Origin of the sequence: Phocaeicola sp. HCN-40430 (assembly GCF_037890285.1) — a bacterium.
GTDB classification, from domain to species: domain Bacteria; phylum Bacteroidota; class Bacteroidia; order Bacteroidales; family Bacteroidaceae; genus Phocaeicola; species Phocaeicola acetigenes.
In genome coordinates this window covers 1-53,184 of the sequence record NZ_JBBKBS010000023.1, presented here as the reverse complement: position 1 = coordinate 53,184, position 53,184 = coordinate 1, and the positions used below count along the sequence as shown (strand labels likewise).

48 protein-coding genes and 1 riboswitch are annotated in these 53,184 nt (G+C 41.6%); of the genes, 25 read left to right on the top strand and 23 right to left on the bottom strand.

Annotated elements, in window-relative coordinates; all coding sequences use genetic code 11:
• Positions 1-328: 328 nt before the first annotated feature.
• The 12 genes from WKU26_RS10345 to WKU26_RS10290 all read right to left on the bottom strand — a co-directional run bounded on the left by WKU26_RS10345 (position 329) and on the right by WKU26_RS10290 (position 16,714).
• On the bottom strand, positions 329-1,681 hold the full coding sequence (locus WKU26_RS10345) for a leucine-rich repeat domain-containing protein (protein WP_340321943.1): 1,353 nt from the start codon (positions 1,679-1,681) through the stop codon (positions 329-331).
• A gap of 249 nt (positions 1,682-1,930) precedes the next feature.
• Positions 1,931-4,513 (bottom strand): TonB-dependent receptor, encoded by a 2,583-nt coding sequence (locus WKU26_RS10340; RefSeq protein WP_340321942.1) that lies wholly within the window; start codon positions 4,511-4,513, stop codon positions 1,931-1,933.
• 14 nt (positions 4,514-4,527) lie between these two features.
• Complete coding sequence (locus WKU26_RS10335; RefSeq protein ID WP_340321941.1) at positions 4,528-5,514, bottom strand: FecR family protein; 987 nt, start codon at positions 5,512-5,514, stop codon at positions 4,528-4,530.
• 2 nt (positions 5,515-5,516) lie between these two features.
• Positions 5,517-6,080, bottom strand: a complete 564-nt coding sequence (locus WKU26_RS10330; protein ID WP_340321940.1) for an RNA polymerase sigma-70 factor — start codon at positions 6,078-6,080, stop codon at positions 5,517-5,519.
• Between the two features lie 165 nt (positions 6,081-6,245).
• The gene (locus WKU26_RS10325) at positions 6,246-6,869 is read right to left on the bottom strand and encodes a hypothetical protein (protein WP_340321939.1); all 624 of its coding nucleotides are present in this window, start codon (positions 6,867-6,869) and stop codon (positions 6,246-6,248) included.
• Positions 6,870-7,039: 170 nt separating this feature from the next.
• Entirely contained in the window at positions 7,040-9,076 is a 2,037-nt protein-coding gene (locus WKU26_RS10320; RefSeq protein WP_340321938.1) for a M13 family metallopeptidase, read from the bottom strand.
• Between the two features lie 29 nt (positions 9,077-9,105).
• On the bottom strand, positions 9,106-11,049 hold the full coding sequence (locus WKU26_RS10315) for an ABC-F family ATP-binding cassette domain-containing protein (protein ID WP_340321937.1): 1,944 nt from the start codon (positions 11,047-11,049) through the stop codon (positions 9,106-9,108).
• Positions 11,050-11,657: 608 nt separating this feature from the next.
• A complete protein-coding gene (locus WKU26_RS10310) occupies positions 11,658-12,929 on the bottom strand; it encodes an adenylosuccinate synthase (protein WP_340321936.1) in 1,272 nt (423 codons plus the stop codon).
• Positions 12,930-12,952: 23 nt separating this feature from the next.
• Complete coding sequence (locus tag WKU26_RS10305; protein WP_178267009.1) at positions 12,953-13,414, bottom strand: Fur family transcriptional regulator; 462 nt, start codon at positions 13,412-13,414, stop codon at positions 12,953-12,955.
• Between the two features lie 58 nt (positions 13,415-13,472).
• Complete coding sequence (locus WKU26_RS10300) at positions 13,473-14,141, bottom strand: DNA alkylation repair protein (RefSeq protein ID WP_340321935.1); 669 nt, start codon at positions 14,139-14,141, stop codon at positions 13,473-13,475.
• A gap of 21 nt (positions 14,142-14,162) precedes the next feature.
• Positions 14,163-16,121, bottom strand: coding sequence for a dipeptidyl-peptidase 3 family protein (locus WKU26_RS10295; protein WP_340321934.1), 1,959 nt, complete (start codon positions 16,119-16,121; stop codon positions 14,163-14,165).
• 128 nt (positions 16,122-16,249) lie between these two features.
• Positions 16,250-16,714 (bottom strand): helix-turn-helix domain-containing protein, encoded by a 465-nt coding sequence (locus WKU26_RS10290; protein WP_340321933.1) that lies wholly within the window; start codon positions 16,712-16,714, stop codon positions 16,250-16,252.
• A 221-nt stretch (positions 16,715-16,935) separates the two neighbouring features.
• Between WKU26_RS10290 and recQ the strand changes: the two genes are divergently transcribed.
• The gene (gene recQ, locus WKU26_RS10285) at positions 16,936-18,774 is read left to right on the top strand and encodes a DNA helicase RecQ (RefSeq protein WP_340321944.1); all 1,839 of its coding nucleotides are present in this window, start codon (positions 16,936-16,938) and stop codon (positions 18,772-18,774) included.
• A gap of 26 nt (positions 18,775-18,800) precedes the next feature.
• On the opposite strand, the gene WKU26_RS10280 is transcribed toward recQ, so the two are convergent.
• Positions 18,801-20,102, bottom strand: coding sequence for a hemolysin family protein (locus WKU26_RS10280; protein ID WP_340321932.1), 1,302 nt, complete (start codon positions 20,100-20,102; stop codon positions 18,801-18,803).
• Positions 20,103-20,426: 324 nt separating this feature from the next.
• Between WKU26_RS10280 and WKU26_RS10275 the strand changes: the two genes are divergently transcribed.
• From WKU26_RS10275 to WKU26_RS10255, 5 genes are all read left to right on the top strand, one after another.
• Entirely contained in the window at positions 20,427-21,656 is a 1,230-nt protein-coding gene (locus WKU26_RS10275) for a 3-phosphoshikimate 1-carboxyvinyltransferase (RefSeq protein ID WP_340321931.1), read from the top strand.
• Positions 21,657-21,662: 6 nt separating this feature from the next.
• On the top strand, positions 21,663-22,082 hold the full coding sequence (locus WKU26_RS10270) for a phospholipase (RefSeq protein ID WP_340321930.1): 420 nt from the start codon (positions 21,663-21,665) through the stop codon (positions 22,080-22,082).
• 40 nt (positions 22,083-22,122) lie between these two features.
• Positions 22,123-22,935: a metal ABC transporter permease gene (locus WKU26_RS10265; protein ID WP_340321929.1), complete on the top strand. Its 813-nt coding sequence runs from the start codon at positions 22,123-22,125 to the stop codon at positions 22,933-22,935.
• A gap of 131 nt (positions 22,936-23,066) precedes the next feature.
• A complete protein-coding gene (tsaE, locus tag WKU26_RS10260; protein ID WP_178266991.1) occupies positions 23,067-23,489 on the top strand; it encodes a tRNA (adenosine(37)-N6)-threonylcarbamoyltransferase complex ATPase subunit type 1 TsaE in 423 nt (140 codons plus the stop codon).
• Between the two features lie 2 nt (positions 23,490-23,491).
• The gene (locus WKU26_RS10255) at positions 23,492-23,713 is read left to right on the top strand and encodes an immunity 17 family protein (RefSeq protein ID WP_178266992.1); all 222 of its coding nucleotides are present in this window, start codon (positions 23,492-23,494) and stop codon (positions 23,711-23,713) included.
• 323 nt (positions 23,714-24,036) lie between these two features.
• Here the strand turns inward: WKU26_RS10255 and WKU26_RS10250 are convergent, their stop codons facing one another.
• From WKU26_RS10250 to dnaE, 3 genes are read right to left on the bottom strand one after another with little or no spacing between them, the layout of a single operon-like run.
• Positions 24,037-24,372, bottom strand: a complete 336-nt coding sequence (locus WKU26_RS10250; RefSeq protein WP_178266993.1) for a hypothetical protein — start codon at positions 24,370-24,372, stop codon at positions 24,037-24,039.
• 12 nt (positions 24,373-24,384) lie between these two features.
• The gene (gene trxA, locus WKU26_RS10245; protein WP_178266994.1) at positions 24,385-24,702 is read right to left on the bottom strand and encodes a thioredoxin; all 318 of its coding nucleotides are present in this window, start codon (positions 24,700-24,702) and stop codon (positions 24,385-24,387) included.
• Between the two features lie 47 nt (positions 24,703-24,749).
• Positions 24,750-28,547: a DNA polymerase III subunit alpha gene (gene dnaE, locus WKU26_RS10240; RefSeq protein ID WP_340321928.1), complete on the bottom strand. Its 3,798-nt coding sequence runs from the start codon at positions 28,545-28,547 to the stop codon at positions 24,750-24,752.
• A 191-nt stretch (positions 28,548-28,738) separates the two neighbouring features.
• On the opposite strand from dnaE, the gene WKU26_RS10235 reads away from it, so the two are divergent.
• The 5 genes from WKU26_RS10235 (at position 28,739) to nrdG (ending at position 33,904) form a co-directional block, all read left to right on the top strand.
• Positions 28,739-29,425 (top strand): phosphatidylserine decarboxylase family protein, encoded by a 687-nt coding sequence (locus tag WKU26_RS10235; protein WP_340321927.1) that lies wholly within the window; start codon positions 28,739-28,741, stop codon positions 29,423-29,425.
• A 24-nt stretch (positions 29,426-29,449) separates the two neighbouring features.
• Positions 29,450-30,157: a CDP-alcohol phosphatidyltransferase family protein gene (locus WKU26_RS10230; protein ID WP_340321926.1), complete on the top strand. Its 708-nt coding sequence runs from the start codon at positions 29,450-29,452 to the stop codon at positions 30,155-30,157.
• Positions 30,158-30,215: 58 nt separating this feature from the next.
• Positions 30,216-30,485, top strand: a complete 270-nt coding sequence (locus WKU26_RS10225; protein ID WP_178266998.1) for a DUF4834 family protein — start codon at positions 30,216-30,218, stop codon at positions 30,483-30,485.
• Between the two features lie 319 nt (positions 30,486-30,804).
• Positions 30,805-30,994: riboswitch (cobalamin riboswitch) on the top strand.
• 26 nt (positions 30,995-31,020) lie between these two features.
• Positions 31,021-33,411: an anaerobic ribonucleoside triphosphate reductase gene (locus WKU26_RS10220; protein WP_340321924.1), complete on the top strand. Its 2,391-nt coding sequence runs from the start codon at positions 31,021-31,023 to the stop codon at positions 33,409-33,411.
• Between the two features lie 7 nt (positions 33,412-33,418).
• On the top strand, positions 33,419-33,904 hold the full coding sequence (nrdG, locus tag WKU26_RS10215; protein ID WP_340321923.1) for an anaerobic ribonucleoside-triphosphate reductase activating protein: 486 nt from the start codon (positions 33,419-33,421) through the stop codon (positions 33,902-33,904).
• A 531-nt stretch (positions 33,905-34,435) separates the two neighbouring features.
• Here the strand turns inward: nrdG and WKU26_RS10210 are convergent.
• From WKU26_RS10210 to WKU26_RS10195, 4 genes are all read right to left on the bottom strand, one after another.
• Positions 34,436-35,203: a UDP-2,3-diacylglucosamine diphosphatase gene (locus tag WKU26_RS10210; protein ID WP_178267001.1), complete on the bottom strand. Its 768-nt coding sequence runs from the start codon at positions 35,201-35,203 to the stop codon at positions 34,436-34,438.
• Between the two features lie 53 nt (positions 35,204-35,256).
• A complete protein-coding gene (locus WKU26_RS10205) occupies positions 35,257-35,577 on the bottom strand; it encodes a metal-sulfur cluster assembly factor (RefSeq protein WP_178267011.1) in 321 nt (106 codons plus the stop codon).
• A 245-nt stretch (positions 35,578-35,822) separates the two neighbouring features.
• Positions 35,823-36,512 (bottom strand): RadC family protein, encoded by a 690-nt coding sequence (gene radC, locus WKU26_RS10200; protein ID WP_340321922.1) that lies wholly within the window; start codon positions 36,510-36,512, stop codon positions 35,823-35,825.
• A gap of 4 nt (positions 36,513-36,516) precedes the next feature.
• Complete coding sequence (locus WKU26_RS10195; RefSeq protein ID WP_340321921.1) at positions 36,517-37,506, bottom strand: glycosyltransferase; 990 nt, start codon at positions 37,504-37,506, stop codon at positions 36,517-36,519.
• A gap of 80 nt (positions 37,507-37,586) precedes the next feature.
• On the opposite strand from WKU26_RS10195, the gene WKU26_RS10190 reads away from it, so the two are divergent.
• Positions 37,587-37,724 (top strand): hypothetical protein, encoded by a 138-nt coding sequence (locus WKU26_RS10190; protein ID WP_340321920.1) that lies wholly within the window; start codon positions 37,587-37,589, stop codon positions 37,722-37,724.
• Positions 37,725-37,839: 115 nt separating this feature from the next.
• Here WKU26_RS10190 and efp read toward each other — a convergent pair whose 3' ends face one another.
• Entirely contained in the window at positions 37,840-38,406 is a 567-nt protein-coding gene (efp, locus tag WKU26_RS10185) for an elongation factor P (RefSeq protein ID WP_340321919.1), read from the bottom strand.
• Positions 38,407-38,599: 193 nt separating this feature from the next.
• On the opposite strand from efp, the gene rpmH reads away from it, so the two are divergent.
• From rpmH to WKU26_RS10135, 10 genes are all read left to right on the top strand, one after another.
• On the top strand, positions 38,600-38,761 hold the full coding sequence (gene rpmH / locus WKU26_RS10180) for a 50S ribosomal protein L34 (RefSeq protein WP_022038806.1): 162 nt from the start codon (positions 38,600-38,602) through the stop codon (positions 38,759-38,761).
• 165 nt (positions 38,762-38,926) lie between these two features.
• Positions 38,927-39,451 (top strand): RNA polymerase sigma-70 factor, encoded by a 525-nt coding sequence (locus WKU26_RS10175; protein ID WP_340321918.1) that lies wholly within the window; start codon positions 38,927-38,929, stop codon positions 39,449-39,451.
• Between the two features lie 32 nt (positions 39,452-39,483).
• Positions 39,484-40,503 (top strand): FecR family protein, encoded by a 1,020-nt coding sequence (locus WKU26_RS10170; RefSeq protein ID WP_340321917.1) that lies wholly within the window; start codon positions 39,484-39,486, stop codon positions 40,501-40,503.
• A gap of 87 nt (positions 40,504-40,590) precedes the next feature.
• Positions 40,591-43,149, top strand: coding sequence for an outer membrane beta-barrel protein (locus WKU26_RS10165; RefSeq protein WP_340321915.1), 2,559 nt, complete (start codon positions 40,591-40,593; stop codon positions 43,147-43,149).
• 164 nt (positions 43,150-43,313) lie between these two features.
• Positions 43,314-43,961 (top strand): PASTA domain-containing protein, encoded by a 648-nt coding sequence (locus WKU26_RS10160; RefSeq protein WP_340321914.1) that lies wholly within the window; start codon positions 43,314-43,316, stop codon positions 43,959-43,961.
• A gap of 14 nt (positions 43,962-43,975) precedes the next feature.
• The gene (locus tag WKU26_RS10155; RefSeq protein WP_340321913.1) at positions 43,976-45,049 is read left to right on the top strand and encodes an RluA family pseudouridine synthase; all 1,074 of its coding nucleotides are present in this window, start codon (positions 43,976-43,978) and stop codon (positions 45,047-45,049) included.
• Complete coding sequence (locus WKU26_RS10150) at positions 45,046-46,032, top strand: D-alanine--D-alanine ligase (RefSeq protein ID WP_340321912.1); 987 nt, start codon at positions 45,046-45,048, stop codon at positions 46,030-46,032. Before WKU26_RS10155 ends, WKU26_RS10150 begins: the two co-directional genes overlap by 4 nt.
• A 48-nt stretch (positions 46,033-46,080) precedes the next feature.
• Positions 46,081-47,235, top strand: a complete 1,155-nt coding sequence (locus WKU26_RS10145; protein WP_340321910.1) for an acyltransferase — start codon at positions 46,081-46,083, stop codon at positions 47,233-47,235.
• A complete protein-coding gene (locus WKU26_RS10140; RefSeq protein ID WP_340321909.1) occupies positions 47,232-47,879 on the top strand; it encodes a NigD1/NigD2 family lipoprotein in 648 nt (215 codons plus the stop codon). The genes WKU26_RS10145 and WKU26_RS10140 overlap by 4 nt, the downstream gene beginning before the upstream one ends.
• Before the next feature lie 33 nt (positions 47,880-47,912).
• Positions 47,913-48,311: a rhodanese-like domain-containing protein gene (locus WKU26_RS10135; RefSeq protein WP_340321908.1), complete on the top strand. Its 399-nt coding sequence runs from the start codon at positions 47,913-47,915 to the stop codon at positions 48,309-48,311.
• Positions 48,312-48,612: 301 nt separating this feature from the next.
• Here the strand turns inward: WKU26_RS10135 and WKU26_RS10130 are convergent, their stop codons facing one another.
• Together WKU26_RS10130 and WKU26_RS10125 are read right to left on the bottom strand one after the other, a co-directional pair.
• The gene (locus WKU26_RS10130; protein ID WP_178266390.1) at positions 48,613-49,575 is read right to left on the bottom strand and encodes an acetylornithine carbamoyltransferase; all 963 of its coding nucleotides are present in this window, start codon (positions 49,573-49,575) and stop codon (positions 48,613-48,615) included.
• 90 nt (positions 49,576-49,665) lie between these two features.
• Positions 49,666-50,910: a glutamate-5-semialdehyde dehydrogenase gene (locus tag WKU26_RS10125; RefSeq protein WP_340321907.1), complete on the bottom strand. Its 1,245-nt coding sequence runs from the start codon at positions 50,908-50,910 to the stop codon at positions 49,666-49,668.
• A gap of 161 nt (positions 50,911-51,071) precedes the next feature.
• On the opposite strand from WKU26_RS10125, the gene WKU26_RS10120 reads away from it, so the two are divergent.
• The 3 genes from WKU26_RS10120 to WKU26_RS10110 all read left to right on the top strand — a co-directional run bounded on the left by WKU26_RS10120 (position 51,072) and on the right by WKU26_RS10110 (position 52,925).
• Positions 51,072-51,302 carry a DUF2007-related protein gene (locus WKU26_RS10120; RefSeq protein WP_178266388.1) on the top strand — a complete coding sequence of 77 codons (231 nt, stop codon included), beginning with the start codon at positions 51,072-51,074 and terminating at the stop codon, positions 51,300-51,302.
• Complete coding sequence (locus WKU26_RS10115) at positions 51,299-51,769, top strand: hypothetical protein (protein WP_340321906.1); 471 nt, start codon at positions 51,299-51,301, stop codon at positions 51,767-51,769. The genes WKU26_RS10120 and WKU26_RS10115 overlap by 4 nt, the downstream gene beginning before the upstream one ends.
• A gap of 193 nt (positions 51,770-51,962) precedes the next feature.
• Complete coding sequence (locus tag WKU26_RS10110) at positions 51,963-52,925, top strand: lytic transglycosylase domain-containing protein (protein WP_340321905.1); 963 nt, start codon at positions 51,963-51,965, stop codon at positions 52,923-52,925.
• Positions 52,926-53,184 lie beyond the last annotated feature (259 nt).

Below are 53,184 nucleotides of genomic sequence, written 5' to 3'. Positions count from 1 at the left end.
TATTTTTTAGGGACATTTACTGAATATCCCTACTGTAAGCGTACTAAAAATGGCATATGAAGCGATTATCATCTATCATCTTCATATGCCATTTTATTTGAAGGGAACATTTACCCAATAGCCCTTTTCAGTCGTCTCCCTCTAATGGTACGACCGTCTCATTGGAAAGAGACGAGTGTACCATTAGAGGGAGACAAGTGTCTCACTGCAAGGAGACGTCTTATATATCTGCTGTTTTTTCTTTTATACCGAATATCTGCAATTCCTCCCAAATAAAACAGAAAGCGGCATTCTTCGGCATTGGAATAAAGTATTCTAAAAATAGAAATTATTCCTTTTCTTTGATTTTCTCTTTATAAGACTCAGGAATACCTTTTACATAATTCTCTTTACAACCTTTAGGAATCACAATATAATCTATATCTACAATAAAAGGCAGTACTTGATTAGTTAAAAATTTAGGGCATTCCTTTCCTGTAAATTCAATAGATTTCACAGGATAATTTGTTCTTATTCCATAGTTTCCTACCTCAATAAGATTCTTAGACAAAATAATTCTTTCAAGGCTCTTACATCCGATAAACGTATGTCCTTCAAGTTTTTTTATACTGTCTGGAATCTTTATTTCTTTCAATGAAGTACAATTTTCAAAACATCCTATCTCCACAATAGTTTCTCCATTACCATCTACCGTTGCATCATACACTATAAAATCTTTCAAATCGGCACAGTCTGCAAATGCTCTATATCCTAAACGAGTCACACTATTAGGAAGTTCTACTTTCACAATCGAAGAGCTACAGAAAGCACTATTTTCCACCACTTGGATACCCAAAGGCAATTTCACTTCCTTCAAACTCTTATTTCCATAAAAAGCCTGGTCTTGAATTTCCTTAAGTCCTTCCGGCAATGACAGAGCAGAGATTCCACAATCAATAAATGCAGAAACACCGATCGTTTCAATTTTTGTTCGTGACAAATCCACCTCAGACAAATTGATACAATCTTGAAATGCAGATTCTTCTATTGATACCAGAGTAGAAGGAAAGTTGATCTTTTGTATTTTACTATCCATAAAAGCAAATCTACCGATTCTTTCTATTCCTTCATTCAACACAACCTCTACAATCTTACTATCCCTAAAAGCAAATTCAGAAATAGCTTTTACATTATTGGGGAAAATAACTTTAGAAACGTTTTCATCTGAAATACCCTTTACCACTCCATCCTCTATAATGAGTGACTTAGTAGATTCATCCGGATTTGTTTGCCCATTTTTCACTACAATTTTAAATGCAGTATCTTTTCCTCTCATCACCGTACCTCCCGCCGATGACCATGAAACCTGACTGGCCGTCTGAGTTTCTATTACAACAAAGTTCAGTTCTCTCGTAGAAGAAGTTGAAAACCATGCAGCATTATCAATTGTAAAATGAGCAATTCCGCTTTTATCGGTTGTACTTTTATAAGGCGTTTCTGTTTTTACATCTTCCTTAAATTTTAAAAACGAAGCTTCATCAAACAATTTCACAAGACAATCAGGTTGAACTTCACCTTTTTCATTTACTACAGAAACTCTTATTGTAGTAGTTGCATCATTTATATTTTCTTTTTTGCAAGAAAACAACACCGTTGTACACAATAATAAAATTAAAAATGGATAAAAAAATTTGTCTGTCATAACTACATGGTTTAATTTTTGTATTAATAATATCTTTTCTAATTCGTGATTCGAAATATACTTATCTTATAGACACAATAGCCAACAAAAGTCAGTCAAGATCCAGTCATTCATATAAAACTAAAAAAAATAACAAATTGTTCAACATAAAAAGTCACATACGGATGATTTTCAAAATAATATCACAGTTATCATGCCATATATCTGAAGGACAAAATAAAAATCAAACATAAAGCATTGCGTAGGAATTCAAAACTTAAAACTTATGCTTCCATATGGAAAACAGTTTTTAGATATATGTACAGAATAAAAGTCTATGATATCTTCTTCAGGAGGATTACCTAATACATTATACAATCCACATCTGAGAACCAATAATTTATTATCAAATTCCTTCTTGAATGTATATCCCACATCCAGTCTGTAATTGAATTTTCCACGATCTGTCCTAAAACCTATTTTTTTATCTTCCTCAAGCCAATTATCCTCAACCAGAATCCTACCCGATTTCATAATACAACCTAAAGAGAAAGCTGATGATTTATTTAGCTTATACGACAAGGCACTCGCCGAATAATGAGGAATATCATACAAGGACGGAAGTTTTCCTAAATCCTCAAGTCCGTTAAACCATTCCCTGCTCCGGGAATATGTATAAGACTGCTGGAACGTCCATCTGTCATACATATAATACAGAAAGAATTTTATACCATAACTATCTCCCTTCCCTGTTATCATATATTTACTCCAATCATTATCCACTACCACTGCGCTCGGCCCCAAGGCCACAAGATTCCGTCTTGTTTTATAATACACAGATGTTTCTATCTTTCCTTTATTTCCCGCAAAGTTATTTTTCCATCCCACTTCATAATGCTCCGATGAACGCGGTTTAAATCCTTCAATACTGGGCATTCTAAAATCTGTCGGAAGAGCAAATCCATTAAAGCTTATATAATGATAAAACTGTTCCATCTTTGAAAAATTAAGATAGAGCATATTATTATTATCCGGAGTATAATTCAGCGCCAACCGAGGCTGTATGCTGTAATAATTCCGATAATTTACCGGACTGTAAGCCACAAAATGTACACCCACACGAGTGGAAATTTTATCAGACAATCTTAAATAATTATCATAGTAAACCGAATATTGGTTTATAGCCTCAGCCTGCTTCTGACGAGTTCCTCCAAAAGCAGCCATTTCATACCTCTCGTGTGTATATTTTGCCCCTAAACGGACTGAATAAATATTCTCCGGACTATAACTGAACTCTGTAGAAAGATTGAATGTTTTTATTCCGGTACCTATTTCATTATCAACAATTTCAGAATTTGCTGATTCATTGCCATTCCATTCATCTCCCAATTCGACATCCCAACCCCCATCGGTGCTTTCCTCGCTATCCGAACCAAAACCGAGTACATCGGCATTGGCACGGCTTGAATATGCCGAATAATAAGCAGAAGTTACATTACCCAGTTTTCCCCACTGCCCATTATAAGATAGTTTATAAATCTGATTGTTCCATTTCACCACAGGAATAGCTTCTTCAGTATATATGGGGATTCTAAACTCATCGTACGTATTATAAGCCAAAAGTTTTATCGAACTGGTAGGAGAAAGATAATACGAAAGTTTTGCATTAAAATCCAGTGAATAATGATTTTGCTTATTTTGCTCAGAAAGTAACTGATCAAAAAAATCCATCCAGCTTCTCCTTATACTGAACAGATAAGATAACTTATTTTTTATGAAAGGTCCTTCTAAAGTAAGTGATGCTGCCGGCATATCGATAGAAAATATCCGCAAATGCTCGTTTTTGTTACCATCTTTCAAGTTAAACTCAGTAACAGACGATAAGCCGCCTTCCAGTCTGATTGGAAAAAAGCCATTATGAAAAACGATGTTTTTGATGGCATCTCCACAAAACTGCGGCAACTGAGCACTGATATGTCCCGGATGAAATACAGGTACTCCATCCAGAAGAATGATATTTTCATCATAGCTTCCCCCATTCACCATAAAATTGTTTCCGGTAGGGATTCCTGTTACACCAGGCAAAATCCATATTTGCGAGAACAAATCATTGCCATTGAATGAAAGCATTCCTGAAGATGTGATTTCCGACAACTCTACTTCATTTCTCATAGACTGTACCGTCACCTCACCAACCTCAAAAAGCATAGGATTTAATTTTATATTCACACTTTTCTCTCCATACAGATGAAGTGAAGTTGAATATTTTTCAAAGCCCATATAAGAAACCTCCAAATTATACGCTCCTTCTGTCAGCTCCTGATAAAAGATACCATTTTCATTACTTACCGTATAATACCGCTTCCCTTCACTATCTGTAATTGCGACCATGGCTCCATATAGTCTTTCAGATGTTGTATTATCTGAAATGATACCCGAAACCATATATCCGTTTTTTGAATCAATACGTATCACAATTTTTCTCCCGGGCATTTCTGTAAGACTGAATTTATAGTCTTTCAACAAAATAGAAAGAAGTTGCGATATAGTCATTGTGGCCGATTGCGGTACGATACAGTTCTTCTCAGAATCTACATTAGACGGATTGTACGAAATTGAAACTCCTTTTTGCTTTTCTATAAACCGGAACCATTGGAGTACAGAAGCCGATGAAGCTCTGACAAACAAAACTTCATCTACCAATTTTTTATCAGAACTTTGGATAGAATTGCCTGTGTTTTCCATGCTTATAAGCTCAGTATTCCAGTCTTTTGTCAAATCCTCAGACCAGACATTGCTTATACTCAGAAAAACGAACAGAAACAATACTACCTGTATCGGCTTTTGCATCATGCCAGTAATCCCTTTTATTTATAAAGTTTATAATGTTTTCCCGGTTCAATCACCTCATATTTACAATCGCACAGAAAAGCTAATTCTACTACAATCGCGTCTACATCATCCAAGTTTATCTTACTTGTAATTTTATTATTCTGCAATTTCTTTTCTACATCAATTTTCAACCCGATAACCTGCTCTATTTTTGCAGCGACATCTGCTATATCCACATTTGTAAACGAGAGAGAACGAGGTTGTTCTTCGAAAATCTGGAATGGATTTCCAATACTTCCAGTCTTTAAGACATTATGTTCTAATTCCGCTTTCTGATTGGCTTTTATCACGACCTTATTGTTCTCCGACTTGACACTTACAATACCCGTTTTGACATAGACTCCGGCTTTTCCGTCGTTTGCCGCATCTACAAGAAACGATGTACCCAATACCTCAACCAGAATGCGTTCTGCTTCAACTTTGAAGGCTCTTCCGTTCATTTTCCTTACATCAAAGAAAGCCTTACCATTTAACTTTATCTCTCGTGCATATTTATCTCCACGAGATTTATAGCTTACATTGGAATTCGGATACAATATAACAGACGAACTGTCTGGCAGATAGATTTTCTCTTTCACCGTAGAATGATTGGCATACCACATTTCCTCTGTCTGCTGACTTTTCAGGAAAAAGAGTGTAGAAACAACCATGAGAACTATTACTGAAGCAGCTACATAGAACACAGACATACTTACTCTCTTTTTCTTTCCGTCGGTTATACTATAAACCTTTTCCTCCTTCTGAGAAATACTTCTATCTATATGCTGTTCTATTCTCTCCCAGGCTTTTTCGGTATTGAAAACCGGCGGCTTCTGTGGAGAAACAAGCTTTATCAACCGATTGTATTCTTGCGTATGCGATGCAATCCATTTCTGAATATCGTCAGTTTCTTGCCTGGACAATGTCTCTCCTGCAAGATATTTAGCTAACAATTCATTAATATAGTCTTCTGTATATTTCATCTTTATTTATGGCTGGTAATGATTGATAGAACTAAAGTGATAAAAACTACAACTGTAACTATATAGGTCGCTGCAAATTCTCTAAGCAACTTAATGGCTTTTCCCATTTGATTTTCTACTGTCTTTTCGGACAAAGACAGCATCTGGGCTATTTCTTTATATTTCATACCTTTGAGTTTCGATAACAAGAATATCTCTTTACACTTAGGAGGAAGCACGGAAAGTGCTTCTTTCAAGATTTCCTCAGGCATTTTTTTCTCATCATCCATAGCCTCCTCATCCCATAAACAGGCTCCAGCCGACGGATTTTCCTCTATAGACATCACACACGAGTCTTTTTTACGCAAAAATGAAATACATGCATTTTTCACTGCCGTAGTAATATACGCAGCAAACTCCTTGTCGGGAAGAGCATCCTTTCCCTTATCCCATATAGTAATGAAAAGCTCCTGCACTATATCCTCCGAATCGTCTGCATCGGAAACATATTCATATGCAAGACTACAAAGTCTAGTGTAGTGTTCATTGAACCTGGACTTGAAAATTTCTTTTCTGTCAGTATTCATTGGACGGCATTTATTTGTGAGTATCAGATGTATATTACAAATATACAGATTATGAATTTAAGCCCTAATGATTGGAATCATTTTTTAATGACAGGCAAGCCGGATTTGTGATATACCATTCACGTCAGCTCCGTTTTGCCTGTCTGTGATATTAAATTGCAAGGTTTAAAACTTTAAACTTATTCCGGCAGTAAGAAACCCTTTACTTCCAAGACCGGCTTCCACAAAACCTCCTACACGTTCGTTTCCCACTCTCACAGCTATCGGATTTACCTGATAAGCAAAATCAGTACTGAAGTTTGCCTTTTTTTCAGGTGTTTTTTTGTCTATTGGAGTTTCGCTGTGTCTTGAGAAGTTTACACCGGCTGCAGCCGTTCCATACAACTCCACTAGTCTGCGCTTGTAGTAAACAAATTCTGCAGTAGGAAGAACGAGCAAACGCAAATCTTTCTCCTTTATCGATGGAGTCTTTTCTCCTGCTATGGAAAGTTTACTGCTCGACATTCCGAATCCCAGGTCAGCACCTACTCTGAAACGGTTGATAGAATATCTGTAGCCCAAGCCATATATCATACTGTATTTACTGTCCGAACGCTTCGTTCCTGTAATAGCCTCTTCTATTCCCATACCAAGGATATCTACACTCCCTTGTGTCAATCCATCGCTCACAGAGATTCTCAAATCGTTTTTTTTATCATTTGCCACAAAATCTTGTGTAGTACTCTGTGCATTTACTACATTAAAACCAGCTACCATAAAGAGAGACAATGCGAAAAATTTCAGTTTCATAATTCAATGTGTTTAGTCAGTTAATGATTCTTTTTTCTTTCTTTTCACTGACATAACGCAGGATTACTTAAAAACCCCTATGCCTCTCTTCAAAAAATATAAAAAAAATGTCCTCCCGACTTTCGCCAAGAGGACATTCCATTCTATAATTACCTTAAAGGTTATGTTTCTTACCAGATATTGACACGTTTTTCAGGTGCAATATACATCGAATCGTTCGGAGTGATACCGAAAGCATCGTACCATGCCTGGATATGAGGCAAAGCACCATTTACACGCCATTCTGCCAATGAGTGAGGATCCGATTTAGTATAAACACGAATCTGTTCGTCACGAATATTGCCAGCCCATACCAGTGCATACGACAGGAAGAAACGCTGTTCTGGAGTAAAGCCATTTTCAACACCCAGAGGAGATTCCTTCATGGCATGCTGCAACGCAGCGTATGCAATCTTCAAGCCACCGTGATCGGCAATATTTTCACCCAATGTCAGTGCACCGTTTGCATACAATCCCGGCAATACTTCAATCTTGTTGAAGAAGTCTACCATTACTTTTGCACGTTCTGTAAAGCGTTCTGCATCGCCTTCTGCCCACCAGTCTTTCAAGTTACCATCTTTATCGAACTGACGTCCCTGATCATCGAATCCGTGAGTCATTTCATGTCCGATTACTACACCGATAGCTCCATAGTTACAAGCATCATCTGCATTCATATCGAAGAACGGATATTGCAGAATAGCAGCGGGGAAACAGATTTCGTTTGTAGACGGATTGTAGTATGCATTGACAGTCTGAGGAGTCATCAGCCATTCATCCTTATCTACCGGTTTGCCGATACGGCTCAACATATCATCCAATCCCCATTTAGCTGCACGGCACACGTTAGCCCAATAAGAATCTTTTTCCACCTTCAAAGCAGAATAATCCTTCCATTTGTCCGGATAACCGATTTTTACATGGAAAGCATTCAGTTTTTCCTGTGCTCTCACTTTAGTGCTGTCGCTCATCCATTCCTGTGCCTGAATACGCTCGCCCAAAGCAATCTGTAGATTTTTCACCATCTTCAGCATACGTTCTTTTGCGGCAGCAGGGAAATACTTCTCTACATACATCTGTCCTACCAACTCACCCAACATTCCGTTTACAGAGTTGACCGCACGTTTCCAGCGAGGCTGATTTACCTGACGTCCAGACAATACCTTACCATAGAAATCGAAACGGGCAGCTACAAAGTCATCGCTCAGATAAGAAGCTGCTGCATCAATCAAATTATACTGCAAGTAAGAGATATGTTTAGATACAGGCAATGTATTCATCAAATCACCTACTTTCTGAATCGGTTCCAAACGTTCTACGTTCAGTTCTTTCACTTCCTGTATTCCCAATCCTTTCAGACAAGCATCCCAGTCTACCCCCGGAATGTTTTTCTTCAAGTCCGCATAACTCATCTTATGATAGTTGGCTTCCGGATCACGACGTTCTACCGCACTGAACGATGCCTGTGCAATGGCAGTCTCTATTTCCAACACATCATTCATTTTCTGCTGTGCTTCGGTCTCTGTAAAGCCAGCCAGACGGAACAACTTACTGATGTATTGTTTATAATTTTCGCGGATATTGACTGTCACTGAATCCTGATCCAGATAATATTCTTTTTCACCCAAGTTGATACCTCCCTGAGCAATCTGGAAAATATTTACAGTACTATTCTTAGGATCGGCATACACATAACTGCTAAAATAAGTACCTACCCCACAATTTGCCAGTTTTACCATCATCGGTACAATCTGACTTTTATCTGTGATAGCAGCTATTTCTTCCAACTGAGCCTTAATAGGAGTAACCCCGTCGTTATTCAGTTTCACACTGTCCATAGCCAAAGTATATAAATCTCCTATCTTCTGTTCCTTGCTTCCGGGAGCCCCTTTCTGTGCGGCACAGCTCTCAATCAATTCGCGTACCTGCTTCTGACTATTCTCGAACAACATGTCGAAAGTGCCATAGCGCGAGTACTCTGCAGTCAGCGGATGCGCGTCATTCCATCCACCACAAGCATAACGGAAGAAGTCCTGTCCGGGAGCTACCGTTGTGTCCATATTTGCCAGATCGATACCTGCAGTACTCTGTACTCCTTTCTGGCCTGTACAACTTGCCATTGCAGTAAGAGCAAACGCTGCAACAGCTACACAATGTTTTGTTTTCATACTTCAATATTATTAAAACAGTAAGTAATTTATTCTTTTACAGTGAGGTTTTCCTGCTCCATCAAGGCTGCCTCCCATTCTTCTTCCGCCTCAGAAATCTGCTGTTTCAGCTGCTGATGCTGTTCGTAAAGTTTCATATCCGAAGCACCTTCGGGTGTAGCCATCTTTAACTCCAGTTCTGCCACTTGCGATTCCAGTTTTTCTATACGATTCTCACAGTCGGCAATCTGTTTTTCTACCTTGCGAAGCTTTTTATTCAGCTCTTTCTGCGCTTCATAAGAAAGCTTGTTTTCGCTGACCTGTACAGTTTCTTCTTTCTTGGATGCCACCGCAGGCGACTGGGAAAGCTGCAGTTCGTTCAGGCTCTCCATCTTCTTTTTCTGCAGAAAATCGTAAATACCACCAATGTGCTCCTTCACGACTCCCCCACCAAATTCGTAGACTTTGGTGACCAGTCCGTCCAAGAACTCACGGTCGTGTGAAACTACAATCACCGTACCATCGAATTCGCGGATAGCCTCTTTCAACACATCCTTTGAACGCATATCAAGGTGATTAGTCGGTTCGTCCAGAATAAGGAAGTTCACCGGCTCAAGCAGCAGCTTAATCATAGCCAGACGGCTGCGTTCTCCACCGGAAAGTACCTTGACCTTCTTTTCGGAAGCTTCTCCTCCAAACATGAAAGCCCCCAGTATATCACGAATTTTCAGACGAATATCTCCTTTGGCCACACGGTCTATAGTATCGAATACAGTAAGGTTTTCGTCCAAAAGCTGTGCCTGATTCTGTGCAAAATAGCCAATCTGTACGTTATGACCTATCACCAGTTTTCCTTCATACGGAATCTGATCCATGATGCACTTGACAAGGGTAGACTTACCTTCACCGTTCTTTCCTACAAACGCTACTTTTTCACCACGGTTGATAGTCAGTGTGACATCGTGGAATACTACGTGGTCGCCATAAGCCTTTTTCACTCCTTCACAAATCACCGGATAGTTTCCCGAACGCATGGCCGGTGCAAACTTCAGACGAAGCGAAGAAGTATCTTCTTCGTCGATTTCAATCGGCACAATCTTTTCCAGCTGCTTGATGCGGCTCTGTACCTGCACAGCTTTGGTAGCCTTATAGCGGAAACGTTCGATAAAGTCTTCTGTATCTTTTATTTCTTTCTGCTGATTCTCGTACGCACGGAGCTGCTGCTCACGACGTTCCTTGCGCAACACCATAAACTCGTCGTATGCAACCTTGTAATCGTAGATATGTCCGCAGGAAATCTCAATTGTGCGGTTAGTGACATTGTTGATGAAAGCACGGTCGTGACTTACCAGCACGACTGCACCCGGACTGACTTTGAGGAAATTCTCCAGCCACTGGATACTTTCAATATCGAGGTGGTTGGTAGGCTCATCGAGCAACAATACATCCGGACGACGCAACAACAGTTTCGCCAACTCGATACGCATACGCCATCCGCCACTGAACTCGGAAGTAGGACGGTCGAAATCGCTCCGGCTGAAACCAAGCCCGGTCAGTGTACGCTCTATCTCAGCCTTATAATTGGTACCTCCCATCATCAGGAAGCGTTCATTATCGTGTGTAAAACGTTCTATCAACTCATGATAACTTTCCGAATCGTAATCGGTACGGTCTGCCAACTCCTGATTCATACGCGCAATACGATCCTGCAACTCGAATATATGCTCAAAAGCCATCTCGGCCTCAGCCATCACCGTACGCGTATCACTCAGAATCATTACCTGTGGCAAATAACCGATAGTCACTCCACGCTGTACGGCTACTACCCCCTCGGTAGGCTGCTGGAGGCCTGCCAGAATTTTCAGCATAGTCGACTTTCCGGCACCATTCTTTCCAACCAGCGCAATACGGTCTTTCTTATTAATCACAAACGAGACATCCTCGAACAAAGGTGTCACTCCAAACTCAACTTTCAGTCCTTCTATTGAAATCATGGGCTTCAATTTCTTTACAAAGTGTCGGCAAAGTTATAATTTTTATCCGAGGATTGATATGCTAACGTCCTTTTTTTCAGACACAGAGACAATTCACACATCATTTTTTCCACATTTTAGCAAAAGGAAATTTATGCTTCTTAAATAGTGTTATAAAACAGCATTTTTTTGAGCTTTTATTTGCAGATAAGCCGAAAGTCCGTACCTTTGTACTGTGTTTTTCATAGTATTAGATTTAAGGTTAACAAAGGTTGGAGTACAGCGGTACTCCTTTTTTTATGCCCTTTTGTAAGCAGACTTCTTTTACCGGTATTCTTTAACCCAGTTTATCAGCAAGAAAAGCATTCATTACCATAGATATGAATCCATCCTTCCATTCATAAATTCAAGACGACGACGTCGGCTGTACAACCGACAACGCTGATTATATATCCAACGACGGCAACTCTGCATTCAACGACGGCGATTAAAGCCTCCGACAGGTCTCATTATTCCTCCATACTAATTCCTTCACCCATCCAACCCAAAAACACAAAATAAAAAGCCCGGCATACATCCATACGGATATTTGCCGGGCCTATCCCTTATTTAAAGACTATAAAGTCTGTTTACTCTTCTGTATAACGTTCGATAGTCTGTGCACGGTCGGGACCTACAGAAACAATCTTAATAGGTGTACCCAACTGTTCTTCCAAGAATGAGATGTATGCATTGAATTCTTCAGGGAATTCATCTTCACTGGTCATCTTAGTCATGTCGGTCTTCCATCCTGGCATTTCTACATATACAGGTTCTACACCTTCAGTGATATCGTATGGGAAGTAATCGATTTCTTCTCCATTCACCTTGTAAGCTACGCAAGCCTTGATTGTTTCGAAGCCATCCAACACATCGCTCTTCATCAGAATCAGCTGAGTAACTCCGTTCACCATGATAGAATAACGCAAAGCGACCAAGTCTACCCAACCACAACGGCGTTCACGTCCGGTTACAGCTCCGTATTCGTGACCCAAATCACGGATTGTCTTTCCGGTTTCATCGAACAGTTCTGTAGGGAACGGACCTGCTCCTACACGGGTGCAGTATGCCTTCATGATACCATATACCTCACCAATCTTGTTAGGACCTAATCCCAATCCGGTACAAGCTCCTGCACAGATGGTATTAGAAGAAGTTACAAACGGATAAGAACCGAAGTCTACATCCAGCATTGTACCCTGTGCACCTTCGCACAACACGCTCTTTCCTTCTTTCAGCAGGTTGTTGATTTCATGTTCGCTGTCTACCAAAGGGAACTGACGCAGATATTCGATACCTTCCAACCACTGTTTTTCCACTTCAGTAATATCGTATTCATAATTCAGACTCTTCAGAATCTGTTCATGACGTGCCTTTGCAGCTGCATATTTTGCTTCGAAATTATGCAAGATATCGCCTACACGCAAACCGTTACGGCTCACCTTATCTGTATAAGTAGGACCGATACCCTTACCAGTTGTACCTACCTTCGATGCACCTTTGGCAGCTTCGTAAGCAGCATCCAATACACGGTGAGTAGGCAAAATCAGATGTGCTTTCTTCGAAATATGTAAACGTTCTTTCAGTGGATGGCCACTTGCTTCGAGCGCTTCGGCTTCAGCCTTGAACAAAGCAGGATCAAGTACTACGCCATTACCGATAATGTTCACTTTATCTCCCTGGAAAATACCCGAAGGAATAGAACGAAGTACATATTTCTGACCTTCGAACTCAAGTGTATGACCGGCATTCGGACCACCCTGGAAACGGGCTACCACATCGTAGCGGGGAGTCAATACGTCGACTACTTTACCTTTGCCTTCGTCGCCCCATTGTAAACCTAACAAGACATCTACTTTCATGATTTCTCTTTATTTTATAATTCTTACTTACTTTTTTTACGTCTGGCTCCCATACACTTACTGCAGAGTCCGTAAATATACAATGAATAATGTTGTGCATGAAACCCTTTCATACGGGTTTGTGCTATCACCTGCTTTAAAGCCTCGTCTTCAAACTCCGAGACCTTGCCGCACGAAGTACATATCATGTGATGGTGGGTTTCATTGTTGTACGAACGTTCGTACTGGGAAGTATTGCCAAACTGATGTTTGATAACCAGACCGGCATCGATCAAAAGAATAATCGTATTATAGAGGGTAGCACGGCTTACACGGAACTTTTCTTTCTCTGCCATATGATAATATAGCTCATCAATATCGAAATGTCCCTTGATGGTATAAATGGTATCGAGTATAGCATATCGTTCAGGTGTCTTTCGATGCCCGTTCTTTTGCAGGTATTCTGTCAGAATCTGCTTTGCCTTATCTCTTATATCCTCTTCCATCTGAGTAATCCGTTCAGCCGTCAAAGATAGCCTTTTTTATGTAATTGGGAAAGATTATTTATAAATATTCTATCTCCAATCTGATTTCACCAGCCAGCAACCGTACATTCTCTTTCTCCGACTTTAGCAGGGCCTGCAAAGGTTTGCTCATTTTGCGCGCATTGTCTTTCGACTGCAATGCAAACTTGCACAAGGCCAATGCTGCGGCCTTCTGCACACTGACGATATCTCCTTCCAAAGCCGTAAATGCCTGATCCAGGAATTCGGCCTCTGCCCGCTCGTTGAGTTTCTGACCTTTCATCAGCAGACGGACCATCAGCAGGAAGCCGCATAACTGGAAGTACTCACGGTCATCGGCCATCCAACGGAATACCACCTCCGACGCGTAAGGCAAACGCTGGAAAAGATTCATTACAGTATATTCTGCCAATTCCGGATAGTGCATGTCTTCTATCCAGATATCTGCTATCTCCGGACAAAAAGAATCTACCGGCTGCAATAATCCTGCCAGAATCTTACATTCGCGGATATTCTCTTTCCACAAAGCCTGAGCTACTTCATGATTAGGTTCGTAAGCTGCAGCAATCTCCTTGATACGGGGAAACTCTATACCGAAATTCAGTTTGTATCCCAAGCCTTTCTCACGCATGCTTTGCGAAATTACCCCGTTCATAAACAAACGGAATTTCGACTTTATATCTTTTATTGTTTCATGTACATCTGCCATAGTTTTTCTTTTAAAAGCACATTATAAATTTGAATATTCGCGGCTATAGCGTAACATCTGTTCGGCATAGCCTTCCCCGTAAGTAACCTTTACATCGGTAATATTGCCTTCGGCATCCAATACTGGTGTATAAACTGGATTCACAAAACCTTTATACGGAGCCAAATGCAGTTTGCGATAGCGTTCCAGTACCTCTGCATGCAGCACTGCATCTACTTTCACGGCGTAATTTTCCACCAGCATACGGGCTGCTTCGTAATCGCCTTCGCTCTTGATACGCTGAATTTCGGCAAGAAGCTTACCGAACAGCATACGCAGTTTGCAGTAATCATTTATTTTTACATAAGTCTTTCCATCACGTACTACCATTTCCACTACCCGCTCTTCACGTCCCTGCTCCAATGCCCAACGTGCGATGAGTTGACGGTTACGCATGTGTGCTTCTTCTACCGTACATCCAGGCTCAATACGTACAAGCTGTGTCATCAGACCGTTCATCATATACGAATAATATTCTGCCTTATAAGCATCCGCATCGGGGACCAAGCCCAATTCTACCATCTTGGCATCGGGCAGATAATACAGACCGAACAAATCGGCACGTGCTTCTTCGATGGTTGAGCCATGTGCTTTCAAGGCATCCGGATCGACACCGGGCAAAAGCTTTCCTGAACCGTGTCCAAGACATTCGTGCAAGTCGGTATGCAAATCATCGGTAATATCTGCATACGTTTCCAGCAGCCTGAGTTCTTCCGGACCGTATACAAACTCTTCACGGAATCCATTGCCATGCGCTGCTTTATTGTATGCTTCTGTCAGGTTACCAATTGTAACCGATTTCGAACCATGCACACTACGTATCCAGTTGGAATTAGGCAAATTGATACCAATAGCCGAAGCCGGATACAAATCCCCCGCCAGCATTGCGGCTGTGATAACTTTAGCAGACACTCCTTTGACTTGTTCTTTCTTGAAACGGGCGTCTACCGGTGAATGGTCTTCAAACCACTGTGCATTCTCACTGATTGTCTCTGTACGGCGAGTTGCTTCAAGGTCTTTAAAGTTTACAATCGACTCCCAACTGGCTTTCATCCCCAGCGGATCGCCATAGCTTTCAATAAATCCGTTTACGAAATCGACAAGCGAAGATGTATCTTTAAGCCATTGGATAGAATAACGGTCGAATGTCTTCAAATCACCAGTATGATAGAATTCTATCAGCAAACGAATCACTTCTTTCTGCGTATCGTTTTCTGCCACATCCATAGCTTTCTCCAGCCAGTATACAATCTTCTCTAAAGCTGCGGAATACATACCTCCGATCTTCCATACTTCTTCCTGCACAACTCCGTCTTTTTTTACCAATCGGCTATTCATACCGTACATTACCGGTTCTTCATCGCCTGCCAATTTCTGACCGGCATAAAACTCTTCTGCTTCCTGTTGGGTTACTCCTTCATAATAATTGGCAGCAGAAGTCAGAATCAAATCTTCCCCATCGGCCTGATTCACCCGTTTAGGCATCACCGAAGGGTCGAATATCACCGGGAATAATTTATGACAAAGTCCGTCTATGCTTTCTCCTTCTTCCAAGGGCAATACAGAACTGTCTAACGAATCGATCAGACTACGTAAATAAACTGCAGAAAATTCAGGTATAAATTTATCACAAGCATAATGGTGATGAATACCGTTGGCAAACCAAACCCGCTTCAGATATACTTCCAAAGCCTGAAATTCGGAAGTAGAACGTTCACCTTCATAATGAAGGTATATAGCCTCCAACAGACGGCGAATTTGCAGATTATATTTACCATTCTGATCGAACAGAATATCTCTTCCCTCCAAAGCAGCTTGCGACAAATAATAAATCAGTTGTTTACGCGGCAATGAAAGCTCTTCAAACCCATTTACCCGATACCTCAACAACTGCAAGTCTGCAAACTGTTCCACTGTATAATTAAAAGAATTTTGTTCCATACTTTATCATTTCAAATTACCTACAAGAACAAATTAAAACAAAAAAACGAAGAATCCTGTATACATAAACGTATGATGTACACAAAATTCTTCGTTCTGTTCTGATTTACAAATATATAAATTATATATTACTTGTTTTCCAATTTACGTTTACGATAACTATTGGGTGTTTCGCCTACATTTTTATAGAATGCAGCATAAAACGATTGGCGGTTGGCAAACCCTACCATCGCACTGATTTCTTCTACATTCTTATTCAAATAGCGCTTATCAATCAACAAATGCAACGCATCTTTTATACGATATTCGTTCAGCAAGCATGAATAATTCATACCAAAACGAGAATTTATAACAGCCGATAAATAACGGGTATTTGTTTTTAACTCTTTCGCCAAATCTTTTGCCGAAAAATTCACATCCTTGTACTTCTTTTGCACCACTATTATATGCAAAATTTTATCGTACAATTCATCTGCCAACTCAGCCCTAATCATATTGCGATATGCGGCATCCTTAATCTTCTTTTCGCGCAAATTATAAGGTTTCTTCACAAGAACCTCATTCGTTGCCATTACACTCGTTTCGTCTCTCATCTGTCTTTATTAATTTAATTTTTTGCTATGTAGTACAAATTTGATAAGTTTTTTTTATTTAGCAATTAATTTAGACATCAAAAATACTTAAAAGCGATATTTTTATTTCATTATTTCTTTACCATGCAAACTTCATGGTAAAGTTCTGCTTTCTACACATTGCATAATTCAACAAAAATTAGTTTATCTTTGCCGCTTGAAATACCGGAAAAGAAAACATGATATTAAAGACTTTAAAAGCATATTTCGGATACACACATTTCCGTCCTCTACAAGAAGAAATTATTACCCGAATCTTAAGTAAAAAAGACACGCTTGTGTTAATGCCTACCGGAGGAGGAAAGTCCATTTGCTATCAGTTGCCGGCGTTACTTATGCCTGGAACTACAGTAGTGGTATCACCTCTTATTTCACTGATGAAAGATCAGGTAGAAGCACTGCAGGCCAATGGTATCATAGCCCGGGCACTCAACAGCACTAATGATGAAACCACAAATGCCAACCTGCGCTTTGAATGTATGCAAGGCAGGGTAAAATTACTTTATATTTCCCCGGAAAGACTGATGTCGGAATTAAACTTCTTACTGAAAGATATCAATATTTCACTGTTTGCTATTGATGAAGCTCACTGTATATCACAATGGGGACATGATTTCCGTCCGGAATACACGCAGTTGAAAGCATTGCGCCAACAATTTCCACATGTACCCATTGTTGCATTGACTGCCACAGCCGACAAAATCACCCGGCAGGATATCATCCAACAACTGGCAATGAAAGATCCTCAAATATTCATATCATCTTTCGACCGCCCCAACCTGAGTCTGGATGTGAAAAGAGGATTTCAGCAGAAAGAAAAAATCAGAACGATTCTGGATTTTATCGGACGACATAAGAACGAAAATGGTATTATTTACTGCATGAGCCGGAACAATACAGAGAAAGTGGCCGACTTACTGGAAGCACAAGGCATACGGACAGCTGTCTATCATGCCGGACTAAGTACTGCTGCACGCGATGCTGCCCAAGATGACTTCATCAACGACCGGGTACAAGTGGTCTGTGCTACGATTGCTTTTGGAATGGGTATCGACAAATCGAACGTCAGATGGGTAATCCATTACAACTTGCCCAAAAGTATTGAAAGCTTTTACCAGGAAATAGGAAGAGCCGGAAGAGACGGACTTCCCAGCGACACACTGCTTTTCTACTCGTTCGGCGATATTGTCATGTTATCGAAGTTTGCGGCAGAAAGCAATCAGCAGGAAATCAATTTGGAAAAGCTGAACCGTATGCAACAATATGCTGAAGCAGACATATGCCGACGTCGTATTTTGCTGAATTACTTTGGAGAGACGATGACACACGATTGTGGTAATTGTGACGTATGCCGGAATCCTCCCGAACGGTTTGACGGTACCATCATCGTACAAAAAGCGTTGAGTGGTATTGCTCGTACCGACCAACAAGTCGGAATCAGCACTTTAATCGACCTTTTAAAAGGAGCCGCGACACAAGAAATCATCGAAAAGAAATACGACCAGCTGAAGACTTATGGGGTAGGAAGAGACATTCCTGCTCGCGACTGGCAAGACTATCTGCTCCAAATGCTAAACCTCGGTTATTTTGAAGTGGCCTACAATGAAAAGAATCATTTGAAAATAACAGAAGCAGGAAAAAAAGTTCTGTTTGGAAAAGAACGGGCACAACTGGTAGTAATCAAAAGAGAGGAACATCTGGGGCAAGAGTCAAAAAGAGGAAAAAAGAAAGCCAAAATACAAGAGCCACAAGCACCGGTGCTTACTCCGGCTGTATTCGAAAACGAAGACGAATATCTGTTCGAAGAATTACGTGTGCTGCGAAAGAAGTTGGCAGACTCTCAAGCAATACCGGCCTACATTGTGTTGTCCGACAAGACCCTTCACCTCTTATCCTCTGCAAAGCCGACTACCATAGAAGCGTTCGGAGAAATCAGTGGTATCGGTGAGTTCAAGAAAGAAAAATACGGCAAAGACTTTGTAGAAGTCATTCGCCGTTTTCTGAATAAATCTAGTAAATAAGACTAATATGGAAGCATGAGATATACTCATGCTTCTTCGTCTCCTTCGTCTTCACGTACCGGAGTTGTGGTAACAAGGACCTTGTCTATACGAGCACCATCCATATCTACTACCTCCAGCGTAAAGCCATTCCATTCGATGGTTTCTCCACTCGTCGGAATATGCTGTAACTGCTGGAGAATAAGTCCGCCCACAGTATTATATTCTGAATTCTCGAATAAATCCAAACGGTTAAAGTAGTATAGAAAATCATAAAACGGACATTGTCCTTCTACCAGCCATCCCTCTTTATTTACCCGCTTGATGATATCCGGTTCTTCCTCTGCATTGTCCATCGTTCCAACCAGTCCTTCCAAAATATCTTTCAAGGTAATAATACCGGTACAAGCACCAAACTCATCACAAACCAGCGCACGGCTAACGCGCTGAATTTTCATCTGTTCCAGTGCCTTATAGACATTCATACCTTCGTGAAAATAAACAGGTTCGCTGATTAATGAAGCAAGATCAAAATCGGGTTTGTACAAATGAAGAACCAAATCTTTCAGCAAGACAACTCCTTTGACATGGTCTAAGTCGCCTTCTGCTATCGGGTAAAATTCATACAGTTCACTTTGTATCACTTCTTTCACTTCTGCCGGAGTCATTTCAGTATCCAGCCAGACAATATCGTTTTTATGGGTCATGATTGATTCAATCTTCAAATCACCCAACAAAAAGACACGCTGCACAATATCCTGTTCTACCGGCTGTACCTCTCCATCTTCTGTACCCTCCTGGATAATCGATTTAATTTCTTCTTCGGTTACTTTGCTGTCCGTATCCTTTATACCCAATAAATTGAACATGGCAGAAGTACTCTTTGAAAGCAACCACACAAAAGGAGAAGCAACAATAGAAAGAACATTCATCGGTCGGGACACCAGTTTTGCAGCCTTTTCGGCAACACTTAATCCAATACGTTTAGGAACCAGTTCTCCGAAGATAATAGTCAAATAGGTCACCACAACCACAATCACACCTTGTGCCAATGCAGAGGCATAAGTAGCAGACACTCCCCATGCAAGCATTGTATCGGTCAGAGTAACTGCAATCTTATTTCCCGAATAGATACCGGTAAGAATTCCAATTAAAGTAATACCGATTTGTACGGTTGAAAGAAAGCGGTCAGGCTCATTAGCCAGTTTCAAAGCTATATTAGCAGCTTTATTTCCTTTTTTTGCATCAGTAGAAAGTCGTGATTTACGTGCAGAGATTAATGCCACCTCAGACATGGCAAAGATTCCATTTAAAATGATAAGTCCAATAATTATAAAAATTTCATCCATAGATAAATAACATGTTTATGTCGAAACAAATTTAACAGAATGTTCATTGACAAACATGGAATAGTCCATAAATTATATTGTTTTAACAGAATTTTCAACACTAAATATTTACTACACCTTATAACACCTTACAATTTGGATACTCCATTACCCATATACTATATATATATCCTTCTCCAATGCTTCCACGAATACCATATAAAAAAATACTTTACCCCATTCTTCTACCGAGGATATTCTCCTGTGAAGCAGATAGGCAAACATTACCTGCAAACAAAAAAGAAAATTCACTATCTTTGCCGGAGTACTCTCATAAAAACAAATATGAAGCGGATAAAAATAACACCACCCGATACAGTACATGCTACCATCCAGTTGCCTTCATCGAAAAGCATCTGCAACCGCGCCTTGCTTATTCATGCACTGGCTCAAGGGAATTGTACATTAGAGAACTTGTCGGATTGCGACGATACCCGCGTGATGGTACGCGCCTTGCAAGAACTTTCTCCTACTATCGATATCATGGCTGCAGGTACAGCCATGCGCTTCCTTACAGCCTTTTTATCGGTAACAGAAGGTACGCATCTTATTACCGGTACAGAGCGGATGCGCCAGCGCCCCATTCAGATACTGGTAGACGCTCTCCGTTCGTTGGGAGCCGACATCGAATATGCCGAAAATCCGGGTTTCCCTCCACTTCGCATCACAGGACGCAAGCTTACAAACAGAGAGATTACCTTACCCGGACACGTCAGTTCGCAGTACATCTCTGCCCTGCTGATGATTGGTCCGGTACTTCCCCAAGGACTTCATCTGAAACTGACGGGAGAGATTGTTTCACGCCCGTACATCAATCTTACCTTACAACTGATGCACGACTTCGGAGCTGAAGCCTGCTGGCTGTCGGATAATGAACTGGAAGTGAAGCCTCAGCCCTATAAGGCTCGTCCTTACTACGTAGAAAGCGATTGGAGTGCAGCTTCATACTGGTACGAAATAGCCGCATTGTCTTCAGAAGCTACTATCCAACTTCCCGGTCTGTTTGAAACCAGTTACCAAGGTGATTCGAAAGTAGCAGAACTGTTTCGTATGTTAGGAGTTGAAACAAGCTTCGACAAACAGACTGTGACGCTCACCCATACAGGAAAATGTGTAGCACGTATGGAATACGACTTCGTAAACCAGCCCGACCTGGCACAAACATTCGTCGTTACCTGTGCATTCCTTGATATTCCCTTCCGCTTTTCCGGACTGCAAAGTCTGAAAATTAAGGAAACAGACCGAATGGCTGCACTTATTACCGAAATGAGAAAGTTAGGATATCTACTGAAAGAAACCGACGGCTCTGTACTTTCCTGGGAAGGCGAACGTACACAAGCCGATGAAAATCCCGCCATCGATACCTACGAAGACCATCGTATGGCAATGGCTTTTGCACCGGCGGCTATCAAATTAAATGAATTGCGGATAAACAATCCCCAAGTCGTATCGAAATCATACCCACACTATTGGGAAGACTTACAAAACGCAGGATTTCAACTAACAGAAGAATAACAGATTATGTGGATACTTGTACTTATATTAATCGGAGTAGCATTGTTCGGCCTTGCAGCCGGTTATTTCTACAACCGAAACATTCAAAAGAAAATAGAACGCGGAGAACTGACCGAAGCTCCCGAAATTGTAGAAGTAGACAGTGAATGCTGCGGCCAGCATCAGATGTGTGAAAAAGAAAGTCTGCTGGCTGCCGTCAGTAAACAGATAGAGTATTACGACGACGAAGAGCTGGACCGATTTAAAGGACATGCTTCCGACAGCTACACAGCAGAAGAAATAGATGAATTCCGCGAAATACTTTTCTCGATGAAAGAAGAAGAGGTAGCCGGATGGAGCCGGAGCCTGCAGTTAAGAGGAATCGAACTGCCGGATGAATTGAAAGACGAACTCTTCCTCATTGTAGGAGAGCGCCGTTTCCACTAATTCCATTATTCCAGCCTTTATCCCCAAAACCCATAATGCAATGATAGATTTATTCCAATACACTTTTTTTCAAAATGCCCTTTTGGGCAGTTTGTTTGCAAGCATAGCCTGTGGTATTATCGGAACCTACATCGTAACACGCCGGCTGGTTTTTATCAGTGGTGGAATAACCCATGCATCTTTTGGAGGTATAGGTATCGGACTGTATACCGGAATATCCCCTATACTGGCAGCAGCAGTCTTTTCCATCTTATCGGCCTTTGGAGTAGAATGGCTGAGTAAACGCAACGACATGCGTGAAGATTCGGCCATAGCCGTATTCTGGACATTCGGTATGGCTGTAGGTATTATTTTCAGCTTCCTGGCTCCGGGATTCAAGCCGGATTTGTCTTCTTTTCTGTTTGGTAATATTCTGACTATCACTTATGCCGACATTTATCTTTTAGCCGGACTGAGTATCGCACTGACAGTATTCTTTACCCTGTTTATGCGACCGATTGTCGCCATCGCTTTCGACCGGGAGTTTGCGCGTTCCCAACGGCTTCCTGTAGCATTGTTCGAATATATTCTGATGGGATTCATCGCTCTGACTATCGTATCATGCCTGCGTATGGTAGGAATCGTATTGGCCATTTCGTTACTGACACTTCCACAAATGACAGCCAATCTGTTTACTTACCGTTTTAAATATATCATCTGGCTGTCCATTGCTATCGGATATTTCAGTTGTCTGGGAGGGCTGTGGCTTTCCTACCAGCTTCAAGTGCCTTCCGGAGCGGCCATTATCTTTACCTCTATACTCATTTATGCTGCAGCCAAGGTATACAAGAGTGTCGTAAAACCAAAAGGTTAAAGCTCTACTCATATTTAATAAAAGTAGATTAACTTTGTTTATAAGCTGTGACAAAAAACAACAAACCACTCCCCAAAAGCAAAAAAATATCCGTACATTTGCTTTTACTAAAAACGTAATATAGAAATAATATGGAAATCAAAATTAATTCCCTCGAACAAATCCACGATGCAGCCAAACAGTTTATCGCAGCAATGGGCGACAATACCGTATTTGCATTCTATGGTAAAATGGGAGCAGGGAAAACCACTTTTATCAAAGCTGTATGCGAAGAGCTGGGAGTAACTGATGTCATCAACTCACCAACTTTTGCCATTGTTAATGAATACCGTTCGGAAGATGCCGGCGAACTGATTTACCATTTCGACTTTTACCGTATCAAAAAACTGGAAGAAGTATACGATATGGGATACGAAGACTACTTCTACAGCGGTGCACTTTGCTTTATTGAATGGCCGGAACTGATTGAGGAACTTCTTCCTGGAAATTCCGTCAACGTAACCATTGAAGAAAACGAAGACGGAACCCGTACAATCCGATTTGAAGAGGCCTGATCATGACAATGCATTATATCATACAAGCGATATTTGTGATAGTAGGACTGCTGGCTATTCTGGCAGCCCTATTCAATTGGGACTGGTTTTTCAATGCTCACAATTCGCAATTCATCGTTTGCAATGTAGGGCGTAAACAGGCACGTCTGTTCTACGCACTTTTGGGATGCATGATGGTGGCAACCGGAATATTCTTTTTTCTCTCACTACAGGGAATCATCTGATTTCTACAGAAGGCATAGCAACAGGCTTTGCCGTATATCTACTATAATCTTGCAGCCCATCCATACAAGTCGCACCGTGTAGCCGACGACGCCGGCTGTACAACCGACGACATTGGCTCTTCATCCGACGGCGTCGGCTCTACATTCACCGACGACGGATTCAGGGAAATATCTGTACAACCAACCGGCTATAACTGTAGCAGATCTATACACTATTCTTACAAACAGAGAATGTATACATAAAAAAACGTTACTAATACCGTAAATCACGATAGTAGTAACGTTTTTCCTTGCAATAGGAACGGGTCTCCCCTCTTCTCCGATTAATCTACCTGTCCAAGAGAATTTCCGTATTCCATTTCTCCCTGTACGACAAAGAACACATCATCGGCTTCGAAAGGTCCCATACCATCTTTCTGAGCTTCCTTCATGATGTAGCTTACAATTTCATCCTGGTCGATATTGATGTAACCTTCTTCATCAGGCTGCGCGTCCAGACATCCGCTGGTTGTATAATACTCTACAATCAGATCGAGCATGTAGTACAAATCGTCGTCTGAGAACTTATCTTTCAAATCTTGAGGCAGATAGTTCTTGATGAATTCTACACATCTTTCATCGTCCTCATCCTCCAATAAGAAATCGTCTTCCAAGCTCATAGTCTTTATTTTTTATTTTAACAATGCTTCTACTTTTGCCTGCAAAGCAGCTTTTGTTGTAGCACCTACCTGTTTGTCTACCACTTCACCGTTTTTGATGAACAATACAGTAGGAATATTACGTACACCGAACTGACCCGGCAATTCAGAGTTTTCGTCTACATCGCACTTACCGATGTTTACGCTGTCTTTGTATTCTTCAGCCAATTCTTCAATGTATGGAGCAATCTGCTTGCAAGGACCACACCAAGTAGCCCAAAAATCCAACACCACAGGTTTACCTTCTGCTACAATCGCTTCAAAGTTATCGTCTTTAATATTCAATGCCATAGTTTTATTATTTTATTGTTTAACAATCATTTTGATTACAAATATAGCTAATTTATCTTATAGTCCAACATCGGCTGGCTTTTTAAATAATTTATCAACTCTTTTCCCACACTTACCTTTATAGTATGCGACAAAAGATTGACATGCATCTGTCCGTCTTCATCTTGAATAAAGAAGCCCAGTTCGGCATTTCCGGGATGTTCTTTTATAAGAACAGACAATTCCAGAATCATCTCATCGGTAATGGCAGACAATGGAGCTGTTACGGTAAGTTTTTCTACCACTTTCTCCTTTACCTCCGGAAGTAACTCAATCTGGTTGATTTTAACCTCCCACTCTTCCTGCTTCCATTTTTTGGGCTGACATTTACCGTGCATATACAAGAACATACCTTCGGAAAAGAAGTTCTTTTTCTCTACCCATTCGTTTCCAAAGAAAGCAAACTCGGCTGCTCCCGAATAATCTTCCACTTTGGCTACTCCATAAGGCTTTCCGGTCTTGGTATAACCTTCGCGCACAGCTGTTACAATACCCCCCAACACCAAATCGCGATTCTGCAGAGGAGTCAAGTCGGCCAGTTCGGCCATATGGGCATTGCAGACATTTTCCAATACGACGGCAAATTCATCCAGCGGATGGGCAGACAAATAGATACCAACCAACTCACGTTCTTTATTCAAACGTTCCAAAGCTCCCCACGATGGAGCTTTTACAATTTCCGGAGTAGCCATCTCGACCTGATGCTCTCCTCCGAACAATGAATTGACTGCAGCAGCCTTGTCCATCTGATACTTGTTTCCGTAACGTACCAGGACCTCCACAAATGTTTCATCTTTTGCATTTTTCACAAAGAAGTCTTCGCGCTTGATGCCATCGAAACTGTCGAATCCTCCGGCCAAAGCCAAGTTTTCAATATTCTTACGGTTGCAGGCAGAGAGATTGACACGCTGGACAAAATCAAATATATCTTTGAAAGGTCCACCTTTTTCACGTTCGGTCAAAATACTCATTACCGCCGATTCGCCCACTCCTTTAATTGCTCCCAAGCCAAAACGGATATCTCCCTTACGGTTGACAGAGAACTTCAGGCTACTTTCGTTTACATCCGGTCCCAATACATTTACCCCTGTAGCCTTACATTCGTCCATTAGTTTCGTGATTTCGGTAATGTTCGAAATGTTACGGCTCATTGTGGCTGCCATGTATTCAGACGGATAGTTAGCCTTAAGATAAGCAGTCTGATAAGCCACCCACGAATAGCAGGTTGCATGCGATTTGTTGAAGGCATACGATGCAAACTTCTCCCAGTCTGCCCAAATCTTCTCCAGTACCTGAGGGTCGTGTCCGTTCTTCTTTCCGCCTTCGATAAACTTCGGTTTCATATGATCCAGCTTGTCGCGCAGCTTCTTACCCATGGCCTTACGCAAAGCATCCGATTCGCCTCGGGTAAAATCGGCCAGCAAACGCGACAGCAACATCACCTGCTCCTGGTACACCGTAATACCGTATGTATCTTTCAGATACTTTTCCATAACCGGAATATCGTACTCGATAGGCTTGCGTCCATGCTTACGGTCGATGAAATCCGGAATGTAATCCATCGGTCCCGGACGATACAAGGCGTTCATCGCAATCAGGTCTTCGAAGGTACTTGGCTGCAATTCTCGCAGATATTTCTGCATACCAGCAGATTCGAACTGGAACGTACCGATGGTTCTTCCTTCACTATATAACTTATAAGTAGCCGGGTCATCAATAGGAATTTCGTCAATATTCAGCACAATCTGTTTGCTGACCTTAATATTCTCCAGAGCCTCCTTGATAATGGACAGTGTCTTCAGTCCGAGGAAGTCCATCTTGATAAGTCCCGTATCTTCAATGACCGATCCTTCGTATTGGGTAACCAGCATCTTTTCTCCGGTTTCCTTGTCATCAGCAGTACTGACCGGCACCCAGTCTGTAATATCGTCACGGCAAATAATAGTACCACAGGCATGTACACCGGTATTACGTACGTTGCCTTCCAACATTTTGGCATACTTGATGGTATCGCGCAAAACCGGATCGGACGAAACTTCTGCGGCCTGCAGTTCGGGCACGTATGCAATGGCATTGGGCAAGTTCAGTTTCTTATCCGGAATCTTATCGGGTACAAGCTTACACAAACGGTCCGATTCCGACAAAGGCAACTTCTGTACACGTGCCACATCCTTAATGGCCAGTTTGGTAGCCATTGTACCATACGTGATAATATGTGCCACCTTTTCCTGTCCATACTTTTCCGTCACCCAGTTCAAGACGCGTCCTCGGCCATCATCATCGAAATCGACATCGATATCAGGCAAAGAGATACGGTCCGGATTCAGGAAACGTTCGAACAGCAAATCGTATTTGATAGGGTCGATCTGAGTAATACCCAAACAATATGCTACAGCAGATCCCGCAGCAGAACCACGTCCCGGTCCTACCGACACATCCAGTTTCTCGCGAGCTGCCGCAATGAAGTCCTGCACAATAAGGAAGTAGCCAGGGAAACCCATTGTCTTCATAATATGAAGTTCAAACTTGATTCGCTCCTGCACTTCTTCATTCAACACTTCTCCGTAGCGACGATGTGCTCCGTCGTAAGCCAGTTTTGCCAGATAATCGGCTTCCAGTTTGATACGATACAATTTTTCGTATCCTCCCAAACGCTCAATTTTCTTCAATCCGTCCTCTTCACTCATGACTACATTTCCGTTTTCATCACGAGTAAACTCATCAAAAAGATCCTTTTCAGTAAACTTCCGTCTATATTCTTCTTCGGTTCCAAACTCTTCGGGAATGGCAAAGGTAGGCATGATGGGCGCATGGTCAATAGAATAGAATTCTACCTGATCGCAGATATCTGCCGTATTGGCCAATGCTTCGGGCACATCCGCAAAGATTTCATTCATTTCCTCCCGCGTTTTCATCCATTCCTGCTTGGTATAAAGCATACGTTTAGGATCGTCCAAATCCTTACCTGTGCTTAAACAAATCAGACGGTCATGCGCCTCGGCATTTTCTTCATCGACAAAATGGACGTCGTTTGTACAAACCAGTTTGATATCATACTTTTTGGCAAGCTCAATCAGCTTCTGGTTTACCACTTGCTGCATGGGATACACTTCATGGTTGGCGCGTGGAACAGTAGCCTTATGACGCTGCAACTCCAGATAATAGTCGCTGCCAAACAGATTCTTGAACCAGCGGATTGTTTCTTCTGCTTCTTCTATCTGACCTGCACTGATTTTCCGGGGAACTTCACCACCCAGACAGGCCGAACAGACAATCAATCCTTCATGGTATTTCTCCAGTTCCGCACGGTCGGTACGCGGACGCATATAAAAACCTTCAGTCCACGCTTTCGACACCAATTTGATTAAGTTATGATAACCTTTCAGATTCTTTGCCAATACAACAAGGTGATAACCGCTTTGGTCTTGCTTTCCATCTTTATTGAAAAGCCGGCGGCGTGCCACATACATCTCACAACCAATAATCGGCTTAAAAAGACGTTTCTTTGCAGCTTCCAGTTGCTCCTTGCAGGCTGCAATCTCCGCTTCCGGATTGTCTGTCTCTGTTTTTCCCGCCTCCAATGCAGCCAGTTTCTTCTTCAAATCTTTTATCTCACCATTTGTACCTCCGTTCTTCTTGTTCACATAGTTAAAGAACTCCTTGATACCAAACATATTTCCATGATCGGTAACAGCAATACCACGCATTCCATTCGCCATGGCCTTATCGACCAGCCGGGAAATGGAAGCCTGACCATCCAAGATAGAATACTGGGTATGTACGTGCAAATGAACAAAATCTTGCATATTGTTGTAAAAAAAAATAAAATCGTATCAAAGATACCGAGGTTTTACAGAACGAACAAAAAGTAACATATAAACTTAACCATCATGAATACTTTTTAGCGAAAAAGGAAGAAAGTTGCAATTCTAATCAATGTTTATTTGCAGGGTTTTCAAAATAACGTTATTTTTGCACGATAAATGTAGACTTTGTTATGACCCGATTGAATAAAATAAAAAAAATCAGAATACATCACGAAGGCACTCACATCCTTATTATCAGCGCAGCTTTATTATTGCTTATCAATGCCGCACTATATTGGGGATTGGAGTGTAAAATTCCATTTTATGTGGTTTCGGTCATCAGTTTAATTCTTTATTTACTGATGGTCAATTTTTTCCGATGCCCAATCCGTTTATTCAACGATAATACAGAGAAGATTGTCGTTGCTCCGGCGGATGGAAAAATCGTTGTAATCGAAGAAGTAGACGAACATGAATATTTTCATGATCGCCGACTGATGATTTCTATATTCATGAGTGTGACCAATGTGCATGCCAACTGGTATCCGGTAGATGGTACCATAAAACATGTAGATCATCATAACGGACGTTTTATGAAGGCATGGCTTCCCAAGGCAAGTACCGAAAATGAACGTTCAATGGTGGTTATTGAAACTCCGGAAGGTCATACCGTCATGGCACGCCAAATAGCCGGTGCAATTGCCCGTCGTATTGTTACCTACGCTACAAAAGGAGAAGAATGCTACATCGACGAACACATGGGATTCATCAAGTTCGGCTCACGAGTTGACGTATATCTTCCTGTAGGAACAGAAGTCTGCGTAAAAATGGGACAGGCTACAACTGGAAACCAAACCGTAATTGCTAAATTAAAATAAAAAGATCAAGGAGGAGGTACGATTATGGCCAATGTTATCATCCGAAACATTCCGAATACAATCACTTGCTGCAATTTGTTCTCCGGATGTATTGCCAGTTATATGGCACTGCAAGGCTGTTATACGCTTGCATTCCTCTTTATCGTAATTGGGGCAGGCTTTGATTTTTTCGATGGAATGACAGCTCGTCTGTTGCATGTATCAAGTCCGATAGGAAAAGAATTGGACTCATTGGCCGATGATATTACTTTTGGATTTGCTCCTGCTGCGATTGTTTTTTCTTTATTTAAAGAAGTATATTATCCCGAGTTTCTGACTCCAATTGCCGAATATATACCTTATACTGCTTTTCTGATTGCAGTCTTTTCGGCATTGCGATTGGCTAAATTCAATATCGATGTACGACAAACCAGTTCATTCATCGGTATGCCGACTCCAGCCAATGCTTTGTTTTGGGGGTCACTGACCGTAGGAGCCCACAATTTCTTGGTATCTCAATACTTTAATGCAATCTACCTTTTTCTGTTGGTAGTTGTCATGTCATTATTGCTGGTTGCTGAACTACCCATGTTTTCATTGAAATTTAAAAACCTTTCATGGAAAAGCAATAAAATCAGTTATATCTTCCTGGCTGTCAGCATCCCTTTACTGATTATCTTCCAGTTCAGTGGTTTTGCAGCAGTTATTTTATGGTATATCCTACTCTCTATTGTAACTCGTAAAAAATCATAAAACAACAATTATGGCACGGTTGTTGTTAATATCATTATAAAATATAACGACAATAACTATGTTTGGATTTTTGAGTTTCATATTCATATTTATATTTATTATTCTTATTCTTTTACTGTCGGCCGCAGCTAAAGTTGTAGGAAGCATATTCCGTACAGGAAAGCGTATGACAGAAAAGATGACATCTTCTTCACAGTATACAGAAAAAGAAAGCACTTATCAGGAACGTTCTTCTTACGGTTCTTCTTCACAGTCTCCTGCACGAAAAAAGAAAGTATTTGATAGTGATGAAGGGGAATACATCGAGTTTGAAGAAATAAAAGATTAAGCCAGGACTAATCACACTTATTATAATGTGTATGCAGTACACCGTTTTCAACTTTAAGATTACTGCATACACAACTACAAATCATCTCATCTTTTTGGTCTTTAATTCTTCCAAAAACGTTTCCAAAAGCCTATTATATAAAAGAAGGAATATTACAAGAAATAACGGAAGAATTTCCAAAAAGAAAAACCATTTTAAATTACAGTTATCCATTTACCCCATTCAGATACATTCTAATAGCGTTTTTACTGGAATTTTATTTCCCAATTTAGACAACCAAGAGATAGTCTATTTTATCAAGCAAAACTCTTTTTCTATCTTTGTACAGCTTTTAATGGTAACACAAGCGTTTCAAAAGGGAATATCGTGAAAATCGGTAACAGTACCCGCTGCTGTGATTTCCAAAGAACCAAGGCCAAGTATCATATACAGCCACTGCAATACACTTGCGGGAAGGTCGCCTTTGGGGAGGAATCAGTCAGAAGACCTGCCATGAAAAAGCCATTTATATCCATTACTTTTTCAAAAAGCTGTTATGAACACAAAAGAAATCTGCATTATCAAACGAGACGGAAAGCGGGAAGACTTTTCGGCAGTAAAAATCTCTAATGCCATAGGCAAAGCATTCGAAGCCACAGGCCTCAACAACCACCGTACCTTAATAGAAGAGATTACTCAGCGCGTTATCCTCCAAATCAACCAACCTACCATTGGAGTAGAGGATATACAAGACATCGTCGAGACTGAGCTAATGAAAGTACAACCAGAAGTGGCAAAAAAGTACATCATCTATCGTCAATGGCGAAACACCGAGCGCGAAAGAAAAACGCAAATCAAGCATATCATGGACGGCATTGTCGCCATCGATAAAAATGATGTCAACCTGAGCAATGCCAATATGTCAAGCCATACTCCGGCTGGGCAGATGATGACATTTGCTTCGGAAATCACCAAAGATTATACTTATAAGTATCTTCTTCCTAAAAAGTATGCAGAAGCACATCAGTTGGGAGATATCCACATCCACGATTTGGACTATTATCCTACCAAAACGACAACTTGCATCCAGTATGACCTGGATGATTTGTTCGAACGGGGGTTCCACACCAAAAACGGCAGCATCCGTACTCCTCAATCAATCCAGAGCTATGCAACACTGGCTACAATCATTTTCCAGACCAATCAGAACGAACAGCACGGAGGACAAGCTATCCCTGCTTTCGACTTCTTTATGGCAAAGGGAGTATTGAAAAGCTATCAGAAAGCAGTCACATCCATTCTGTCCTTCTATCTGGAAGTAAAAGGAGAAACAACCGTAAAAGAAGAAAGTCTCTCCGAAGCCATACATCAATATCTGACCTCCATTGAACCTAATTCCGAAATGAAAAAGGGGTTAGTAAAAGCATTACAGGCATCTGCAATTACAATCAATGCTGAAGAACTTGAACATATTCTGCATAAAGCATATGCTCAAACCAGAAAAGAAACCCACCAAGCCATGGAGGGATTCATCCATAACTTGAACACCATGCACTCGCGAGGAGGAAACCAAGTTGTATTCAGTTCTATCAACTACGGAACTGATACATCAGCCGAAGGACGCATGGTGATAGAAGAACTGTTGAAAGCTACCGTAGAAGGTTTAGGACAAAGAGGAGAAGTCCCGGTATTCCCTATCCAGATTTTCAAAATAAAAGATGGAGTATCTTATTCTGAAGCCGATTACCAGTTGGCTATCCAGGATTTTGATGCAGCACTTGAAGGAAAAATACAGTTCGAAGCTCCCAATTTCGACTTATTCCTAAAAGCATGTCGTACCACTGCCAAGGCACTGTTCCCTAACTTCATGTTCCTGGATACCCCGTTCAACCAGCACGAGAAATGGGACAAGAACGATCCGAAACGCTATCGTTACGAACTGGCAACCATGGGATGCCGTACACGTGTATTCGAAAATCTGAACGGAGAAAAGACATCACTGGGACGAGGCAATCTCTCGTTCACTACTATGAACCTACCCCGTCTGGCCATTGAAGCACGCATCAAAGCTGAAAATATGGCCGAGCACACGCATCCTACCGCCATCGAGCAACTGGCCAAGGACATCTTCCTTCAGTCGGTACACGAGATGTCGGAACTCATTGCCGAACAACTTTATAGCCGGTATCAATACCAACGTACTGCACTGGCCCGCCAGTTTCCTTTCATGATGAGTAACAATGTATGGAAAGGAGGAGGAAGTCTGAACCCGAACGACGAAGTGGGCGACACCTTGAAACAAGGAACACTGGGTATTGGTTTCATTGGCGGACACAATGCAATGGTAGCACTTTACGGACAAGGACACGGTCATAATCGCAAAGCATGGGAAACGCTTTACGAAGCAATTGAAGAAATGAATAAAGTAGCCGATGAATACAAACAAAAATACCATCTGAACTACTCTGTACTTGCTACTCCAGCCGAAGGACTTTCCGGACGCTTCACACGCATGGACAAACGCAAATACGGCCTCATCCCGGGAGTTACAGACAGAGACTATTATGTCAATTCATTCCATATAGATGTGAAAGAGCCTATCAGCATTGTCGAAAAAATCAAATGCGAAGCACCGTTCCATGCGCTTACCCGCGGAGGACACATCACCTATGTAGAGTTGGACGGTGAAGCCCAGAAAAACATCAAGGCTATTGCTAAGATTGTAAAAGTAATGCACGATGAAGGTATAGGATACGGTTCCATCAATCATCCTGTAGACACTTGCCACAACTGCGGATACAAAGGAGTAATTTACGATAAATGTCCAATCTGTAACAGTGAAAACATCATGCGCATGCGCCGTATCACCGGCTATCTGACCGGAGACCTGAACAGTTGGAACTCAGCCAAACGTGCAGAAGAAAAAGACCGCGTAAAACACGGTTAACCCGAATATGTTACATTATCTTTACACTTATCCAGAAACTATTGTCGACGGTGACGGCATCCGGTATTCCATCTATCTTGCCGGATGCAACCACCGTTGCAAAGGATGCCATAACCCCTCGTCGTGGAATCCCTCAGCAGGCTTTCCACTGACAGAGGAAAAACTTACCTCCATCATCCGGGAAATTAAAGCCAACCCTCTACTCGATGGTATTACTTTCTCCGGAGGAGATCCTTTTTATAATCCACAAGAGTTTTTACCTCTCATTCGCCGTATCAAAGAAGAGACCGGCATGAATGTATGGTGCTATACCGGATATACATACGAAGAACTGATTACCTGCCCCGAAAAAGAAGCCATCCTGCACTATATCGACGTGCTGGTAGACGGACGTTTTGAGGAAGCATTATATTCTCCTTATCTGGAGTTTCGGGGAAGCAGCAACCAGCGAATTCTAGTGCTGAAATCAGGAAAAATAAGTTCCCATTTCTAAAAGAATTGATATAAATCATGAAAACGCACAAAACATGCAAAAACATGTTATTAAGCATTGTTTTTAAACAAAGAAGCCTTACCTTTGCATCGTGGTTGTGAAACCAATAAGATATTAAAACAATAAGAAAAAGCACAAAAGGTATTAGACTTACTTAGTTTAAGGTAAAATAAGGTATTAGATTAAGGTAAAAAAGCAATTTTATTCAAAGGTATTAGAATTTTGATAAGGTTTAGTTTTTAAGGTATTAGTAAAAAGGTAATTGTTTTCAGGAATAGTTGATATAGGTATTAAGATGTAAAATTGCTTAAGGTATAAGAGAGAAAAGGATAACAAAGACAACAACTGAACGAAGAAGAGATGAAAAGAACCCTTAAATGGGGGTTCTTTAGGAGATCAGCGGGTTCTTAAGAACTTCGCTTTTTTTGTATCCCTATGTATCAAAAAAAAGAATCGTCGCACACAGGCTGTACCACGGCCTTATAAAAGTCCAACAACCTCCGCACGACGTCACTAAAATAATCCACAATATTATCCTACTGTAGTTTCTCCCTCAATGTATTGTTCAAGAAAAAGATTCTCACCATCGAATACAGCATACGAGAACTCCGTAATCCAGTCTCCCAGAATCATCATCCGCACAGAACGACTTAACATCAGGTCGAGCATGATATGCCGGTGTCCATAAATAAAATAGTTAATATCTGGATGAGTCTTCAGGTAATCCTTAGTAAAGAGCACCAAAGCTTCCTTATCCTCTCCCATATATTCCGGTTCTCTTCCTCCTTCCCGTTTCATTCTGCTATGCTTCGCCCATTCCAAGCCGAAGTCTATACTCCATCTCGGATGCAACATGGAAAACATCTTCTGCAAAGTCTTACTATGAAACATTGTCCGCAGCAACTTAAACTTCCGGTCGCCGTCACCCAATCCGTCTCCATGAGCCAGGAAAAACTCTTTCCCGTAAATTTCACAAGTCAGCGGTCTGCGGTGAATAATTACCCCACACTCCTTCTCCAGATAGTCTCCGCACCAGATGTCATGATTTCCAATGAAGAAATGCACTTCAACCCCCATATCCGTCAGTTCCGACAATTTTCCCAAGAAGCGGGTATAACCTTTAGGAACCACCAGTTTGAATTCATACCAGAAGTCAAACATATCACCCAACAGATAAACAGCTGCTGCCTGATGCTTGATACTATCCAAAAAGTTGACCAGCCGGCGCTCCTGAGTACGTCCATGAGGAATAGCCCTGGAACCTAAATGAGCATCCGAAAGAAAATATACATTCTTCATTTTATCCGATTTTTATAACCACATCTGTTTCTTCAGGAAGAATTCTGTCTTGATTACAGAAATCCAAGTTCAAGTTTTGCCTCTTCGGTCATCATATCCTTATCCCATTCCGGTTCGAATACCAGATTGACCTGTGCAGACACCACACCTTCCACCGATTCTACTTTCTGGCGGATATCCTCCATGATGAAATCGGCAGCCGGACAATTGGGAGCAGTCAGCGTCATATCCAGAATCAGTTCTCCATTGTCCTGCAAATCAATTTTATAAATCAATCCCAAATCGTATACATTCACCGGAATTTCAGGGTCGTATACAGTCTTCAGTATTTCTATAATTTTTTCTTCAATCTTCAGTTTTGTTTCATTATCCATCATACGTTGAATATTTAAAAATGTATAGCTGCAAATATAGTGAAAGGCGAGCGCAGTACCAAGGCAAAAGCTTGCTTTTGAACGAAGGTAATGCCAAGCCGCATCCTATATTCTTCAAATATAGCGAAAGGCGAGCGCAGTACCAAGGCAAAAGCTTGCTTTTGAACGAAGGTAATGCCAAGCCGCATCCTATATTCTTCAAATATAGTGAAAGGCGAGCGCAGTACCAAAGCAAAAGCTTGCTTTTACAATCTCCCTTCATCGGCATAACTATAATAAGCCCCGTCGGATATTATCACATGGTCGAGCATACGGATATTCATTGTTTGGGCAGCCTGAAACAACGATTGCGTCAAGCGGTCGTCCTCCCTGCTGGGAGCAATATTCCCTGAAGGATGATTATGACAAAGCACCAGCGAAGAAGCCCGTTTCAGGAGCGCTTCCCGCAATACACAACGCACATCGACCACCGTCGACGCCAGTCCTCCCTGCCCTATCCGCACACGGTCTATCACCCGGGAAGCCTGGTTCAACAACAAAACCCAGCATTCCTCCACCGGCAAATCGCACATAAAAGGATGGCAAAGCGAATAAATATCCTGCGAGCAACGTATCTGCTTACGTTCTCCCGGTTCCTCCGCCTTTCTTCTCTTGCCCAGTTCCGAAGCCGCTAAAATAGTAACGGCTTTCGCTGTTCCGATTCCCTTGTACCGGCACAGGTCTTCTACCGTACATTTTCCCAGCTCGTTCAGGCTGTTCCGGTAATCGTTCAGTACTTTCCGCATCAGTTCTACGGCCGATTCTTCCACATTACCCGAACCTATCAGGATGGCAAGAAGTTCTGCATTACTCAGTGCAGCCGCCCCATGCGCCATCATTTTTTCCCTCGGACGATCTTCTTCCGCCCAATGGTTAATCGACAGTTTTTCTTTCATACAGTTATTTATAGAAATTCTTCTCGAAGGCAGAAAAGGCATCTTTTCCCAAGACACAGCGTTTCCACCATGCACGCAGGAAGCCTGTTCCATACCCCGTCAACTGTATAAACGAAGCTACGACAGAAAGTATACCAATTACAACACTTTTATTGCTAAGAGAAGCATCTATAAACACGATGAGTACAAACAAAGCCAAAGGCAGCAAACTCCACACACAAAGCAGTGAGCAAAGCAGCAAAAAGACGACTCCTACCGTAAAGACAGCAGGAAGCAGATGTACCAGTTTCAATGATTCCGGATATTTTTTATACAGATTGATACGAGCGATACCCGAATTGTGCACCTGCTTGAAGAACTTCTTCAAATCGGTACGGCGCTTATGCCACACCCACGCCTCCGGAAACAGACGACAGCGGTAACCGGCTTTGAAGATACGGATACTAAAGTCGATGTCTTCGCCAAAACGCATGTTCGAAAAACCTCCTAAAGCCCGATATGCTTCTGCACGTACACCCATATTGAAGCTGCGCGGATAGAATTTATCCATCTTTTTCTTTCCTCCCCGGATGCCGCCCGTAGTAAAGAAAGAGGTCATGGCATAGTTAATGGCTTTCTGCACACGGGTAAACGAATCGTGCGCACGGTCCGGACCACCAAAGGCATCCGCTTCTTCCCTGTGAAGTTCATCCTCTATTGCCTGTAAATATCCTTCCGGCAAAATACAGTCCGAATCCAATATCAGCAAAAACTCTCCTTTGCTGCGTTCTGCTCCATAATTGCGTGTCTGCCCGGGGCCGGAATTGGGTTTACTGTAATAATGCACATCCAGTTTATCCCGGTACTTGTTTACCACATCCTCGCAAGGCACAGACGAACCGTCTTCTACTACAATCACTTCAAAATCTTTCAAACTCTGGGAAACCAGACTTTGCAAGAGTTCGTCCACTTCATCCGGACGATTATACACGGGAATAATTACAGAGTATTGCATAGTATCTTTACATTTATACAAACAAAGATAAAAACTTTCTTTCCTATCCCTATCTTCTGTCAGCATTTATTTCAAGAAAGATGGCAGAAGCGGTCCATATTCCCGACATTCATATTTGGAAACAAACCTCTGCACAACTTCTTGCATCTCTTCCCGCTACAGAAACTATGCTTCGTCCGACGTCGTCGGCTGTACAGCCGACATCGCTGTCTGCATAACCAACGCCGCCGGCTGTACAGACAACGACGGTGAATAAAGTATGCAACTGTTCATACACAAAAAAACGGCTGTTACCATTGCAGATAACAGCCGCTCTCCATTTATTTATTAGTCTCAGGCTTTTACACGACCTACGTATGAACCGTCGCGAGTATCGATTTCGATAATTTCATCCTGGTTGATGAACAAAGGAACACGTACAGTTGCACCAGTTTCTACAGTAGCAGGCTTAGTAGCGTTAGTAGCAGTATCACCCTTCAATCCCGGTTCAGTGTAAGTAACTTTCAACTGAACTTTAACTGGAAGTTCCCCGAACAGGATAGTTTCAGTAGAAGCATCAGAAACCACTTCGATAACCATTTCTTCTTTCAAGAAGTCTACACCTTCGATCAAATCGTGAGCGATAGGTACCTGTTCGAATGTTTCCTGATTCATGAAGATATAATCATCTCCTTCTTTATACAAGAACTGATAAGGACGACGTTCTACACGTACATCTTCCAGTTTTTCACCGATGTTGAAACGACGTTCCAATACATAACCGTCTACCACATCTTTCAGCTTAGTACGCATGAAAGTGTTACCTTTACCCGGTTTTACATGCAAGAAGTCAATACAGAAATACAGCTTGCCATCCATACGGATTGCTGTTCCGATTTTAATGTCTTGAGCATTAATCATAACTTTAAATCTTTATATTTAAATATCTAATTACTAATATTCAGTTTCGAATGCAGGTGCAAAATTAATCTAAATCGAGAAAAAACACAAAAAGATTTGTCTAAAAATGACTTAGCTCTTGGTTTATTTAAAAAAAGTCACTAATTTTGCAGCCCGAACGCATAGAATAATAACATAAATAGTATATACGAAAATGAAAAGAACTTACCAACCCTCTAACAGAAAGAGAAAAAACAAACACGGTTTCCGTGAAAGAATGGCTACTGCTAATGGTCGCCGAGTATTGGCTGCACGTCGCGCTAAAGGCCGTAAAAAATTAACTGTATCTGACGAATACAACGGAGTAAAGGCTTAATCCTTTCTTCGAAATAAGATTTAAGTAAAGCCGCAAAGAAACGATATAAAGTTCTTTGCGGCTTTTTCTTCGGTCATCCATCCCATAAGCCAGCAACCTTATCCTGTCGAAAAAGTCCTCCGCATTGCATAAGACGTAACCTCCAAAAGACAAAAGCCTGACAAAATGCAAAAGCCTCTCTCAAGAATCAACGACTTCGAACGTTTGTATAAAGAAAATTATACCCGACTATATTATTATGCATACCGCTTTATACCAGATGCAGAAGCATGTAAAGATATAGTGAATGATGTGTTTGAAAAAGCCTGGACAAACTTCGACAATCTGAAGCCGGAAACGGCAAGCACTTATCTTTATATTCAGACGAGGAACAAATGCATTGACTATTTAAGGCATTTGCAGGTAGAAGAACAATACGCCGATTTTTACAAAGCCGTAACAAAAGAGGATATTGATACTTCTTTCGAAGAAAGAGAAAAACGAATTCAGAAAATTGAAAGCTTCATCGAAGACTTGAGTGATCCGACTAAAACCATTTTGAAAAAATGTTATTACGAAAACAAAAAATATCAGGAGGTAGCAGACGAGTTCGGTATCAGCGTAAATGGCATCAAAAAACACATCATGAAAGCTTTACAATTATTAAGAACTGAATTTGGCACCAAAAAGGTACCTCAAAAGAACTCTTAAACGTATTATAATACAAAGAAACAATTATAAAGATGGAAGATAAAGACAAAAAAATACTACAAACGCTGGAAGCTATAAAACATCCGGAAAATTTTTCTCAGGAGGAGCTTGATGTCTTATTGAGCGATAAGGAGTGTGTAGAAATCTGCCAAGATTTACTGGACAGCCGTGAAGCTTTTGCACGTCTTCACTCCATAGCACCTGATGTAGAAGCCGAATGGGAATCCTTCAAATCGAAACGGCTTTCTTCCCAAGTCTTATCACATTCCAAAAGGAGCACACACATATTACAAATTGGAGCTGCATTGTTAATTGCAGCCTCCATTGCCCTATTCTTCCTGTTGTATCCATTCGAAGCTTCATCCTACACAGTCTTCGAAGCCAGCCATACTGCACAAGTCATTTCAATTGAAAAAGAAAAAGGAATAAACACCATACATATTCCAAGGGGAATGACCAAACAGCTGACATTATCAGACGGCACCCGAATATGGCTTAATGCAGAAAGCTCACTTAAATATCCGGATACCTTCGAAGGAAAGGCACAACGTAAAGTGTATCTGGAAGGAGAAGCTTATTTTGAAGTAAGCAAAAATCCCCAGCAGCCCTTCCTTGTCAAAACCACAGCTATTGAAACCCAAGTTCTGGGGACTTCTTTTAACATAAAGGCCTATTCTAAAAAAGATGTTCAGGTCACACTCTTGGAAGGAAGCATCAAGGTAAGCGACAAGCATCATAACAACATATTGTTGAAACCAGGTGAACATACCAATGAAAAATTACATAAAAGTCAAGTTGAGAATGTCAGCCAATATCGCGCCTGGACTACCGGAAGTTTCTATTTTGACAATACAGAGCTTATAGAAATCATGCGCGAATTAGGCCGGTGGTATAACATTGACATTGTTTTCACCAACAAACCAATCATGACAGAACGTTTACATTTTCAAGCTGATAGAAGCAGCTCTCTTCAAGAGGTATTGGAGTTGCTCAACAGCATGCAAAAGATAAAAGCTCAAATAGAAAACGATAAGGTCATTGTAGGAATTTGAATATCCTGAAAAATTTTATGTTTTTATGGTACCCGATTCTGAACAGCAACCGTATTACAGACAAAAGCAATCAAATACCTAAAAACAATGAGAACAAAAATTATTTTTCTTTTGCTGATATTCATAAGCATTGAATTAACCTTATCGGCACAAACAAACAATCGCATCAACATCGAGTTCAAGGATGAAGCCTTATCTACCGCGCTGAAGAAACTCGAAAAAATTTCGGGTTATCACATCCTTTTTACATATAGTGACATACAGTCCTATCGGGTGACAGCATCGATTAAAGAAGACGACATTACCCGAGCCGTAGAAAAAATATTAGAAAACAAGCCTCTTACTTATACACATAAAGGAGAGAAGTATATCATTATTTTACCCCAACATACCCACAGAAAAGCTACGGCCATTTATGGTACGGTAATTGATGAAAGAAATCGGCCCATGCCATATTGCAATGTCTTATTATTGACATCCGATTCTACATTCGTAAACGGATGTGTGACCCAAGAAGATGGAACATTTTCAATGTCGGGAGAAGCAGACAAGCTTTATCTGCTGAAAATCTCTTACATAGGATATACTACAGCTATACAGGCTGTGCATACAAAGAATATAGTACAGCTCTCTCCCGACACACAGATTCTGGAAGGGGTTACGGTGACGGCACAACGTCCTTTGATAGAGACACAACCCAACGGACTAAAGGTTAATGTTTCCGGAACATCACTTGCTCAAATGGGTACAGCCAATGAAATGCTGATACACCTTCCTTTTGTTACCAGCAAAAACGGCAACATATCCGTATTGAATGGGGGAAGTCCTGAAATTTATATCAACAATAGAAAAGTATACGATTCCAGTGAACTCGACCGCCTTCGTGCCACGGAAATTCTTTCAGCCGAAGTAATTACCACCCCAGGAGCTGAATATGATGCAGATGTAACTGCCGTTATTCGTATCCGTACCATCAAACAACGTGGAGAAGGATGGAGTGGTAGCGTCAATTTGGGATACGACCAGGGCCGATGGGGAAGAGCCAACCAACAAATCGCCTTAAACTACCGGGTAAAAGGGCTGGACATCTTCGTAAACGGATATATTGACGAAAACAACTCATACGGCCAGACCACAGCTGTCATCCAAACAAACGGTAAAAATCAGTGGACAACAATAGCCAACGACACACAGACATCCAAAAGTAAAAATTTATCAATCGAAACCGGATTCAATTATGAAATAAACGAACACCACTCTTTGGGTATGAGATATACTCCTAACAGCAGTCTGGGAACAATCCATCAACAATCGTGGGGCGAAACCACTACATTCTGTAATGGGAACGAAACAGAACACTCCGAATTTGAGCAGCACTCTGAAGTTAAAAATGGAATCAATCATGCCATCAACACTTATTATGTAGGTGAAATAGGGAAATGGACTCTTGATTTTAATGCTGATTATCTGAACAGTAAAATGAATAACCACCAAAATGCAATGGATGGCAACAGTAAGGATATCAGCAGTACCTCCAATTCAGAGAGTAAACTTTATGCGGTTAAACTGCAGGCAAAAGTAACCTTAGGAAAAGGAGAGTTTGTCCTCGGATCGGAGGGAACATTAACAGAACGTAATGCGATTTTCACCCAAAACGGATTTTCTGAAGATGCAGATAACTTTATCCGTCAAAAAGCCATAAGCGCATTTACGGGCTATTCCGTTACGTTAGGAAAATGGAAAGCAATGGCTGGTTTACGGTACGAGTATCGTAAAACCGACTATTATGACAATGGTATATACCAAAGCGAACAAAGTCCGACTTATAATGAGCTTATTCCTACGGCAACCATAAACTGGAATCATCAAGATGTCAGCTTTGCCCTTGCCTACAAGATGCTGAGAGGAAATCCTTCTTACCAGATGCTGACCAACACCATCAGCTATCGGACACAATATTCCTATACTACAGGAAATCCTCGATTAGAGCCAAGCCAAACGAATATTCTGTCACTTAATGCATCCTATAAGTGGTTATTTGCCAATATCCAATATATTCGTGCAAAAAACAGTTTAGCCAATATCACCATGCCTTATAACGATGATACACACCCGGGGGTATTATTATTCTCTTCCGCGAATCTTGCCACTTATAATGGTTATTCGCTCAATCTTACAGCCTCCCCTAAAATCGGTATTTGGCAACCACAGTTCAGTGCATCAGCCCAACTTTCCGCTCCCGATGGGCGAAATTTAGGAATTGAAGTGTATCACAAACAACCTCTCTTTGCTTTTGGGTGGGATAATAGCTTCAACTTACCCCACGGATGGTTTCTAAATCTACAAGCCAATCTACATACCGGCGGTCGCATGGGATTCTTTGTAGCTCATACAGAAGGACAAATTAACGCCCGAATCAGCAAATCCATGCTAAAAGACAATTCACTTACCTTAGCTCTTATAGCCAACGATATCCTCCGAACGGGCTATTACCACTTCAATGTATATGGAATAGACTCGTACAACGGGAATCGTATCTATCGTGACTGGCAACGCATCGGAATTCAGTTCTCATACAAATTCAATGCCACCAAGAGCAAATACAAAGGAACTGGTGCCGGTCAGGATGAAAAGAACCGTCTGTAATTTTTCCATAAATAAAGGTTGTCTGTCAATGGTATAAATCTGTCCATGGATAGACAACCTTTTTGTTCTCATCTTCCTGATAAATATAGTATGTTCATAAAGCAGTCACCTCATGCTAATTACATAAAAAATTATATCTTTGCAGAAATAATTGGTTTATCAAGATGGTAACATTGAAAGAATTTTTCTCATTTAAGAACAACCGGTTCTTCTGGTTGAACATAATAGCCATGATTGTCGTACTGATTGGCTGTATTTGGGGTACATTGACCTGGCTGGATATATACACTCACCATGGTCAGTCACACATCGTACCCGATGTAAAAAGCCAACACATTGCTCAGGCAAAGGCACTGTTGGAGAGCAAGCAGATGAAAGCTGTAGTAATTGACTCCAACTTTGTAAAAGGACTTCCTGCCGGCATAGTACTCGACCAAACTCCTATAGGAGGGGCAAGAGTAAAAGAAAACAGAACGATTTATCTTACAATTAATACACTTGAAGTTCCTAAAGTAAAACTTCCCGACCTTATCGACAACAGTTCGGTGCGTCAGGCAGCAGCAAAGCTAAAAGCGATGGGCTTCAAACTGACAGAACCGGAGTTCGTTCCCGGAGAACAGGATTGGGTATATGGCATCAAATACAGAGGACGTCAGCTCCGCTCGGGAGAGAGTATACCTCATGAAGCATTGCTCACCCTTTGTATAGGTAGTACCGCCATGCAAGATTCACTGCGCATGGACTCTATCAATATGAGTACACAGGAAATTCCGGTAGGAGGCGAAGCGGAAGTAGACGACTCATGGTTTTAAATTCTGAAAATTTCATGGCTGAAGATTATATTGAAGATGAACTGGACGATTCGTTGGACGATATAGAACCGGTAAACGAATCTACTGAACTATATGAACATTTCCGTACGGTAGTAGACAAAGGTCAGACTCCCGTACGTATCGATAAATACCTTTTCGAACGCATTGTCAATGCATCGCGCAACCGTATACAAACGGCAGCCGACAATGGTTTTGTGATGGCCAACGGCAAGCCTGTAAAAAGCAGTTATAAAGTAAAGCCGCTGGATGTACTGACCGTGATGATGGATCGCCCGCGTTACGAAAATGATATCATTCCCGAAGACATTCCATTAGACATTGTATATGAAGACGACGACCTGATGGTTATCAACAAGCCTGCAGGTCTGGTCGTTCATCCGGGATGCGGTAACTATCATGGTACATTGGTCAATGCCATCGCATGGCATTTGCGTAACGTGCCCACCTACGATCCTAACGATCCTCAAGTAGGACTGGTGCATCGTATCGATAAAGATACTTCCGGACTACTGGTCGTAGCCAAGACTCCGGATGCAAAAACGAGTCTAGGCCTTCAGTTCTACAACAAGACTACCAAGCGGGAGTATAACGCACTGGTATGGGGAATTGTAGAGCAGGATGAAGGTACCGTTACCGGCAACATCGGCCGTAACCCTAAAGACCGCATGCAGATGGCTGTCATGACCGACCCTACACAGGGGAAACATGCAGTTACTCATTATCAGGTATTGGAGCGACTGGGGTATGTCACACTAGTGAAATGCGTACTCGAGACCGGACGTACACATCAGATTCGTGTACACATGAAACACATCGGGCATGTGCTGTTTAACGATGAACGCTATGGCGGACATGAAATTCTGAAAGGTACTCACTTCAGCAAATATAAACAATTCGTAAACAACTGCTTCGATATCTGTCCGAGACAGGCTTTACATGCCAAGACACTGGGATTTGTGCATCCACGCACCGGAAAGGAAATGTTCTTCACTTCCGAACTTCCCGAAGACATGACTACCCTATTGGACAAATGGAGAACCTATATTAGCAACAGAGAATCAATATGAAACGTATTATTGCAATTGTAGCCGGAGGCGACTCTTCAGAGCATGGAGTATCCATGCGCAGCGCCGAAGGTATCTACTCTTTTATTGACAAAGATAAATATGACCTTTACATTGTAGAGTTGACTAAACAGAAATGGGAAGCAATTCTTCCTGACGGTTCTCGCTCTGCAATCGACAAGAATGACTTCAGTTTCACTGATCAGGGAAAGAAAATCATTCCCGATTTTGCATACATCACAATCCATGGTACTCCGGGTGAAAACGGAATCTTGCAGGGTTACTTTGAACTGATTGGTATTCCCTACTCTACTTGTGATGTACTGATTTCAGCTCTTACTTTCAGCAAGTTCACACTGAACCAGTATCTGAAAGGATTCGGTGTTCGCGTAGCGGAATCCATGTTGGTCAACAAACGTCATGGTATCAGCGACGAGGAAGTCATTGAAAAGATTGGTTTGCCTTGCTTTATCAAACCCAATGCCAGTGGCTCCAGCTTCGGTGTGACCAAAGTAAAAACTCAGGAACAGATTCAGCCGGCTTTACAAGCAGCCTTTGCAGAATCGGACGATGTGATGATTGAAGCTCTGATGGAGGGTATCGAACTGGCTAACGGATGTTACAAGACTCGCAATAAATCGGTGGTATTTCCTATCACAGAAGTAGTTCCAAAGAATGACTTTTTCGACTATAATGCCAAATACAACGGCGAAGTGACTGAAATCACTCCTGCCCGTCTCAGTCCGGAACTGACTGCACGTGTACAACAACTTACTTCTGCCATCTACGATATTTTAGGTTGTAAAGGCATTGTACGTGTAGACTACATCATCACTGAAGGAGAGAAGATTAACATGCTGGAAATCAACACGACTCCGGGAATGACTGCTACCAGCTTCATCCCCCAGCAGGTACGTGCGGCAGGACTCGACATCAAGGAAGTGATGACCGACATTATAGAAGATCATTTTATTGCAGAAAAATAAAAAATCCGTATCTTTGGAATACGTATAAACGTCGTAAAATTTATTATTATGAATATACCTGCCGAGTTTGACGAGATTCGTCCTTACAGCCCTGAAGAGCTGCCGCAAATATTCAAGGAACTGACAGAAGATCCTGCATTCCAGCAAGTATTGGCTTTCATTATGCCGGGAGTATCCATGGAGATGTTCAAGCTGCAGTTGCAGCAATGCAAAACCAATCTCGACTTTCAGAAAGCATTCTGCTACAAATTCCTACACGACCTTATTGCCAAACGTACTGACGGATTTGATATGGACTGTACAGCTTTGACAGACAAAACCAAGAACTATACATTCATATCCAACCACCGCGATATCGTACTCGACTCAGGACTTCTTTCGGTCGGGCTCCTCGACAATCAGTTCCCCACAACCGTAGAAATTGCCATCGGTGACAATCTGCTTATCTACGACTGGATCAAAAAACTGGTACGCGTAAACAAAGCTTTTATCGTACAGCGTGCATTGACCATGCGCCAAATGCTCGAATCATCGGCACGTATGTCGCGCTATATTCACTTTGCTGTTACACAAAAGCACGAAAATATCTGGATCGCACAGCGTGAAGGACGAGCTAAAGACTCAAACGACCGTACCCAGGACAGTGTATTGAAAATGTTGGCTATGGGTGGCGAAGGTGATATCATCGACCGTCTTCAGGAACTGAATATTGTCCCGCTGGCATTATCGTACGAATACGACCCATGCGATTATCTGAAAGCACAGGAAATGCAGCAGAAACGGGATATTGAAGGTTTCAAAAAGAGCAAGCAAGACGATTTGAACAACATGCAGACTGGTATCATGGGATACAAGGGACGTGTCCACTTCCAGACAGCACCGTGTATCAATAGCGAATTGGAAGCTCTTCGCGGATTGCCCAAAACAGAGGTGTTTACAAAAGTATCCGAACTGATAGACCTGCACATACATCGTAACTACCGCTTATATCCGGGTAATTATGTGGCACATGATCTGTTGACTGCTACCAACCGATTTGCAGACCGCTACACAGCAGAAGAAAAAGTACACTTCGAAAACTACCTGCAACAAAGAATCGAATTGGTCAACCTGCCGGAAAAGGATGAAGCATTCCTTCGTCAATGCCTGCTCACCATGTATGCTAATCCGGTTATCAATCACCAGAAAGCCCTCGAAGCATGAAGTTATTGACCCGATTTTCCTTTCTTCTTCTTTGCATGTGCCTGTTTGGAGCATGCAAAGAAGAAGAGTATGTATACCCCGATGTGATAACCGAGTTTATCGGTGCAGCAACTGATGAAAACGGTACGCTTACCCGTTTGGTAGCCGATAATGGAGAAGAATATCGGATACAAGCAAGAAGTGGTTTGGACGGCTTGAAGAAGGATACGCTATACCGCACAATATCCATTTATCAACCTCTGGAAAACCAGACCGTACAACTGTATTCCAGCGAACTGGTACTCTCCATGATTCCGGTGAATGCCAAGCAGATAACCGGCGGTATCAAAACCGACCCGGTAGACATTGAACGCATGTGGTTGTCGAGTAAGTATCTGAATATGGTATTGCTGGCAAAGGTAAAAGAAGAAAGCCACAGTTATCATTTTATCGACCAGGGGATACAGAAAGAAGCAGATGGTACACAGACCCTTCATCTCCAACTCTATCACAACCGGAACAACGACTACGAAGCTTTTACGCGTAAAGTATACTTGTCTGTTCCGTTATGGGCTTACGATGGAAAGCTGAAACAAGGAGACAAAATTGTATTTCATATTTCCACATATGAGGAAGGAGACACACAAAGAGAATTTATCTACTAATTTATTAACAACTGTTCATTTCCTATTTCAGATATGATAAAGACACTCTATTTCATGTTCTTCGTCTGTGCTTTTGCACTCGGACTCATTGCATGCAACAGCAAGGCCAAAGATAACTTCAAGAATCTTTCTGCCGATGAATTCGAACGTCTGATACAAGACGATGACATACAAGTGGTAGACGTACGGACTGTAGCCGAATACAGCAAAGGACATCTTGGCGGAAGTATCAACATCAATGTACTGGATGATAATTTTCCGGAAGTCGTAGACGATTTATTGGAAAAAGACCACCCTGTAGCCGTATATTGCCGTAGTGGTAAACGAAGCCGGAATGCTGCCCGTATCTTAAACAAGAAAGGCTTCAAGGTATACAACATGGACAAGGGGTTTGAAAACTGGAAAGAACTGGGTAAAGACATCGCATACTAAATTATATACGAAAGTACGATTTCTCTTTATCACCGGCTTTCACCTTCATACCAATGCAACATACTATCATTCGTATACTGGAATACAAAGACAGATTCTATCTGTCTTTTTTTTTGTTCTCTACACATCTATCCCAAAGAAAGAAAACGTACAGCAGGCATCAAACCACAATATCCGAGCCAGTAAAGTAAAAAACTGAAAAAGCGAAAGAATGAACCCAACTGTCATCAGAGTTCATACTTTCGCTCTATAAATACTCCCTGCTTCACTGATGCAATACAGGGAGAAATAAAATCAACAATTAAAGATTTTCCAGCATGCGCTTCAACACTACGGTAGCAGAAATCTCACGGTTGGCTGCTTCCGGAATAACCAATGAAGTAGGCGCTTCGATTACTTCGTCTGTCACAATCATATTACGGCGCACAGGCAGACAGTGCATAAAGTACGCATTGTTGGTTACTGCCATATGCGCAGCATCTACAGTCCAACTCATATCCTTACACAGAATCTTACCATAGTCTTCCGGATTGGTTACTCCCGGACACGCCCAGTTCTTGGCATAAATGAAGTCAGCTCCTTCAAAAGCTTTCATCTGGTCGTATTCCACCTTAGCTCCACGCACAAATTTCGGATCCAACTCATAACCATGAGGATGCGTAATGACAAAATCCACATCAGCCTCGTTCATGAAGTCGGCAAACGAGTTAGGTACAGCCTGCGGCAATGCACGCGGATGCGGTGCCCAAGTCAATACAACTTTAGGACGTTCTTTCTTCTTATATTCTTCGATGGTAATCAGGTCGGCAAAAGCTTGCAGAGGATGTCCTGTAGCTGCTTCCATAGAGAATACCGGCTTACCCGAATACTGGATGAACTGATTCAATATTTTTTCTGTATAATCATCTTCACGGTTCTGGAACTGTGCAAACGAACGTACTCCAATAATATCGCAATACGAAGCCATCACCGGGATAGCCTCCAACAAGTGTTCACTCTTGTCACCATCCATCACTACCCCACGTTCAGTTTCCAGTTTCCATGCACCCTGATTTACATCCAGCACAATGACATCCATACCCAGATTACGAGCAGCTTTCTGTGTACTGAGTCGGGTACGCAAACTGTTGTTAAAGAATATCAGCAAGCAAGTACGATGCTTACCCAATGTTTCATATTTATAACGGTCATTCTTTATTTCGAATGCTTCGGCCAGAGCGGTCTTCAAATCTCCTAAATCAAATACGTTCGTGTAAGTTTTCATAGGAATAATGTATATTAATTAATTTAGCGCAGCAAATATACTATAAAAATACAATATATCGTTATTTTTACAGCTTTTAATGAAAGAATATTACGGACGGATTTGTCCATCACCCTCAATCAGCCATTTATAAGTTGTAATTTCCCTCAATCCCATCGGTCCGCGAGCATGCAACTTCTGTGTACTGATTCCAATCTCAGCACCAAGGCCAAACTGCGCTCCGTCTGTAAATGAGGTCGGTGCATTGACATATACACAAGCTGCATCAACCTGTCGGCAAAACAAATCGGAAGCTTGTTTATCTTCTGTCACAATACACTCACTATGTCCAGAGCCATATGCATAAATATGCAATACAGCTTCTTCTATATTTCTTACTGTCTTTACCGCCATCTTGTAATCCAGAAACTCTGTTCCATATACCTCCGGCAAAGCCTGCACAAGTAAAGAAGCAGGATAATGCCCACACAAAGCTCCATAAGCTGCTTCATCGGTATAAATTGTCACCTTGCTTTCCTGCAAGAGTGCACACAACTGCGCCAAATCGTTGATACGCGATTCATGCACCAACAGACAGTCTAATGCATTACATACACTGACGCGCCGGGTCTTGGCATTATTCACAATACGAATACCTTTTTCCAGGTTTCCCGATGCATCGAAATACGTATGACACACACCCGCACCGGTTTCAATGACAGGTACCGTTGCATTCTGGCGGACATAATCTATCAGTCCACTACTTCCACGGGGAATAATCAAGTCTACCCATCCGTTGGCATGGAGCAACTCCTCCGCTGCTTCCCTTCCCGGAGGAAGTAAAGTAACCAAGCGGGTATCTGCACCCAAGTCAGCCAGCACCTTATGCAAGAGATCCACAATAGCCCGATTCGATTCTGCCGCATCGCTTCCCCCTTTCAGCACACAGGCACTTCCACTTTTCAAGCACAAGGAAAACACATCGAAAGTAACATTAGGACGTGCTTCGTAAATTATACCAATCACGCCAAAAGGAACTGACACTTTCTTCAGTCGCAATCCATTGGGACGTACACTTTCCTCCAGGACCTTATTTAAAGGCGATGGCAATGCAGCCACATTTCTGATATCCGATGCAATATCTAATAAACGCTGTTCTGTCAGCCGAAGACGGTCGTACTTCGGGTTATCAGGATTCATCCGGGACAAATCGGTTTCATTTGCTTCCAGAATACGATTCATATAATGGGGTATAGCTTCTGCAACAGCCATCAATATTGCATTAATCTGTTTCTCTTCCAGCAAAGCCAATGTACGTGAAACCAGACGCACAGCTTTCCAATCCTCAATCCTCATATTATTACTTTTTCACATGTTAGCAGAACACAAAAGTATCATTATTTCTGTTATCTTCTCTTTTTCCCGACAAATTATCTTGATATTCAGATTTTTTAATTATCTTTGAAATACAACGAAGAGTGTAAAGAACTGATTTATTAACCTAAAACAAACAGACTATGGGAGCTAAGATGTATGGTTCATTAGTAGAGGTTTTCCGAGGTAGTCTTTGGGAAGCCGAATTGGTTAAAGGCTTGCTTAACGCAGCGGGTGTAGATGCCATGATCAAAGACGAGACATTGTCTGCGGTCACTTCTCCTTATTCCAATACAGGAGGAAAAGTACTTGTAATGGTTAATAAGGAAGAAGAAGTATTTGCAAGAAAAGTGGTAGCAGAAAGAAAAGTATGAGAAAAAAGGGATTTGCAGCATTTGCCGCCTTATCTTTTATCGCATTCCAGCTGAGTGCACAGGATTTAAAACCGACTCAATGGAAGGCTTATGGGGTATCGTTTAAAGCTCCGTCCGACATCAGCATAGAGGATGATTCGGAAGAAGGTTATATTGTATACAACGATACATATTATATTACCGTTCAAATGCTGGACGGAGAAGGTATCAAACAGTCGGAACTGGCTACAGAGTTGAAAAATATCGCAACCGAAGACGAAGTAACGGAACAGACTCCTGTAAAGACATTCGAACTGCCGCATTTTTTCGGTGTACAATTGCAGGGAAAATGTGAAACAGACCGATGTATATACAGTTATCTGCTGGCTCGTGACGGAGGAAGCGGATTTTATGTATCCATTGTATATAAGCAGGAAAACGATCCTAATCCGGAGCTCATATTAAAGAGTTTTTCTCTGGAAGATTAAAGGTAAGGTAAAAACAATCCGATATATACAATAGCCTTGTGAGAGTATTCTCTCGCAAGGCTATTGTATATATCGGATTGTCCTTTTCTGCAAAATCCCAAAAGAAAACGAGCTTTTTTAAAAATATCCTTAACAAGTTCTTCGGATACCAAGGTTTATGCGTACCTTCGGAAAAGATAAAACAACATACACTATGAAAATAACCCATTTTATACATACAGGCATCTTTAATTTATTTCTTTGCAGTTTTTCTTTTCTCAGTACGGCATGCGCTTCCGCGCAAGAGGCATCCCCTGTCAATACATATCATTATAGCTGCATAGAAGTTCCAAAAAGTATTGTTTTCTGTGATGAAACCATCGACCTGACGCGATACGATCGCAGAGAGCGGATGGACAGAGAACTTCTGGCCTTTACTTATATGCATAGCACCTCCATACAGATGATAAAACGGGCCAACCGCTACTTCCCCATTGTAGAGCCTATTTTAAAGGCAAATGGGATTCCTGATGATTTCAAATATCTGATGGTGATAGAGAGTAGTTTAAACCCACTGGCACGTTCCAGAGCAGGTGCAGCAGGATTATGGCAGTTTATGCCGGCTACAGCCAAAGAGTTCGGACTGGAGGTAGCCCATACGGTGGACGAACGATATCATGTGGAGAAATCAACAGAGGCAGCCTGCAAATACTTAAAACAAGCCTACAGACGTTTCGGCAACTGGATAAACGTAGCAGCATCTTATAATGCCGGACAAGGACGCATTTCCCAGCAACTGGAAAAGCAGTTCGAAGAAAACTCACTCGACTTACAGCTTGTAGAGGAAACATCCCGCTATGTATATCGCATTTTTGCTGCAAAAATCATGTTCAGCAACCCACAGCAATTTGGATTTTACCTGAAAGCATCCGACTTGTATCCAATCATTCCTTATAGAGAAATAAAAGTGACAGAAGATATTGATAACCTTGCACGCTTTGCCAAAGGAAGAGGAATCAATTACGTACTGCTCCGCAATATGAATCCCTGGTTAAGAAGCAGCTCACTTCATGTACATGGTAATAAAGCTTATTATCTCCGAATACCGGATGAAGAAGGAATGCACTACAATCCACGCGTCATCATTCCATACGACAAACGCTGGGTGGTAGAATAATCAGGCATATATTATGTAGCAGGAACAGAAAGACAACGATAAGTGTAGAAGGATTTAATCGCCGTCGCCGATTGCAGAGTTGTCGTCGTTGGCTGTATAATCAACGCTGACGATTGTACAGCCGACGTCGTCGACTGAAGTTTGCGAATAGAATTATGAACATACAACTATGATAATAAATACCTCTTCCTACAGATAATCGGGATGAGACCAATCACACACTCAAAGGAAATTCCAATTATTCCCTCTGAAATAAAAA

Coding starts and splice junctions, on each gene's coding strand:
- WKU26_RS10345 (WP_340321943.1), bottom strand. CDS start 1,681: ATGACAGACAAATTTTTTTATCCATTTTTAATTTTATTATTGTGTACA.
- WKU26_RS10340 (WP_340321942.1), bottom strand. CDS start 4,513: ATGATGCAAAAGCCGATACAGGTAGTATTGTTTCTGTTCGTTTTTCTG.
- WKU26_RS10335 (WP_340321941.1), bottom strand. CDS start 5,514: ATGAAATATACAGAAGACTATATTAATGAATTGTTAGCTAAATATCTT.
- WKU26_RS10330 (WP_340321940.1), bottom strand. CDS start 6,080: ATGAATACTGACAGAAAAGAAATTTTCAAGTCCAGGTTCAATGAACAC.
- WKU26_RS10325 (WP_340321939.1), bottom strand. CDS start 6,869: ATGAAACTGAAATTTTTCGCATTGTCTCTCTTTATGGTAGCTGGTTTT.
- WKU26_RS10320 (WP_340321938.1), bottom strand. CDS start 9,076: ATGAAAACAAAACATTGTGTAGCTGTTGCAGCGTTTGCTCTTACTGCA.
- WKU26_RS10315 (WP_340321937.1), bottom strand. CDS start 11,049: ATGATTTCAATAGAAGGACTGAAAGTTGAGTTTGGAGTGACACCTTTG.
- WKU26_RS10310 (WP_340321936.1), bottom strand. CDS start 12,929: ATGAAAGTAGATGTCTTGTTAGGTTTACAATGGGGCGACGAAGGCAAA.
- WKU26_RS10305 (WP_178267009.1), bottom strand. CDS start 13,414: ATGGAAGAGGATATAAGAGATAAGGCAAAGCAGATTCTGACAGAATAC.
- WKU26_RS10300 (WP_340321935.1), bottom strand. CDS start 14,141: ATGGCAGATGTACATGAAACAATAAAAGATATAAAGTCGAAATTCCGT.
- WKU26_RS10295 (WP_340321934.1), bottom strand. CDS start 16,121: ATGGAACAAAATTCTTTTAATTATACAGTGGAACAGTTTGCAGACTTG.
- WKU26_RS10290 (WP_340321933.1), bottom strand. CDS start 16,714: ATGAGAGACGAAACGAGTGTAATGGCAACGAATGAGGTTCTTGTGAAG.
- WKU26_RS10280 (WP_340321932.1), bottom strand. CDS start 20,102: ATGGATGAAATTTTTATAATTATTGGACTTATCATTTTAAATGGAATC.
- WKU26_RS10275 (WP_340321931.1), top strand. CDS start 20,427: ATGAAGCGGATAAAAATAACACCACCCGATACAGTACATGCTACCATC.
- WKU26_RS10270 (WP_340321930.1), top strand. CDS start 21,663: ATGTGGATACTTGTACTTATATTAATCGGAGTAGCATTGTTCGGCCTT.
- WKU26_RS10265 (WP_340321929.1), top strand. CDS start 22,123: ATGATAGATTTATTCCAATACACTTTTTTTCAAAATGCCCTTTTGGGC.
- tsaE (WP_178266991.1), top strand. CDS start 23,067: ATGGAAATCAAAATTAATTCCCTCGAACAAATCCACGATGCAGCCAAA.
- WKU26_RS10255 (WP_178266992.1), top strand. CDS start 23,492: ATGACAATGCATTATATCATACAAGCGATATTTGTGATAGTAGGACTG.
- WKU26_RS10250 (WP_178266993.1), bottom strand. CDS start 24,372: ATGAGCTTGGAAGACGATTTCTTATTGGAGGATGAGGACGATGAAAGA.
- trxA (WP_178266994.1), bottom strand. CDS start 24,702: ATGGCATTGAATATTAAAGACGATAACTTTGAAGCGATTGTAGCAGAA.
- dnaE (WP_340321928.1), bottom strand. CDS start 28,547: ATGCAAGATTTTGTTCATTTGCACGTACATACCCAGTATTCTATCTTG.
- WKU26_RS10235 (WP_340321927.1), top strand. CDS start 28,739: ATGACCCGATTGAATAAAATAAAAAAAATCAGAATACATCACGAAGGC.
- WKU26_RS10230 (WP_340321926.1), top strand. CDS start 29,450: ATGGCCAATGTTATCATCCGAAACATTCCGAATACAATCACTTGCTGC.
- WKU26_RS10225 (WP_178266998.1), top strand. CDS start 30,216: ATGTTTGGATTTTTGAGTTTCATATTCATATTTATATTTATTATTCTT.
- WKU26_RS10220 (WP_340321924.1), top strand. CDS start 31,021: ATGAACACAAAAGAAATCTGCATTATCAAACGAGACGGAAAGCGGGAA.
- nrdG (WP_340321923.1), top strand. CDS start 33,419: ATGTTACATTATCTTTACACTTATCCAGAAACTATTGTCGACGGTGAC.
- WKU26_RS10210 (WP_178267001.1), bottom strand. CDS start 35,203: ATGAAGAATGTATATTTTCTTTCGGATGCTCATTTAGGTTCCAGGGCT.
- WKU26_RS10205 (WP_178267011.1), bottom strand. CDS start 35,577: ATGGATAATGAAACAAAACTGAAGATTGAAGAAAAAATTATAGAAATA.
- radC (WP_340321922.1), bottom strand. CDS start 36,512: ATGAAAGAAAAACTGTCGATTAACCATTGGGCGGAAGAAGATCGTCCG.
- WKU26_RS10195 (WP_340321921.1), bottom strand. CDS start 37,506: ATGCAATACTCTGTAATTATTCCCGTGTATAATCGTCCGGATGAAGTG.
- WKU26_RS10190 (WP_340321920.1), top strand. CDS start 37,587: ATGGCAGAAGCGGTCCATATTCCCGACATTCATATTTGGAAACAAACC.
- efp (WP_340321919.1), bottom strand. CDS start 38,406: ATGATTAATGCTCAAGACATTAAAATCGGAACAGCAATCCGTATGGAT.
- rpmH (WP_022038806.1), top strand. CDS start 38,600: ATGAAAAGAACTTACCAACCCTCTAACAGAAAGAGAAAAAACAAACAC.
- WKU26_RS10175 (WP_340321918.1), top strand. CDS start 38,927: ATGCAAAAGCCTCTCTCAAGAATCAACGACTTCGAACGTTTGTATAAA.
- WKU26_RS10170 (WP_340321917.1), top strand. CDS start 39,484: ATGGAAGATAAAGACAAAAAAATACTACAAACGCTGGAAGCTATAAAA.
- WKU26_RS10165 (WP_340321915.1), top strand. CDS start 40,591: ATGAGAACAAAAATTATTTTTCTTTTGCTGATATTCATAAGCATTGAA.
- WKU26_RS10160 (WP_340321914.1), top strand. CDS start 43,314: ATGGTAACATTGAAAGAATTTTTCTCATTTAAGAACAACCGGTTCTTC.
- WKU26_RS10155 (WP_340321913.1), top strand. CDS start 43,976: ATGGCTGAAGATTATATTGAAGATGAACTGGACGATTCGTTGGACGAT.
- WKU26_RS10150 (WP_340321912.1), top strand. CDS start 45,046: ATGAAACGTATTATTGCAATTGTAGCCGGAGGCGACTCTTCAGAGCAT.
- WKU26_RS10145 (WP_340321910.1), top strand. CDS start 46,081: ATGAATATACCTGCCGAGTTTGACGAGATTCGTCCTTACAGCCCTGAA.
- WKU26_RS10140 (WP_340321909.1), top strand. CDS start 47,232: ATGAAGTTATTGACCCGATTTTCCTTTCTTCTTCTTTGCATGTGCCTG.
- WKU26_RS10135 (WP_340321908.1), top strand. CDS start 47,913: ATGATAAAGACACTCTATTTCATGTTCTTCGTCTGTGCTTTTGCACTC.
- WKU26_RS10130 (WP_178266390.1), bottom strand. CDS start 49,575: ATGAAAACTTACACGAACGTATTTGATTTAGGAGATTTGAAGACCGCT.
- WKU26_RS10125 (WP_340321907.1), bottom strand. CDS start 50,910: ATGAGGATTGAGGATTGGAAAGCTGTGCGTCTGGTTTCACGTACATTG.
- WKU26_RS10120 (WP_178266388.1), top strand. CDS start 51,072: ATGGGAGCTAAGATGTATGGTTCATTAGTAGAGGTTTTCCGAGGTAGT.
- WKU26_RS10115 (WP_340321906.1), top strand. CDS start 51,299: ATGAGAAAAAAGGGATTTGCAGCATTTGCCGCCTTATCTTTTATCGCA.
- WKU26_RS10110 (WP_340321905.1), top strand. CDS start 51,963: ATGAAAATAACCCATTTTATACATACAGGCATCTTTAATTTATTTCTT.